62 protein-coding genes (2 of these 62 cut by a window edge) are annotated in these 57671 nt (G+C 40.2%); 52 read left to right on the top strand and 10 right to left on the bottom strand.

Annotation, left to right across the window (positions count from 1 at the left end; all coding sequences use genetic code 11):
- A protein-coding gene (locus JI723_RS14035; RefSeq protein WP_272580973.1) for a hypothetical protein crosses the window boundary here: on the bottom strand, nucleotides 1–537 show its 5' portion. 18 nt of this gene lie to the left of the window's left edge; the window shows 537 of its 555 coding nt (coding positions 1–537); its start codon is at nucleotides 535–537; its stop codon lies off the left edge, out of view.
- Nucleotides 538–565: 28 nt separating this feature from the next.
- Between JI723_RS14035 and JI723_RS14030 the strand changes: the two genes are divergently transcribed.
- From JI723_RS14030 to JI723_RS13900, 28 genes are all read left to right on the top strand, one after another.
- Complete coding sequence (locus tag JI723_RS14030; protein WP_272580972.1) at nucleotides 566–847, top strand: hypothetical protein; 282 nt, start codon at nucleotides 566–568, stop codon at nucleotides 845–847.
- A gap of 23 nt (nucleotides 848–870) precedes the next feature.
- Nucleotides 871–1044, top strand: a complete 174-nt coding sequence (locus JI723_RS14025) for a hypothetical protein (protein ID WP_272580971.1) — start codon at nucleotides 871–873, stop codon at nucleotides 1042–1044.
- Nucleotides 1045–1113: 69 nt separating this feature from the next.
- Nucleotides 1114–1527: a putative holin gene (locus JI723_RS14020; protein WP_140181293.1), complete on the top strand. Its 414-nt coding sequence runs from the start codon at nucleotides 1114–1116 to the stop codon at nucleotides 1525–1527.
- On the top strand, nucleotides 1527–1883 hold the full coding sequence (locus tag JI723_RS14015) for a hypothetical protein (RefSeq protein WP_272580970.1): 357 nt from the start codon (nucleotides 1527–1529) through the stop codon (nucleotides 1881–1883). Before JI723_RS14020 ends, JI723_RS14015 begins: the two co-directional genes overlap by 1 nt.
- A 9-nt stretch (nucleotides 1884–1892) precedes the next feature.
- The gene (locus JI723_RS14010; RefSeq protein ID WP_337979498.1) at nucleotides 1893–2321 is read left to right on the top strand and encodes a structural protein; all 429 of its coding nucleotides are present in this window, start codon (nucleotides 1893–1895) and stop codon (nucleotides 2319–2321) included.
- Nucleotides 2322–2543: 222 nt separating this feature from the next.
- Complete coding sequence (lysC, locus tag JI723_RS14005) at nucleotides 2544–2837, top strand: Rz1-like lysis system protein LysC (protein WP_337979497.1); 294 nt, start codon at nucleotides 2544–2546, stop codon at nucleotides 2835–2837.
- Nucleotides 2838–2900: 63 nt separating this feature from the next.
- On the top strand, nucleotides 2901–3158 hold the full coding sequence (locus tag JI723_RS14000; protein ID WP_163861261.1) for a hypothetical protein: 258 nt from the start codon (nucleotides 2901–2903) through the stop codon (nucleotides 3156–3158).
- A gap of 314 nt (nucleotides 3159–3472) precedes the next feature.
- The gene (locus tag JI723_RS13995) at nucleotides 3473–4051 is read left to right on the top strand and encodes a BRO family protein (protein ID WP_337979496.1); all 579 of its coding nucleotides are present in this window, start codon (nucleotides 3473–3475) and stop codon (nucleotides 4049–4051) included.
- The gene (locus tag JI723_RS13990) at nucleotides 4048–4257 is read left to right on the top strand and encodes a hypothetical protein (protein ID WP_206086887.1); all 210 of its coding nucleotides are present in this window, start codon (nucleotides 4048–4050) and stop codon (nucleotides 4255–4257) included. Before JI723_RS13995 ends, JI723_RS13990 begins: the two co-directional genes overlap by 4 nt.
- A 117-nt stretch (nucleotides 4258–4374) precedes the next feature.
- The gene (locus JI723_RS13985) at nucleotides 4375–4815 is read left to right on the top strand and encodes a hypothetical protein (RefSeq protein ID WP_337979495.1); all 441 of its coding nucleotides are present in this window, start codon (nucleotides 4375–4377) and stop codon (nucleotides 4813–4815) included.
- Nucleotides 4816–5514 carry a terminase small subunit gene (locus JI723_RS13980; protein WP_337979494.1) on the top strand — a complete coding sequence of 233 codons (699 nt, stop codon included), beginning with the start codon at nucleotides 4816–4818 and terminating at the stop codon, nucleotides 5512–5514. It begins immediately after the preceding gene.
- 1 nt (nucleotide 5515) lies between these two features.
- Nucleotides 5516–7024 carry a terminase large subunit gene (locus tag JI723_RS13975; RefSeq protein ID WP_337979493.1) on the top strand — a complete coding sequence of 503 codons (1509 nt, stop codon included), beginning with the start codon at nucleotides 5516–5518 and terminating at the stop codon, nucleotides 7022–7024.
- A gap of 8 nt (nucleotides 7025–7032) precedes the next feature.
- The gene (locus JI723_RS13970) at nucleotides 7033–8400 is read left to right on the top strand and encodes a DUF4055 domain-containing protein (protein WP_337979492.1); all 1368 of its coding nucleotides are present in this window, start codon (nucleotides 7033–7035) and stop codon (nucleotides 8398–8400) included.
- Complete coding sequence (locus tag JI723_RS13965) at nucleotides 8381–9490, top strand: minor capsid protein (protein ID WP_337979491.1); 1110 nt, start codon at nucleotides 8381–8383, stop codon at nucleotides 9488–9490. Before JI723_RS13970 ends, JI723_RS13965 begins: the two co-directional genes overlap by 20 nt.
- Nucleotides 9491–9599: 109 nt before the next feature.
- Nucleotides 9600–10385, top strand: coding sequence for a hypothetical protein (locus JI723_RS13960; RefSeq protein WP_337979490.1), 786 nt, complete (start codon nucleotides 9600–9602; stop codon nucleotides 10383–10385).
- A 3-nt stretch (nucleotides 10386–10388) separates the two neighbouring features.
- The gene (locus JI723_RS13955; RefSeq protein WP_337979489.1) at nucleotides 10389–11369 is read left to right on the top strand and encodes a major capsid protein; all 981 of its coding nucleotides are present in this window, start codon (nucleotides 10389–10391) and stop codon (nucleotides 11367–11369) included.
- A gap of 48 nt (nucleotides 11370–11417) precedes the next feature.
- Nucleotides 11418–11699, top strand: coding sequence for a HeH/LEM domain-containing protein (locus tag JI723_RS13950; protein WP_337979488.1), 282 nt, complete (start codon nucleotides 11418–11420; stop codon nucleotides 11697–11699).
- Nucleotides 11700–11704: 5 nt separating this feature from the next.
- A complete protein-coding gene (locus JI723_RS13945; RefSeq protein WP_337979487.1) occupies nucleotides 11705–12088 on the top strand; it encodes a hypothetical protein in 384 nt (127 codons plus the stop codon).
- A 1-nt stretch (nucleotide 12089) separates the two neighbouring features.
- On the top strand, nucleotides 12090–12449 hold the full coding sequence (locus tag JI723_RS13940; RefSeq protein ID WP_337979486.1) for a glutamate 5-kinase: 360 nt from the start codon (nucleotides 12090–12092) through the stop codon (nucleotides 12447–12449).
- Nucleotides 12449–12829: a hypothetical protein gene (locus tag JI723_RS13935; RefSeq protein ID WP_337979485.1), complete on the top strand. Its 381-nt coding sequence runs from the start codon at nucleotides 12449–12451 to the stop codon at nucleotides 12827–12829. The genes JI723_RS13940 and JI723_RS13935 overlap by 1 nt, the downstream gene beginning before the upstream one ends.
- Entirely contained in the window at nucleotides 12826–13221 is a 396-nt protein-coding gene (locus JI723_RS13930) for a phage tail terminator-like protein (RefSeq protein WP_272580953.1), read from the top strand. The genes JI723_RS13935 and JI723_RS13930 overlap by 4 nt, the downstream gene beginning before the upstream one ends.
- 8 nt (nucleotides 13222–13229) lie before the next feature.
- The gene (locus tag JI723_RS13925; protein ID WP_337979484.1) at nucleotides 13230–14162 is read left to right on the top strand and encodes a phage tail tube protein; all 933 of its coding nucleotides are present in this window, start codon (nucleotides 13230–13232) and stop codon (nucleotides 14160–14162) included.
- Between the two features lie 44 nt (nucleotides 14163–14206).
- Entirely contained in the window at nucleotides 14207–14641 is a 435-nt protein-coding gene (locus JI723_RS13920; protein WP_337979483.1) for a hypothetical protein, read from the top strand.
- A 35-nt stretch (nucleotides 14642–14676) separates the two neighbouring features.
- On the top strand, nucleotides 14677–14973 hold the full coding sequence (locus JI723_RS13915) for a hypothetical protein (RefSeq protein ID WP_337979482.1): 297 nt from the start codon (nucleotides 14677–14679) through the stop codon (nucleotides 14971–14973).
- Between the two features lie 24 nt (nucleotides 14974–14997).
- Complete coding sequence (locus JI723_RS19940) at nucleotides 14998–15084, top strand: SEC-C metal-binding domain-containing protein (protein WP_163863513.1); 87 nt, start codon at nucleotides 14998–15000, stop codon at nucleotides 15082–15084.
- A 75-nt stretch (nucleotides 15085–15159) separates the two neighbouring features.
- The gene (umuD, locus tag JI723_RS13910) at nucleotides 15160–15573 is read left to right on the top strand and encodes a translesion error-prone DNA polymerase V autoproteolytic subunit (protein ID WP_129467075.1); all 414 of its coding nucleotides are present in this window, start codon (nucleotides 15160–15162) and stop codon (nucleotides 15571–15573) included.
- Nucleotides 15573–16841 carry a translesion error-prone DNA polymerase V subunit UmuC gene (gene umuC / locus JI723_RS13905; protein WP_337979481.1) on the top strand — a complete coding sequence of 423 codons (1269 nt, stop codon included), beginning with the start codon at nucleotides 15573–15575 and terminating at the stop codon, nucleotides 16839–16841. Before umuD ends, umuC begins: the two co-directional genes overlap by 1 nt.
- Nucleotides 16842–16936: 95 nt before the next feature.
- Nucleotides 16937–18058: a hypothetical protein gene (locus JI723_RS13900; RefSeq protein WP_337979480.1), complete on the top strand. Its 1122-nt coding sequence runs from the start codon at nucleotides 16937–16939 to the stop codon at nucleotides 18056–18058.
- Nucleotides 18059–18125: 67 nt separating this feature from the next.
- Here the strand turns inward: JI723_RS13900 and JI723_RS13895 are convergent, their stop codons facing one another.
- Together JI723_RS13895 and JI723_RS13890 are read right to left on the bottom strand one after the other, a co-directional pair.
- A complete protein-coding gene (locus JI723_RS13895; RefSeq protein ID WP_337979479.1) occupies nucleotides 18126–18896 on the bottom strand; it encodes a hypothetical protein in 771 nt (256 codons plus the stop codon).
- A gap of 1 nt (nucleotide 18897) precedes the next feature.
- Nucleotides 18898–19698 carry a LexA family protein gene (locus tag JI723_RS13890; RefSeq protein ID WP_337979478.1) on the bottom strand — a complete coding sequence of 267 codons (801 nt, stop codon included), beginning with the start codon at nucleotides 19696–19698 and terminating at the stop codon, nucleotides 18898–18900.
- A gap of 102 nt (nucleotides 19699–19800) precedes the next feature.
- On the opposite strand from JI723_RS13890, the gene JI723_RS13885 reads away from it, so the two are divergent.
- The 7 genes from JI723_RS13885 to JI723_RS13855 all read left to right on the top strand — a co-directional run bounded on the left by JI723_RS13885 (nucleotide 19801) and on the right by JI723_RS13855 (nucleotide 27090).
- A complete protein-coding gene (locus JI723_RS13885; protein WP_337979477.1) occupies nucleotides 19801–19974 on the top strand; it encodes a hypothetical protein in 174 nt (57 codons plus the stop codon).
- A gap of 66 nt (nucleotides 19975–20040) precedes the next feature.
- On the top strand, nucleotides 20041–20769 hold the full coding sequence (locus JI723_RS13880) for a BRO-N domain-containing protein (RefSeq protein WP_337979476.1): 729 nt from the start codon (nucleotides 20041–20043) through the stop codon (nucleotides 20767–20769).
- Between the two features lie 63 nt (nucleotides 20770–20832).
- Nucleotides 20833–21588, top strand: coding sequence for a BRO-N domain-containing protein (locus JI723_RS13875; protein WP_337979475.1), 756 nt, complete (start codon nucleotides 20833–20835; stop codon nucleotides 21586–21588).
- Between the two features lie 131 nt (nucleotides 21589–21719).
- Nucleotides 21720–22877, top strand: coding sequence for a hypothetical protein (locus JI723_RS13870; protein WP_337979474.1), 1158 nt, complete (start codon nucleotides 21720–21722; stop codon nucleotides 22875–22877).
- A 136-nt stretch (nucleotides 22878–23013) separates the two neighbouring features.
- A complete protein-coding gene (locus JI723_RS13865) occupies nucleotides 23014–23397 on the top strand; it encodes a hypothetical protein (RefSeq protein ID WP_337979473.1) in 384 nt (127 codons plus the stop codon).
- A gap of 73 nt (nucleotides 23398–23470) precedes the next feature.
- Nucleotides 23471–26875 carry a phage tail tape measure protein gene (locus JI723_RS13860; RefSeq protein ID WP_337979472.1) on the top strand — a complete coding sequence of 1135 codons (3405 nt, stop codon included), beginning with the start codon at nucleotides 23471–23473 and terminating at the stop codon, nucleotides 26873–26875.
- Nucleotides 26876–26886: 11 nt separating this feature from the next.
- The gene (locus JI723_RS13855) at nucleotides 26887–27090 is read left to right on the top strand and encodes a hypothetical protein (RefSeq protein WP_337979471.1); all 204 of its coding nucleotides are present in this window, start codon (nucleotides 26887–26889) and stop codon (nucleotides 27088–27090) included.
- Here JI723_RS13855 and JI723_RS13850 read toward each other — a convergent pair.
- On the bottom strand, nucleotides 27056–27331 hold the full coding sequence (locus JI723_RS13850; RefSeq protein ID WP_337979470.1) for a hypothetical protein: 276 nt from the start codon (nucleotides 27329–27331) through the stop codon (nucleotides 27056–27058). The two genes, JI723_RS13855 and JI723_RS13850, sit on opposite strands and share 35 nt — an antisense overlap.
- A 145-nt stretch (nucleotides 27332–27476) precedes the next feature.
- On the opposite strand from JI723_RS13850, the gene JI723_RS13845 reads away from it, so the two are divergent.
- The 7 genes from JI723_RS13845 (at nucleotide 27477) to JI723_RS13815 (ending at nucleotide 36822) form a co-directional block, all read left to right on the top strand.
- Nucleotides 27477–27821, top strand: coding sequence for a phage tail protein (locus JI723_RS13845; protein ID WP_337979469.1), 345 nt, complete (start codon nucleotides 27477–27479; stop codon nucleotides 27819–27821).
- On the top strand, nucleotides 27818–28555 hold the full coding sequence (locus tag JI723_RS13840) for a phage minor tail protein L (protein WP_337979468.1): 738 nt from the start codon (nucleotides 27818–27820) through the stop codon (nucleotides 28553–28555). Before JI723_RS13845 ends, JI723_RS13840 begins: the two co-directional genes overlap by 4 nt.
- Nucleotides 28552–29262, top strand: coding sequence for a C40 family peptidase (locus tag JI723_RS13835; RefSeq protein WP_163860976.1), 711 nt, complete (start codon nucleotides 28552–28554; stop codon nucleotides 29260–29262). Before JI723_RS13840 ends, JI723_RS13835 begins: the two co-directional genes overlap by 4 nt.
- Nucleotides 29259–29864 carry a tail assembly protein gene (locus JI723_RS13830; RefSeq protein ID WP_163860977.1) on the top strand — a complete coding sequence of 202 codons (606 nt, stop codon included), beginning with the start codon at nucleotides 29259–29261 and terminating at the stop codon, nucleotides 29862–29864. The genes JI723_RS13835 and JI723_RS13830 overlap by 4 nt, the downstream gene beginning before the upstream one ends.
- A gap of 56 nt (nucleotides 29865–29920) precedes the next feature.
- The gene (locus JI723_RS13825; RefSeq protein ID WP_337979467.1) at nucleotides 29921–34273 is read left to right on the top strand and encodes a TipJ family phage tail tip protein; all 4353 of its coding nucleotides are present in this window, start codon (nucleotides 29921–29923) and stop codon (nucleotides 34271–34273) included.
- Nucleotides 34263–35264: a DUF6453 family protein gene (locus JI723_RS13820; protein ID WP_337979466.1), complete on the top strand. Its 1002-nt coding sequence runs from the start codon at nucleotides 34263–34265 to the stop codon at nucleotides 35262–35264. The genes JI723_RS13825 and JI723_RS13820 overlap by 11 nt, the downstream gene beginning before the upstream one ends.
- A 73-nt stretch (nucleotides 35265–35337) precedes the next feature.
- Nucleotides 35338–36822, top strand: a complete 1485-nt coding sequence (locus JI723_RS13815) for a phage tail fiber protein (RefSeq protein ID WP_337979465.1) — start codon at nucleotides 35338–35340, stop codon at nucleotides 36820–36822.
- Here JI723_RS13815 and JI723_RS13810 read toward each other — a convergent pair.
- From JI723_RS13810 to JI723_RS13790, 5 genes are all read right to left on the bottom strand, one after another.
- Nucleotides 36819–37046 carry a DNA polymerase III subunit theta gene (locus JI723_RS13810; RefSeq protein ID WP_420704842.1) on the bottom strand — a complete coding sequence of 76 codons (228 nt, stop codon included), beginning with the start codon at nucleotides 37044–37046 and terminating at the stop codon, nucleotides 36819–36821. The two genes, JI723_RS13815 and JI723_RS13810, sit on opposite strands and share 4 nt — an antisense overlap.
- 168 nt (nucleotides 37047–37214) lie before the next feature.
- Nucleotides 37215–39152: a type I secretion system permease/ATPase gene (locus tag JI723_RS13805; RefSeq protein ID WP_337979464.1), complete on the bottom strand. Its 1938-nt coding sequence runs from the start codon at nucleotides 39150–39152 to the stop codon at nucleotides 37215–37217.
- Between the two features lie 3 nt (nucleotides 39153–39155).
- Entirely contained in the window at nucleotides 39156–40484 is a 1329-nt protein-coding gene (locus JI723_RS13800) for an HlyD family type I secretion periplasmic adaptor subunit (protein WP_070924900.1), read from the bottom strand.
- A 17-nt stretch (nucleotides 40485–40501) separates the two neighbouring features.
- Nucleotides 40502–42589: a peptidase domain-containing ABC transporter gene (locus JI723_RS13795; RefSeq protein ID WP_319067560.1), complete on the bottom strand. Its 2088-nt coding sequence runs from the start codon at nucleotides 42587–42589 to the stop codon at nucleotides 40502–40504.
- Between the two features lie 329 nt (nucleotides 42590–42918).
- On the bottom strand, nucleotides 42919–43701 hold the full coding sequence (locus JI723_RS13790; RefSeq protein WP_272580924.1) for an alpha/beta fold hydrolase: 783 nt from the start codon (nucleotides 43699–43701) through the stop codon (nucleotides 42919–42921).
- A 288-nt stretch (nucleotides 43702–43989) separates the two neighbouring features.
- Here JI723_RS13790 and seqA point away from each other — a divergent pair, with 288 nt between their 5' ends.
- From seqA to ihfB, 7 genes are all read left to right on the top strand, one after another.
- Nucleotides 43990–44538 carry a replication initiation negative regulator SeqA gene (gene seqA, locus JI723_RS13785; RefSeq protein ID WP_070924897.1) on the top strand — a complete coding sequence of 183 codons (549 nt, stop codon included), beginning with the start codon at nucleotides 43990–43992 and terminating at the stop codon, nucleotides 44536–44538.
- A 175-nt stretch (nucleotides 44539–44713) separates the two neighbouring features.
- On the top strand, nucleotides 44714–46348 hold the full coding sequence (gene pgm / locus JI723_RS13780; RefSeq protein WP_140186229.1) for a phosphoglucomutase (alpha-D-glucose-1,6-bisphosphate-dependent): 1635 nt from the start codon (nucleotides 44714–44716) through the stop codon (nucleotides 46346–46348).
- A gap of 286 nt (nucleotides 46349–46634) precedes the next feature.
- Nucleotides 46635–47723 (top strand): 3-phosphoserine/phosphohydroxythreonine transaminase, encoded by a 1089-nt coding sequence (serC, locus tag JI723_RS13775; protein ID WP_070924896.1) that lies wholly within the window; start codon nucleotides 46635–46637, stop codon nucleotides 47721–47723.
- 106 nt (nucleotides 47724–47829) lie between these two features.
- A complete protein-coding gene (gene aroA, locus JI723_RS13770) occupies nucleotides 47830–49110 on the top strand; it encodes a 3-phosphoshikimate 1-carboxyvinyltransferase (RefSeq protein WP_272580923.1) in 1281 nt (426 codons plus the stop codon).
- 194 nt (nucleotides 49111–49304) lie between these two features.
- Nucleotides 49305–49988, top strand: a complete 684-nt coding sequence (cmk, locus tag JI723_RS13765) for a (d)CMP kinase (protein ID WP_070924894.1) — start codon at nucleotides 49305–49307, stop codon at nucleotides 49986–49988.
- Nucleotides 49989–50165: 177 nt separating this feature from the next.
- Nucleotides 50166–51839 (top strand): 30S ribosomal protein S1, encoded by a 1674-nt coding sequence (gene rpsA, locus JI723_RS13760; protein ID WP_070924893.1) that lies wholly within the window; start codon nucleotides 50166–50168, stop codon nucleotides 51837–51839.
- Nucleotides 51840–51894: 55 nt separating this feature from the next.
- Complete coding sequence (ihfB, locus tag JI723_RS13755; protein ID WP_042846474.1) at nucleotides 51895–52182, top strand: integration host factor subunit beta; 288 nt, start codon at nucleotides 51895–51897, stop codon at nucleotides 52180–52182.
- Nucleotides 52183–52226: 44 nt separating this feature from the next.
- Here the strand turns inward: ihfB and JI723_RS13750 are convergent, their stop codons facing one another.
- Entirely contained in the window at nucleotides 52227–52352 is a 126-nt protein-coding gene (locus JI723_RS13750) for a hypothetical protein (protein WP_337979463.1), read from the bottom strand.
- Nucleotides 52353–52719: 367 nt separating this feature from the next.
- Here JI723_RS13750 and JI723_RS13745 point away from each other — a divergent pair, with 367 nt between their 5' ends.
- The 3 genes in view from JI723_RS13745 to lpxK are tightly spaced (at most 35 nt apart) and all read left to right on the top strand, a layout consistent with a single transcriptional unit that may run on beyond the window.
- Nucleotides 52720–55041 (top strand): DNA internalization-related competence protein ComEC/Rec2, encoded by a 2322-nt coding sequence (locus tag JI723_RS13745; RefSeq protein ID WP_337979462.1) that lies wholly within the window; start codon nucleotides 52720–52722, stop codon nucleotides 55039–55041.
- 35 nt (nucleotides 55042–55076) lie between these two features.
- Nucleotides 55077–56822, top strand: a complete 1746-nt coding sequence (gene msbA / locus JI723_RS13740; RefSeq protein WP_272580921.1) for a lipid A ABC transporter ATP-binding protein/permease MsbA — start codon at nucleotides 55077–55079, stop codon at nucleotides 56820–56822.
- A protein-coding gene (gene lpxK / locus JI723_RS13735; protein WP_272580920.1) for a tetraacyldisaccharide 4'-kinase crosses the window boundary here: on the top strand, nucleotides 56819–57671 show its 5' portion. 146 nt of this gene lie beyond the right edge of the window; the window shows 853 of its 999 coding nt (coding positions 1–853); its start codon is at nucleotides 56819–56821; its stop codon lies beyond the right edge, outside the window. The genes msbA and lpxK overlap by 4 nt, the downstream gene beginning before the upstream one ends.

The raw sequence follows: 57671 nt of genomic DNA, 5'->3' as shown, positions 1-57671 counted from the left end.
AACTCTTCTGATTAAAGAAAAGAAAGCGACTAGAAGCTTCATTGATTTTGGGGTCTGCTCATCATTGAATTTGTGAGCAAATTGTTCAACCCCTTCTTTAGAGTAATATCTAATACCTTCATCATTCAAATCTAAGTCATTGCCGTGGTTAGGTATTGAATTTATGAGCGAGTACAGATTACCTATATAAGAATCGGGTATTTCAGATTGAAGGAGCCGATGTGCAAATTGATTCCTTATTTGCCCCAGTATTTCGAATGCGTTATAGGCAGCTTTTGGCATGCCGAGTCTTTGCGCAAGTTTAGCTTTATGCTCAAATGACATTCTAAATTTAACATCTTCTTTATTATTTGGAGATTCAGAAAATAAGTCTTCAATTTCCAAGTGTGCGCATATATATGCCTCAAGAAAGCTTTCGCATGTTAAATGCAATGTTAAAACAGTTATCAAAGGATTATTGTTTTCACATATTGTAATTAATGAATCAAATGTCTCATCTCGGTTGAAAAATAGCTTTTTCATTATTTGTTCATTCATTGTCACTTTTACCTTTTTGGACGCCATCATGAAAGATGAACATAACACTATAGTTGCTTTAGATAAAATAGGTCGTAAGCGAATTGTTATTGGTAATTTAAACGAACCAAATAACGCCATTATTATTAATGAGTTGAGCAAGCATTCAGAGTCTGACGAGTTTAAATGGTCTTATTTGGATGAAGCTATCGCTCAATTATGGGAAACCTTCAGTCTCACCCAGCAGGAAGCGATTAAAGATGTTATCCAACGATACCGCAATGAGGTTTTCAGCCTAGAGTGCTCAATAAATGAAGGAACGGCAAGTTAACTAGTAGCTCCTTAGGAGGGAGTATGGATCTTACAAATATCATGATGATCACTATATCAGATAAGGTTATCTCGTTAACCTTTAATGGGGGAATGGCCAGTTATGATAAAGAAGGTCGCCTTGAGGGCTATATGGGTGATGAATCTACCATTCCAACGTTCATTAAACTTACTGATAAGCGTCCTGACTCTAAATAACAATTCATTTCAATAATCTAAATCTAGCCTCTATTGCTGGTGGCTTTCTATTAACTAAGAGAAACACAAATGAGCACATCATTAGGTATCACCCTCGGTGCTGCTGGCGGTGGCGCTATGGGCGGTCTCCTCGTGGGTGCCGACTATGGTGTAGTTCTTGGGGCGATTATTGGTGCCTCAGCTTCCGTTATTGCATCAAAAGACAATAACCGGCGAAAAATCTTACATTTCATTCTTGCACTTGGTGCAGGGATATTAATCGCTAAAGAAGCATCAGATGTTATTGCACAGATATGGAATTGGGATATTAGCCCTAAGATAACGGCGATTGCTATTTCAGCACTATTGATCCCCGTTCTCGTCTTAATGGCAAACAAGGATAATTTGAGAAAGCTATTTAGCCGGATCATGACATCGATAGATAAGAACTTCAGCACCATCACTCAAGCGATAAAAGACTGGCGCAATAAAGGAGGCTCCTAATGGAAAACCTTCTCTTATTTGGTAATGACATCATTAGCTGGTGTAAACAGAATCCACTCGGTGCTACTGACATACTGTTTATGACAGGCTCAGCAGTCACTGTGTTTCTTTGTCGCTATAAAAAGTTTCGTGATTCTATTGTGGGCACAGCGTTATTTATTTGCTGGATCTACAAGGTCTATGAAACAACCGTTGGTGACCGAGTGTCAGCACCATCGGATGTCTTATTTAACGGTGTTATGTTTCTGGTGATCTTCTCGGCGGGTGGAAACATCATGTCAGTTGTTGTTATCCGTCATTTCTTCGAAAAACTAAAATCACTCTGGCTGCTTATTAAGCGGCCTTTTCTTCGTTAAGGCGGCTATATGAATAATCAGCAACGAAAAATCGCACGTGGTGAGCGTAACAATAACCCTGGTAATATTGACTACAACCCCGCTAACAAATGGCAAGGCCAGCTACCACATGATCCTTCTATAGAAAAACGCTTTTGTCGCTTTGTCACTGCTGAGTATGGTATTCGAGCTATCTATAAGTTACTGCAAACTTACCAGCGTAAATATGGACTGAATTCTGTAGCAGCAATTATTAACAAATATGCCCCACCCATTGAAAACAATACTTCCGGTTATATTAATCGTGCCGCTGCGTCTATCGGTGTCGGAATCAATGATCACATCAATACTAGCGATAAGAAAACAGGCATCGCATTAGCAACGGCAATAGTCAGTGTTGAGTTGGGTTATCAGCCCTACAGTGAGGCTACGTTCGAAAAAGCGTGGAGCTTGTTGTGAACTGGAAAATGCAAGTTTTTACATTAGTTGGTGTGATGATCCTCGGCGGTGTCCTTAATTGGACTATTACTGAGAATCAGAAACTAACAAGTGAAAACAAATCGCTAAACAGCAAACTATCGACAAGTCAGCTACTGAACAGAGTAACTCAATCAGCAATTACTCTTCACTATCAAACATCACTCGACAACATCAAAGCAAAGCAATTTGAGGACTCAGAACATGTCAAAGTTAAGACTGTTATCAAAACAGCACTCAAAGACAATGAGTGCGCTAATACTGCTGTTCCCAATGATGTTGTTAGTGAGTTGCGGAGCTACAAAAGAGAAATTGATTCCCGTTCAGCCGGTTCCATTGCCCCCACATCTAACCGCTGATTGTGAGCAACCTGATATCCCAGAAAAAATGGACTGGAAAGATATGCCACAGTTGCTAGTAGATGCGATGAATTCAATTGCAAAGTGCAATTTAGATAAGAAAGCCATTCGAGAGATTGAGGCAGAAAGAGCAAGATAATTTAAGATAATCTAGTTAGTAGCATATATACTGTATTTAATTGTTATTCATTTGAGAGTATATATGCGTGATACTTTAGTTTTTATTTTTGTTCTATTTGCCTGTGTAGTACTGATTCGGCATCAAATAAAATCCAAGGTTACATATAAACATTTTTTGTTGTTTTTTATTTTAATATCAGCAGCAATGATTACCTATATAGCAGATGCCATGTATATGTGGATAAAGTTTGACCTTCCTTTGGATTACTGGTTAGTTCTTACTTTATCTGCCGTGCTTATAACTTCAGTATTTTCTCTCATCAGGATACTTAAAGATTGATTTTATTTAATTCTACAAATGCTATTCATTGAGTAGCATTGATAGGATTTTATATAAATATTTATTATTGCCAGTCTCGGAATTTACGAGACCCATATAAATAAACATAGAATAATATTCCAAATAGCCATCAGTTAACCGCTGGTGGCTTTTTTGCATCCGCATTTCACCCTGTGCACCACATGCACACACATCTAAAAACATCGAACCGTTATTTAGGAATGAGCCTTTGAGGGGATCAGTTATAGCTGATACTGCTTCGATGGGCTGATTTCCTATGTGGCAAGGGTTCATTACTAAGTAAGGACAGTATCATGTCAGATAAATTAGTTTTTAAAGGCAATGAAGTTATCCCATTCGATAATGGTGATGGGAAAATATGGTTTACAAGTAAGCATATGGCTGAACTTCTTGAGTATGCTGATGAGAAGTCCGTTAATAGGCTCTATAATCGAAATAAAGATGAGTTTAATCACGAGATGACGCAAGTGGTCACGGCGACCTCTCGCAATAAAAACAATGAGATACAGTATAATAGAACTCGCGTGTTCTCATCTAGAGGTGCGCATTTGCTAGGTATGTTGGCTGATACCAAGGTGGCAAAGGCATTGCGAAAATGGCTACTAGATCTCATTGAAAAAGAATCTCAACCCAATTTATCTCTAATGGATCTGGATAATTTAAAGCAAGTCACATTAAGTGAAATGCAAAATAGAGTAGTAAAAGAAAATGAATGGTCTATGGAAACATTTGGAAGACCAGGAAGTAAAAGCATGACTATTCGTAAGCGACACCTTAAAAAAATTAGAGAAGTTGAAAAGGCGATTGCTGAGTTATCACAAATAGCACTTCCTGATATGGGTGATTTTCCAAACGGAGAAGAACCCGCATGAATGCTGAACAATTTATAGAGAAAAACGTACAGGCCGAGTTAAAGAAGCTCGGCTTTTCTTTATCTATCGCTCAGATGGCTAGCAACATGGCATTAGATCACTACCGCAAAAGTTCACAGGCAAGTCGCAAAGGTGGATTGTTTGATGATTGCTTAAATGTGGCTAAAGCATGGGCGATTAAGTATTCAGGCGGCAAGAAGAAATGAATAGGTCGCTCAGCGGCCTTTATGTTATTAGGGGAATTTATTTTAATGTTAATTGTAGTAAATGTTTGAGATTATCAGTTAAAGCTTAATTATTTGAACTACAAAAAGGTTATTTCAATGGCTACTAATGAAGATAAAGATTCTCCCGTTGTTGAGGTTTTAAAATATATGGCTATTCCAGGCTATTCCATTTATAAATTATATGATGCTCTATCTAATACAGAAAATAATACAACTGACGAGCTAGAGGAGAGCGCGCGAAGAAGTGAGCTTGAATCATTCATTCTTCAGTCTAGAGCGAAAGTGGAGCAGGAGTTATCCATCGCTAGACGTATTATGTGTGCGGATGAAGTGGAAATAGAGGAATACTACGATGTCAATGGAAAAGGAAATGTTGGGTTAAAATCTGATGATTCATCCTTTACTGTTGGTGTGTCTGGAGAAGGAAGAAAAGTAACAAAAAGGGTGATAAAGTTTAAAGGATTTAGTGATAAATATTTGCAAGAAATAAAAAGTGAAATAGATGAATTAGAAGCAAACCAACTATTATCACAATAAATGAAAAATGGTTATGATTATGGTAATGACCCGCCTAGTGCGGGTTTTTTATTGCAAATCACAAAGCTCATCATGGTGGGCTTTTTAATTTGTTATGAGGATATGAATATGGCACAGAAAAAACCAACGCTCACTGATGAGCAAAAGGTTCTTTTTGATGCCCTGACGAAACAGCAACAGCAATTCGCGTTAGGCATCCTGAAAGGACTTAATCAGATAGATGCTTACAAGCAGGCTGGGTATAAGGCTAAGAATGAAAACGCAGCTAGTGTTTCAGCAAGTCAGATCTTCGGAAATCTTAAGGTAAAAGCATTTCTTGACTCAGTGACTAAAACTACTATTTCTAGTGCCATTATGACACGCGAGGAAGCCCTAGAGCGGCTATCTTCAATCGGGCGTAGCTCAGTATCAGAAATGGTAGAGTTCAGTGAGCATAAAATGGGCGTTGATGATGACGGCAATCCAGTTATTCAGGCGGTGTGGAAGTTTAAAGATTCTGCATTGCAAGACCCCAAAGCACTGGCGGCAATATCTGAACTCACAGCAAGTAAAGATGGTATTAAGTTAAAACTTCATGACCCAAAAGCAGCTATTAAACAATTGGCTGACATGCAAGGTTGGGAGCCGCCTAAGAAAATTGAACATTCAATGGATGAACAAATGGCTGAGTTGCTGAGAGAAATATCATCGGAGTCATAATATGGCTGCAAAAAATCAGCAATTCGAAGAGTTAAAAAAGAACTTAAAAAATAGGTTCTGGCGCTTAAATAATCTCTATTTCATTACCAACAAAAACGGCAAGAAAGTAAAATTTAGGATGACGCCCGAGCAGCTCGAGTACTTCGACGGCATGCATACACGCAATATCATTCTAAAGGCTCGTCAGCTTGGCTTCACTACTGAGGTTTGCGTTATCCAGTTAGATGCGGCCTTGTTCGAGTCCGCTAAGTGTGCGTTGATTGCTCATACATTACCTGACGCCAAGCGGCTATTTAGAGAAAAAGTCAAATATGCATACGACAATTTGCCAGCAATCATTAAGCGAGCAAACCCAGCAAAGAATGACTCGGTTGGTGAGTTAGTTTTCGATAATGGTGGGTCGTTGTATGTAAGTAATTCATTTCGTGGTGGTACACTTCGTTATCTGCATATCTCTGAATTCGGTAAGATATGCGCTAAGTATCCACATAAAGCCCGCGAAATTGTCACTGGTGCGTTCGAGGCGGTATCAAGCGATTGCTTCACGACGATTGAAAGTACAGCGGAAGGTCGAGCAGGTTATTTCTATGATTACTGCCAGTCTGCTGAGAAAGCGCAAATTCAGAGTAAGGCTCTATCTAATTTAGACTGGAAGTTCTTTTTCTTCTCATGGTGGAAAAATCCTGAGTACTCAATCGACCCTGTCGGGCAATTGCCGCAGCGCTTAGTTGATTACTTCGATGAGATAGCCAGTAAACATGGCATTCATCTTAACGAGCGTCAGAAAGCATGGTACTACGCCAAAGAGAAAACCCTTGGCGACGATATGAAGCGAGAATACCCGTCAATACCGTCTGAGGCATTTCAGCAATCGGTTGAAGGTGCTTATTATGCTAAGCAATTCCGCTTTCTGTATGAAAAAAAACGCATTGGCACGCTTCCTGATAACTCACACTTACCTGTGCATACGTACTGGGATATCGGCGTGGGTGACTCAACGTCAATCTGGTTCATCCGTGAAGTGGGTGATGAGTTCCACGTTATAGACCATTACTCAAACAGTGGTGAAGGTTTGCGGCACTATATGAAAGTGCTGAAAGATAAAGGCTACAACTACGAGAGTCACAATGGGCCTCATGATATTGAGAACAGGGAGTTTGGCTCCGATGCTAAATCACGGAAAGAATTAGCGCGTGAGGGGTATGAAATTGACGGACAGGTTTACTCAATTCGATTTAATGTCGTGCCGAGAGTATCTATCGATGAGGGTATCGAGGCGGTACGTGAAATTCTCCCTCATTGTGCATTTGATGAGCATAAATGTAGTGAAGGCATTACTCATCTTGAAGCTTATCGCAAAGAGTGGGATGACAAAAAGGGATGCTGGAAAGATAAGCCACTTCACGACTACACATCACACGATGCTGATGGATTCCGTTATTTTGCTGTAAGTAGACGGAATGTTAAGGCTAGAACATTCAAACGTAAACGCATTGCTGGCATGGCATAAGGTAAAATATGGCAGTTACAGATAAACATCCGCAATATATAGCGGCTAAAAATAGCTGGCAAATTATGCAAGATGCTATTGCTGGCGAAGAAAAGATAAAACAATCAGGTGAAACCTACTTGCCTAAATCGGCTGGAATGGTTGAGGCTGAAAAGCTTGGCGATAGTGCTAAGAAAATTTACGAAGGTTATATTAATCGGGCGCAATATCCTCTATGGGTTCAAGATTCGCTTAGAACAATGATTGGGTTAGTCTCTAAGTTAACGCCTGAAATCAGCATCCCGAACAAGCAACTACAAGGTTTAGAAGAAAACGCAACTAGTGACGGTTTTGGATTAAAGCAATTGTTCATCCGTGTTGTGCTTAACCTTCTCGAATATGGGCGTTGTGGATTGCTTATCGATGTCGACCAGAAAGGCATCCCATATTTCGCATTGTATGATGCGTTATCAATCACAAACTGGAAAGAAAACAGTGTCGGCGGGCGTAAAGATTTAAACCTCGTTGTACTAGAAGAGCAATTCAGTAATAGCGAAGATAAATTCGGGCATGATACTAAGACGGTTCACCGTGTGCTTGAGCTGGTTGATGGGAAGTTGGTTGTTAGCCTTTATGATGGTGACTCTATTGAGGATCGAACACCTAGTTTAGGTCAGGATTTATTAACCTTCACGCCGTTTATTTTTTGTGGGACTACTGATAACGCCTCTGATGTTGGCACAATTCCATTGTTAACAATGGCTAAGGCAGCATTGAAATCATACCAATTGAGCGCCGATTATTATCAATCTCTGCATCATACCGCACATCCTCAGCCGTGGGTCTCTAATTTAAGTGATGGTGACGATATTACTGTTACTGGCGTAATGGCAGCATGGCTATTGCCTAAAGATTCACAGTGCGGCTACTTGGAAATTACAGGCGTTGGCATTGATAAAACTAAAGCCGAAATGGACACCCAGAAAAGCGCGGCATTAGAGTCAGGTGCTAAAGTTATCGACACAAGGGCTCAAGAATCAGGTGAAGCAAGGAGAGCAAGACAAGACGATCAGCACGCAAGTTTACACAGTATTGTCACTTGTGCCGCTGAGGCTATTGAGCAAGGTATCAAGTACATGGCTCAGTGGCTAAAGCTTCCATCTGATGATTACGTATTCACAGTGAAGCCTGATTTTAATAATTCGACGTATGATATCGAGCTGGCCAAACAACTTTATGAAGGCGCACTTGCTGGTAAAAACTCATTCCAAACTTACTGGGAATATATTGGTACAGGCAAATTACCAGATATTGATTATAAGGATGAATTGCTGCGAGTGGAGGCGGAGAACGACGGCACAGTAAGAGAGGTTACTTATGAGCGAGAAGAAACTTAATATAGCGTTTCTTGACGCAATCACTCGACATCAAGCCTATCTATACCGAACATCATCGCAAAATATCAATGAAATACTCCGTGAGTTTAATATCGTATCGGGCGACATGCTTAACCAGTTGCGTGATTATCTAGATGGCTTAAGTAATTCTGAGCTTATAGCGTTAAGCGGTGGAAAATATACAACGCCTGAGCTAAGGAATATTCGTGACCTGATTGGCAGTTGGCGTGACTCTGTACATTCAGAGATTCAGCAAGGTGCATCAGCTGGCGCTACAGCATTATCAACATATGAAGCGAGCTATACCGCAACACTAGCAGGCGAGAAGCTGAAAAAAGTCATTACAGGTGAAAAGCTCTACTATAAAGCTAAAAGCATTCCTATGTCGGGCGGTGCACTGGTTGATGAATTGTTCTCAAAGATAGCTGACGAAACCAAACAGCGTGTTGAATATGCGATACGTAGCGGAATAACCAACGGAGATACGACTCAGCAGATTGTACAGCGCATTAAAGGCACTAAGCGACTCAGCTATCAGGATGGAATATTAAACGCGACACGGAGCGCTATAGAGCGCGATGTGCGGACGATACGAAGTCATGTAAGTAATCAGGTGGCTGAAGATACTTTTTCTCAACTTGGTTACGACTATCTAAAAGTAGTTGCAACGCTGGACGGCAGAACAAGCAAACTATGCGCGTCAAAAGATGGCGAGGTTCATCACAAAAATGACCCATTTTCTCGCCCACCCTATCACCCTAACTGTCGCACTATTTTAGTTGGCTGTGATAAGGACGGCAATTTGATTGGTAAGCGTCCATTCGTAGCAGATACAAGGCCAGTGAGCAAAATACCCAAAGATGATCGCGATGGTGTAATTGGGCAAGTTAATTCTGATACAAATTACTCATCATGGTTCAGCAATCAGTCGCCCAGCTTTCAAAGAGAGTGGCTTGGCAATAGTCGTTATGAGTTATACAAAAAAGGCGGTTATGACATTAACAGATTCGTTGACCCACAAGGCAAGATGTACACACTCAATCAATTAAAATTATTGGATAAGCAGACGTTCGAGGAACTCGGCTTATAACAATATCTCACTAACAAGGTCACTTCGGTGGCCTTTTTTATTACCTAAATTCGGCTTAGGGCTGAGTTAATTCAACGCGCTAGGCGCATCAAATCCCAAGGGGAACAATATGTTATTTATGAATATAAACCGCAAATATTACTCACAGGCTGTCGATGGTGGAGAAGGTGGCGGCTCAGGCGGAACAACTATCACACCTGAAATGCAAGCAATCATTGATAAAGCTGTCAGCGATCAGGTGGCAGGGCTAAAAGCCAAACGCGATGAGTTGTTAGGCACAAATAAAGACTTGAAATCAGAGTTAGACTCGCTGAAAGGTCAGTTAGAAGGTATTGATTTAAAAGCGGTCAAGGACTTGCTTTCTAAAGCTCATATGGATGAAGAATCTAAATTAATTGCCGAGGGCAAATTAGATGAGGTCATTCAAAAGCGCACTGAGCGCTTGAGAGCTGACTATGACAATAAGCTAGAGACCGAAAAGCAACGCGCAGATAAAGCGGAGGATTATGCAAATAAATTCCGTCAGTCAGTTGTGAAAGGTCACATCATACAGGCCGCAGTAGAGAGTGGAGCGCTGAAAGAGGCCACTGGCGATATTGCTTTCTTGGCTCAATCTCAATTCTCACTTGATGATAATGGTAATGCAGTTGCGCTCGATGAGACTGGAGAGGTCATTATCGGAAAAGATGGTAAAACCCCTTTATCCCCAAAAGAGTGGATTGAAACCATTCGCGAAAACAAACCTTATTTCTGGCCTGTCGCTCAGGGTTCTGGTGCTCAGGGTTCTGGCGTCGCTGGAAAGAAATGGAGCGATTACACAGAAGCAGAACGTGCAGATCTAGCGCGAACAAACAAAGATGCTTTTGCTCAATTATTAAAGACTAAAGGAAGTTAATTTATGGGTGTAACTACACAATTAAAAGATGTTTTTGTTGGTGATTATTATCAAACATTGGATCCAGTTAATTCACCAGAAAAAACGGCAGTCTATCAATCAGGTATTGTGGTTAGAAACCCCAAGCTTGATGAGGTGGCAAATAATGGGCAAGGGTCTTCAACTATTTCTTACTGGCAGGATTTAGATGCTGATGAAGAGCCAAATGCCTCAACAGATAATCCAGACCAGAAAGGTAAAGTCGGGAAGGCTCAACAAGGAGAAATGCAAGCGCGCACACTCTATCTCAACAAAGGGTACAGCGTTGCTGATTTAACATCTGAGTTAGCCAATAGCGAGCCTATGCAACACATTCGCAATCGTTTTGGTAAATACTGGGAACGCCAATGGCAACGTCGACTACTAAGCTCAGCTCGTGGGGTGATCGCATCAAACATCATCAATAATGGTGGTGATATGGTTATTGATGCAGGCGCAACAATTTCAGCATCAGCATTTCAAGATGCAGCCTATACCGCAGGTGATACAGCAGATCAGTTTAGCGCAATGGGTGTCCATTCAACAATTATGAACCAGATGGTCAAGAAAGACCTAATTGAATACATAAAAGATTCAGAGGGGCGCATTATCCTAGCTACGTATCTCGGTCGTCCAATATTTATGGACGATGGATTAACTTTCGGTAAAGGACAATACCTTTCATTAATTTTTGGTACAGGAGCTTTCGGGTATGGCGAAGGTTCACCTGCTAATCCAGTTGAGTTAGAGCGCGATGCTAGCGGTGGTAATGGTGGCGGTATAGAAACTTTGTGGGAGCGTAAAACATATATTTTACATCCAGCAGGATTTTCTTGGAAAGGCGGCACAAGCACTAATGAAACACCAACGTATGCAGATTATGCAAAACCTGAAAACTGGGCACGAGTATTTGATCGCAAGCAGGTTCCTTTTGCGGCAGTTATTAGTGGCACTGAAACACCATAATTTCTATCTCAGGCAGAGTCAGCTCTGCCTCCTTTTTTTGAGGTGCATATGAAAGTTATTTATACAGAAAACATAGGTCGTGAGCGCGGAGTTTGTTACCGCAGCCAATTTTTAGGCGTTATTCAAGATGCAACTGAAGTGATTATTGATGGCGAAATTGAAAGTGTTGAACAAGCCTATTTGGATGCAGGAATTAAGGTTTCATTCACAAGCCGTGATGACTTATCAACCAAGACCACTGAAGAGCTAAAAGTCATTCTCACAGAGAAAGGCATTGAGTTTGACCCGAAAACAAAGAAAGCTGATTTACTCGCGCTTCTTCAGGAGTAGCAATCATGGGCTTTATTACTGAACAAGAAGCAGAACAGGCACTAGGTGATACTTGGACTAGCCAAACGGAAAGTGATAAGGCTCGCTTATTGTCTCAAAGTGAAACTTACCTGCTTGCTAGAAATGTAAAACCTTACGACGACCCTGATGATGTACCAGAGGCGCTAAAACTCGCTTCATACGAAATCATCAAAGGGATTATCAATAAGCAACTCTATCAAGGTCAAGTGCAAGAGTTAAAGGCCAAAACAGTGAAAGGTGGCTCAGTCGAGGTCAGTAAAACTTATCAAGACGGCTCAGTTGAAGTAAATGCAACTGAGCAATACATTTTAGACCTGATAAAACCCTACTCAAAGCGTTCTAGCGTCATTTATTTGAAGAGGATGTAATATGAGGTCAGAAATACAATCAGAGCTTGCTGATGCGTTTGATGGCGATTTATCTGATGCCGTTAAACAGTTCTCTGGCTCATATGTTATTGATGGTGAGTGGGATCCGGTAACTGAGACTGGCGACACAACCACCATCACATATACAGGGCGAGGTATTCTTGACAACTACAGCCTGAATCGGATTGATAATATCAACATACTCAGCGGTGATGCGTTGTTAATTGCACTCACTAATGAAGTAACGGATTCGCCATTGGTAGGCCATTCTATTGAAGTTGATGGCATGAAATACAGTGTCATCACAGTTCAGATAGATCCTGTTAGCGCTCATTATGATATTCAGTTAAGGAGGTCATGATGGCAGGTTGGAATGTTCCTCCTAATCGTTTCACCCAAATAGTTTCTAATGATGTCGGAGCTGAGATGAAGCGAACGGCAGGAGCAATGTTACAAGCAGTTATTTTTGGATCGCCAGTCGACAAAGGTACTTTTAGAGGGAATCATCGAGTAACTGAAGGTAGTGCAGACAGAGGCTATGATGTATCGCAAGTCGACAAATCAGGCAACGAAACACTAAAATTAGGGGTGTCGACCATAACTAACTCAAAGCCATTCACAACATTGTATATCCAAAATAATCTTCCTTATTCAGTATCACTAGAGCAGGGTCACTCAAGGCAGGCACCTAAAGGTGTTTACTCTGTCGCATTTGAAACGGTACTACTAAACAGACGATGACACTTACAGAAATCAGAAATGCCATCATTTCACGGATGACGGCACAGACTGCTATTGCTAAAAAAGATGTCATATACCAGAACGATAAGCCATTTGATTCATCAGGTAAGGCTATTTGGGCGCGCTTAACAATCAAATCAGGACTGGCAGGCTCACAAGAAATTGGCAATGGCCCTATCGTTCATCGCACAGGCATGGCATTCATTCAAATATTCGTACCACTTTCAACTGGAACACTTCTTATCACGCAAACTGCCGACAAACTTAGAGAGCTATTCGAGAATCAAACTGATGGTCGATTAGATTACTTTGCGGTTTCTGCTGATGATATTGGTGATGACGGTCACGGCTGGTATCAACTCAATTTATCTATTCCATATCGCGCACTATAGGAGGCTAAATGTCATCAGGTGCTAAGGTCATCACGGCGTTTATCCGTGAGACAACAACGGGTGTCACTCCGACAAGTGGCAAGTGGGATTTATTAACACGAACAAGCTTCGGATTAAAACCCACACAAAATACGTCTGATAATGACGAAATTGGCGGCTCTCGCATGGCACAAGGTAAATCACTAACAACTATTGATGTTGGTGGTGATGTAGGCGCTAAGTTCCGCTTTGGGCAGCATGATGCATTTCTGGCATCGTGCTTTGGTGCTGACTGGGTCAATGACAAGCTTACAATGGGTGATGGTCGCATTAGCTTTTCAGTTGCCACATACGCTAGTGATATTGGTATCGCTTCAATTGCTCGTGGCTGTCAAGTTGCTTCAATGCAAATTGAACTTCCAGCTGATGGAGACATTACAGCAACAGTAACATTCGCTGGATTGGATTTCGAATCGAAAGCCGATGGCACGAAATACAATACTGAACCAGTCAATAACGCTGGCGAACTACGGTATGACTTTAAGAGTGTGACTGGGCTTAAATTAGCAGGCGTACAAGGCGGTGATGGGTTCTGTGTCGATTCAGCAAGCATTTCGTTCGATAACAACCTTCAAACTCAGCGCTGTATCGGCACTGGCTCAGGATTTGCAGGCGCGAATATCTCAACAACATTTACGCCATCCGGAAGTATTACGCTTTCATGGTCAAAGGCTGCATGGGAAATTTGGAAGAAGTCGATGACGGGAGAAACCATCCCGTTTGAGTTTACACTTCAAAATGCAGAAGGAGCTTATAAATTTGAGTTCCCTGCGGTACAAGTCGATGGTGATTGGCCTGATGGTGGTAATACTGACATTATTCAAGTTCAACTCAATATCACCGCAGCAAACACACCACCAACAATTACTCGGATCCCCCCTGTAAAACCTGATGACAAATAATTTAATTAGCCCGAGCTAACGGGCTTTTTATTCAAGGAATAGTAATGATTATTTTAACTGACAAGCCAAGTATTGAATTAACAAAATGGATTGATTTAAAAGATGGGTTAAGGCTACAAGTAGGCTCAATTAACCACGACGACTATCGTAGTGTTAACTCTGCAATTCACCGCCATATAGACCGATTAGATGCAAAAATGAAAGTAGGTACGGCTGAATTTGATCCAGAAGATATGGAAATCAGTAAGGCTCCTGACGAGATGCTAACAAGCATTGCAGCACGATATTTGATTAGGGGTTGGGAAGGGGTTGGGGAATTGAATTCTAAAGGCGAAGCGGTTGCTGTTGAATATACACCAGAACGAGGTGCGATGCTTTTAAACCAAAAACCAGAACTTTACTGGCAAGTATTGCATGCAGCTGCACTGGTTGGGCGTGAAGAGTCTGAAAATGTGGCAGATACCGTAAAAAAGCACTAGATGCTCAGAGGTGGCTGACTGAGTTTGGTGGCAATTTGGGTGATAAGGCCAAGTGGAAGCGAAAGCAATTAGGGCTTCCTGATATTCCTGCACCAGAATTCGATGGTGTGACTAACGAGCTTTTAATGGCTTATGGATTGATTTCACGAGGCCGTCGTTATGCTGGGATGTCAGGGTGTCCGCTTCCAATATCCCTCACTGACATTGAACAATACCTAGTATCAAAACCTACAGCTATAAACCGCAAAGAATTTGATACGGTCATTTTTGCGCTTGATGATTTATTCCGTGAAGAATGGATGAAAGAGCAAGAAAGGAAGGATAAAAAATAGGGCAGCAATGCCCTAGGAGGATTTATGAAGATAAATTCAGTAACACGCAATGAAACGTGTCCATGCGGCAGTGGCGTTCGTTATAAGTGGTGTTGTGGGAAGTTGAAATAAAGGTAAGTAAATAAGCTTTACAACCAAATAAGCCTGAATATACTGTATATAAATACAGTTATATTTTGGTGCATCATGAAGCTAGAACTTATCGATTCCGAGTCAATTATCAATATTCCACTCTTCCTAGATCGTGTGCCTGCGGGGTTCCCATCACCTGCGGCTGACTATATGGAGGAGAGGATAAACCTTAACAGTACGCTGATTAAGCACCCTGATAGCACATACATGTTGCGTGTCGAAGGTAATTCGATGATTGATGCAAATATCAATGACGGTGATGTTGTTATCGTCGATAGCGCACTGGCGGCAAAGGATGGGGACATTGTTATCGCTAGCGTTGATGGCGAATTCACAGTAAAGAGACTGAAGTCTCATCCGCCTATGTTAATGCCGATGAACCCTGACTTTCAACCTATACACATAGGCGATGCGCAGGACTTGCAGATATTTGGTGTCGTCACATTCATTATTCACAAGGCTCAGTAATGTTTGCCTTAGTTGATGTTAATTCGTTTTATGCAAGCTGTGAGAAAGTCTTTAGGCCAGACTTAGCGGGAAAGCCAGTAATCGTCCTGAGTAACAATGATGGTTGCGTGATTGCCCGATCAGCGGAAGCAAAGAAACTCGGTGTGAAAATGGGCGAGCTCTATTATGAGCGACGAAATTATTACCGACAGAACAACATCACCATATTCAGTTCTAACTATGCGTTATATGCTGACATGAGCAATAGAGTGATGTCGCTGTTATCAATGTATGCTCCGCGCTTGGAGATATATTCGATAGATGAGGCGTTCCTTGATTTCACTGGCATGGCCCATACATTTAACTTAGAGGAGTACGGGCGAGAAATTCAATCAACGATATTGCAGCGAACTCACTTGCCTGTTGGCGTTGGAATTGGCCCAACTAAAACACTCGCGAAGATTGCTAACTATGCAGCTAAAACGTGGAAGAAAACTGGCGGTGTTGTCGAGCTATCTGATAGAAGTCGGCAAAGAAAATTACTGTCACTTATTCCGATTGAGGAAGTATGGGGCATTGGCCGTAGAATCTCAGCAAAGTTGAGAGTTATGGGCATTTATACCGCTTTAGACTTAGCCAATGCGCCAGTGGCCACAATACGCAAAACGTTTGGCGTAACGCTAGAAAGAACACTCCGAGAGCTGAATGGTGAATCCTGTATTGAGCTTGAAGAAGTCAGAAAAGTTAAGCAACAAATACTATGCTCTCGCTCTTTCGGTAAGAAGGTTTTAGATATCGAGACTATGCGCAAAGCTGTTTGTGATTACGCAGAACGTGCAGCGGAGAAGCTTCGTGAAGAAAAACAGCGATGCCAAATCATTGGCCTATTCATACAAACAAGTCGCCATGCATCTGGCGAAGATTATGCCAACAGCACCAGTGTCAAACTTGAATACCCAAGTAGTGACACGCGAGACATCATTAATGCTGCCATGCGTGGATTGGATTCCATATGGCGAGATGGTTATCGCTACTATAAAGCTGGGATAATGTTGTCTGACTTCACAAATTCAGATATTACTCAGTTCGATATGTTTTCGACTCAGAAGCCGTTTAAGAATAGCGATGAGCTGATGAAAACATTAGACACGATAAATAATAGTGGACTAGGCAAAGTTTGGTTTGCTGCGAAAGGCGGCGATAGTGGGTGCCAGATGAAGCGCGAAATGCTGTCACCTGCTTACACGACAAATTTCGATGAGTTGCCTGTTGTGAAGGCTAAAATGTGACATAACTGGAATATTTATTCGCTTATGGTTGAGAAGATGCTAAATATAGTAATAATGCTTCATAATTATTCTTTAATACTTATAGAAGGTTATACATGTTTGAAGTGGAGTATTTGTTCGTTTTTGATGAAGGCTCTAAAACAGTCGCAACAGAACAAAATATAGCTCAATTTATTCAGAATAATAGGAAGTTGGGATTTGAAGGTGGGGTAATAACGTTTAAAGGAAAAACTTATAAAGTTAAAAAAGAAACGATAAATGGAAATAGTAAAAACAAAGTATGTGTAATAACTCTATCTAGTGAGATGGATAAAAATTTAGATAATGCACGTGAGTTTTATAATGTGTACGTGGAATTCACTGATACACTTAGAGAAATAAAAAAAACGAAATTGGTTGTGCTTACAAATACAGTGTCTCAATTCTTATGCAAAGAAGCCTATGAATATATAAATAGAGCTGAAAATAAAATGAGAAAATTAATTACTCTTTTTATGACGACGAAAATTGGCGCTTATTGGGAAAAAATATATACCCCAGATGATTTTGGTAAATCAGTAAAAAATGAAAGAGATTTAGATGCGGATGATTTACATAATGTTTTGTTTTATGTGAATTTTAGTACGTTAGGAGATGTATTGTTTGATGGGTACAAGACATTGGATATTAATGAATTACAGCGGAGATTGCAGTCTGATAAGATAGATATTAGTGAAATAAAAGAAGGCTTTGTTCCGCGAAGTAACTGGGATAGATTTTTTGAAGAGATTGTAGGTGAAGAATCAAAAAATATATCAAAAGATTGGGATTTGTTGTACGAGCTAAGGAATAAGGTCGCTCACAATAAAAATATTAATATAGATGACTTTAATAAAATTAAAGGTGTTTCAAATAGAGTGGTTCGTGTAGTTGATGGAGCGATTAATAAAATTAGAGATGTTAGCGTAAGTACTTCAGATGAACCTGTGAGGAATCTATCTCAAATTATAGGGGATAATAGTAGCCAATTTGCTAAGATAATTTACCATAGGAATTTTGGAGAAAAAATAAACAGCATGGATACAGGTGAACAAACACTTTTTAATAAGATTATTAACCGAGTGATAACTGAAATTAGTAACAGTATAAAGAGTGATGAGTGTGAATTTTCACCAGAAACACCAAAAGAACCGGAAATAGAAATAAAATTCGTTTCACCTAATAATGACCAAGAATAGCTAACTCCGCTGAGTAATATGGAAAATTTAACCAAATCTAGCCCGTCCTTGGGCTGGGTGGTTATTTTTATAGGGAATAATAGTCAAACTTTGAGAGTAAATAATCAGCGTCTTCATTAGTTATACAATCACCAACAATAGACATAAATTTATCTTTATCTTTAATTGACCAAAAACTTCCAAACGCAGAACGTACTTCTCTTAGCTTATCATCGGATATTTTAGACGTAATACCATGTGCTTTATAATACTGAGAATGCCTAGCCGTTGGATCAAGTGATGTTATAGGTGAGTTGATTGGAGTTATATTGCAATATGGAGTTATGTACTTTCTGTACATATCCTCTGCAAATTTAACTGCAACGCCTTCATCTAGTCGTTGCACTTCGTTCTTAAGATTCCCTGTAGCAGGGCTTAGGAGGTGAATGCACTCGTGGCACAATTCATAGAAAACTGATTCCCAAGAAGTGCAAGCATTACTTATTAAAACACCATAGAGATTATCATGGCCAAGCAATTTACAAACCATAGATCTTGTTAAAAATGATCTGGCTTCGTCTATATTCCTAGCGCCTCGCTTTAACATATCTAACTCCGTCAAAACAGAAGCAAGTTCGGGAGTGAAACCTATGCTAGTTGACGAATTGCCATAAATTAACTGTGCTTTATAAAAAATAGAATGCCACAGCAAATTAAGGAGTCTAGCACTAGATGGATCTAGGTGGGTTGGTGAAGCATCAAACGCCAAAAGATTGCTCTCTATGGTGTGGAGTAGCTCATTCTCATCTGTAACGTGACAGTCTTTTATTAATGTAATAACGGCATCTTTAAACGACATCTTAAACATCCTTATTTATCAGTTTGTTGAGCATAGACTCTATTCTGTCTAATCGTTGTGCAATATGTTCAGGTGAAAATTCATTTTTCATATCAACTGGAGTATCGCTAATGCTTTCCATGAGGCTTGATATCATTCCGCTTTTAGATAGGAAACTTACATCATGCGATAGTTCGTTTCTTAGTTCTATAGCGACACCCATAATTGATATATTTTTATTAACAGGCATATTCATATATCTAGGATTCAATGGATGAAGGTAATGTTTCCCTTGGTCAATTATTAATTGCTTAAAAGTTACATCATCACTTTCATTTAATTTACATAAGACAAAGTCACCATTATTGGGGTCTGCATCTGGGTCAAATATAACAGTGCTGCCATCAGGAAAGCTTATTCCTGAACTTGATTGCATGGAATCACCTTCAACTTTAACTGCAAATACGGATTCTGAAGCAAGCCTTGGGGCTGGAATATAGTCATACCCAACAATGCTATCTTCTCGCCAAAGATTGGCCGCTTGAACAAAGGTTATTACAGGGATTAGCGGTAAAGTTATCGTAGACCGAACATGCGCTATGTTTGGAGGATCTCCAATACCAGAAGTTAGCCATTCAGGAGTAGTACCAAGAGCAGCCGCTAAATTATGCAGTGCATTGATGCGAGGCCTAGCTTCTCCGCCCTCATAAGCCGCGATTTGCCTAGGAACAATACCAACTTTTTTTGCCAACTCAGATTGCGTTAATCCTATGGCATTTCTAGCCATAGATACACGGCGTGGAAATGATTCATCAAAATTCATAATTGAGCCTTTAAAAACTCATTGACTCCATTTAATTATTGAGTATGATTAAAACACATCAATGAGTAATGTAAAATTCAAAAACACATAATGGAGTGAATAATGAAGCAAAATACAGTTAAGAGCAAGCAGATTAGTTATCGCCTACGCCCTGAGGTGGCTGAATTTTTAGAAAATTACGCTGCGAGAACGCATCGTTCTATACAGGGTATGCTTGATACTATTATGGATAGAGTGATCGACAAGGAACAGAAAGGTGAAAGCATTATTCAATAAAAAGCCCCAATTGCGCGAACAATTGAGGCCAGTTGTCAGTTACACCTTAACGGAGGAATAAATGACATGAACATTGTAACCAAAACAGACTTAACTTTCCAGAAGATTACATTTGAACCAGTTTGTCATGATGGACTGACTTGGTTTACTTCAACTCAATTAGCTCAAGCTCTTGGATATAGTCGAACAGATAATATTAGCAAGATTTACTCACGAAATTCTGACGAGTTTACAGAGTCAATGACAACCACCGTCAAAATGACGTTGGTTAGGAAAACTGGTGAAGTTGATGTAATGGTTAGAGTTTTTTCTTTACGTGGTGCTCATCTGATCGCAATGTTTTCTAATACTCCAGTAGCAAAGCAGTTTCGTAAATGGGTATTGGATATTTTAGATCGCGAGGTTGAGTTAGGTAATCATTCACCAGTATTTAATTATCATTACCCAATTGAATCAGCTGATGTTCATAACCGTAAGTTTGATAACGCATGGCTAACACCTAGCAGTCTGATTGACAACAAAAACCCTGCGCCAGAGCTTGATCTGATTGAGCAACTAGAGCGTGATGGCTTTGATGTTACTGGTGCAAAAGTTCGTATTCATGCATTACACAACAGTGCCAAACAAGCAGTACAAATTGAAGAGCTGTTTGTGGACACAAAGAAAATGCTACATCGATTGAAAGATTGCTTTGATACTGGCTCAAGACTAGGAGGTGCAAACGTAGTCTTTGAAGGTAAAGACAAAGGAGTGATGATTAGTGGAAACAAAAAAAGAAATATCGGGTGTCATTAAAGCAGAAAAGCCAGCAGGTGCAACTGTTGGCTCATCTTAAACTAAAATATAGGACGTATATTTATGAGTAATAGTATTCGAGTTTTTAACTATAAGTCAAGTAATGAGCAATTAGTGACCGTTTCAGGTTTGAAATACAAAGGCAAACCTGTGTTTCTGGCTATTGAGTTGGCGGTATCGTTAGGATACTCAAACCCGTCAGACGCACTAAAGAAGCATTGCAAGTCACTGATTAGTCTTAATTATCGCGAATCGCGAGAATTAGGTTTTGATAATCCGCGTGGTGTAATCCTCGCAGGTCAAGCTGATATGTTCCGTTTGATTATGCGTAGCAAGCTACCTTCAGCGGAAAATGTTCAAGATTGGGTGTGTGAACAAGTTTTACCTGAAATTATGGAGACTGGTAGCTACTCAATCAAGAAAAGCCAATCTGGCCTACCCGAATATCGCCAAGCCAGAACGCTGAAAATGTCGGTTGATGCAATTACAAACCTATTTGACCTGATGCCGAACCTAAGCAACGAAGCCAAACAGTGTGCGGCAGCTAATATTGTTAATCCGATTGTAGGCTTTGAAGCTGTCCCACTGCCAGCGCTTGAGCAAAAATATTACTCCGCTGGTGAAGTAGGAGAAATGCTAGAAGTATCAGCCAATAAAATTGGACGCATTGCTAACAAGAACGGATTGAAAACTGATGAGTTCGGAAAGTTCTTCTTAGATAAGTCGGCTCACTCATCAAAGCAGGTTGAAGCATTCCGCTATAACGATAATGGCATTAGTGCATTACGCCATATCATTCACGGAAAAGAAGTAGCCTAACCCACACATAGCCCAAGGACGGGCTTGTAATCCAGATCACACATTGCGCCTCTTGATTGAGGTCTTTTGCTTTGTTTTGTACCACCTTCGGGCTATCATAAGGGAAATTAATAATACAAATAGGTGATGGGATGAAGAAGACTTTACTGGCGGTTGTCATTGGCGCATTTATTGTTGTTGGTTGTGGGCAAAAAGAATTAAGTCCATTAGAAATTGAACAAGTTAACAACTTAAAGTCTGAATTAGCAGCAACAGAGAAAAGCATATCAAGTGCAAAGTTAGACCAAGAGAAATATACAGGTGGGCTGATTAAGTCCTTAATTCAAACACGAGCTGAAGTTTTAGAAACAAATAAAGCCTTACTTCAACAGCGTATTAATGCGATAGAGTCAGGAGCTAAGATAGACATTGTTATTGAAGGCGCACGAGAAAATCCAGAATTAGCAAAGCAGCTAGAAGATGAAATTATTAATATCGAGAAAGAAATTGAGGCAGGAAGAAAAGAAGCTGCAAATTATACAGGTGGTCTTGTCCTGTCAATGAAGTTAGCTAGCATTGCAACACAAGAACAAACAGTAGCGATGTTGCAACAAAAGTATCTTTCAGCTAAGTATGGTATAAGTGACCCATACGCACCAAGGGCTACAAATAATAAAGATACATTGAAACAACAAAATGATGACGATAAAAACACAGAACAAGTAGACGCTACAAAAATCGATGAGCCACTACTTCCTCCGGAAAGTGGTCCCCTCGGTCTAAAAATGGGGTTAACAAAACAAAATATTGAGGATATGACAGGTGAAAAATTAGACCCCATTGAAGATAGTCCTAACTTATACATAATCAAAAACACGCCAAAAAGGAACCCAAGTTTTGATACATTTGGACTTGTAGTTTCTCCAACGGTAGGGCTGTGTCAAATAAGAGCAATAGGAAAACCAAGTAAAAACAATAGTTACGGCGTCCCTATTCGTGATGAATTTGATTCTTTAAATGAATCACTTGTTTCCTTATATGGTAAGAATAATAAAATAGATAAATTACTACCTGGTTCAATATGGAAACAGCCTCAAGAATGGATGACGGCGCTAGCACTAAAAGAAAGGATCTTGGCTTCAGAATGGGCTAAGCCTAGCGAAGAAATGAAAAAAGTTAATCTATCATCAATAATATTGCAAGCTAGAGGCGAAGGTAGAACAGAAGGGTATTTATTTTTACAGTACTCATTTGATAACGAAAAAGAATGTTTTAATGAAATTGAAAATATGAACAAAAGTTCACTGTAACATAAAAGAAAATTTTTCTATTAACTAAAATGACACCCCTATCCACTGGTAGGGTTTTGTATTCAATTGTCTCATATACGGGATAAGCTATGCTAATTGGGCTTAAAGGCTCGGCTAAGTTGATGTGAGGGATGGGATGAAGAAGCTATTAATTATATGCGCTGCCATCGCCTTGCTGGCTGGCTGCGGTGAAAAAGGCACAACTTATACTTGTGATATTAACTCCGAACTGAATGATATGGCGCTTAGTATGAAGGGGGCAAAAAGCTTTCCTAAAGGCACAACCACAGCAAAAATTGTTCTCAATGACAATGTGATGACCATTCCATCGCTAGGGAAAGATGGATATAAAAGTAACATTATGAAAGAAGTGCAAAGTGATGCTGAAGTTAAACACTTAAAAAAAGGTGATCTAATATACGATAGCCAAGATGTCTCGGAGGTGTTTTTAAATAGTACAAATGAAGCCTTTGTAATGGTAACTGGTAAGTGGATGCAAGAATTTAGCAATTGTAAATAATAAAGTTTAAGCGTTAAGACAATAATCATAACCCTGCCACTCGGCGGGGTTTTTGCTTTTTAGGAGATAAGAAATGGCAGAACAAACATCGCGCCTTGCGATCATATTAGATAGTACGAAAGCTAAACAGAACTCAGATACTCTGGCCTCATCATTGGAGCGGTTAACTGCACAAGGTGAAAAAGCGACAGATTCAGCAGATGGCTTGAGCTTTTCATTTAAACGCCTTGCATCCACAGCGGCAGGTGCAATGTCTATCGCATCAGTAATTAAGATTGCAGATGATTGGGGGCAAATTGGCGCTCGAATGAAGAATACCCTTAAGTCAGTTGAGGGAGATATTAAAAACTATGCTGATATCCAAGAGCGACTATTGGTTATAAGTAATCGTAATGGTAAGAACATTGAAGATAGCCAGTTGCTGTATATCGGCGCGGCAACATCGATGCAAGAACTAGGCTATAACACAGCACAGACTATTGATTATATCGAATCGTTATCATCTTCAATGACAGCTAACGCATCAAGTGCTAATGAAGTTTTATCGATGCAGAACGCGCTTAATAAATCGATGGTTGCGGGTAAAGTCGCTGGCGAAAATTGGAACTCCATTATGAATGCGACACCCACATTGTTAGGTGACATAGCCAAGGAGTTAGAGCGCCAAAATGGCGGTATTAAAGTTACTGAAATGGAGGTTAAAAAGCTAGCCGCAGAAGGTAAGATATCATTCAAGCTATTCGCAGATGCTGTTATGGCTGCAAAAGATGCGAACAATGCGCTAGCTGATTCGATGGATAATACAGTTGCCGATGGCTTTACACGAGTAACAAACTCAATCAAAGCATATTACGGAGAAATGAACCAAAGTTTAGGCATTACCCGTTCATTATCAGCAGGTTTAGCCACAGTGAGCGATAACTTTGGTGAAGTTGCGACAACATTAACTGCATTGGTTGGGATTGGTGCAGCTCGTTATGTTGGCAATTTATCAACAAGTATTTATGACAACACAAGAAAACTAGCTGATAACGCTATAGCTAATAGAAAGCTAGCTGTAGATAAAGTTAATACTGCAAGAGCAACGCTAATTCAGGCTCAAAATGAAAAAGCAGCGGCCTTAGCAGCTGTTGAATCAACAAAAGCGCAGCAAGTAGCAGCAGCTACAGAAGTTCAGCGTATTTCACTAAAAACTCAGTTAGCAAATCAAACGGCAGTACTGACAGCAGCAACTAAAGCGGAAACATTAGCAACCAATGAACTAATAGTAGCTAAAAGTAAAGCCAATATTGCAAACAATCTCCTTAAAAGTTCATTAAATTTAATTGGTGGACCATTAGGTGCAGCGATGATAGCAGGTGGTGGAATATATTATCTATGGAGCCAAATGCAGGAAGCAAAAGAAAAAGCTCGAGAGTTTAGTGGTGAAATTCCAGATTTAATATCCAACTTAGATAAATTAAATAAGGTGCAATCAGAAGCCGCCAAAGTAAAACTTACCCAAAACATACGCCAACTAAAAGAAGACGCTTTAGACGCTAAAGAAAAAATCAAATCATTGAATGAGGAATTGGCAGCGCAAAAAATGATGACTCCTGGTGCGAGGAGTGATGCTGCAAAGGACAGGGGGCTGGAAAAGGAAAGGGATTTAACAGAGCAACTTACTTTAAAAAGAGCTGAGTTAGATTCAATTAATACCAAACTTGGTTATTCAGAAGATTCACTTGGTAAAGTTAATTCATTTCTATCTCTTAAAACTGTTGAGCAAATGCAAGCAGCTCGCCAGCAGCAAGATGCCATGGAATCACTTGAGCCAAAAGTTAAAATACTTTCGGATACTCAATTATTCCTCGCTCAAAGACTTGGCATTACCACAAACGCGATGAAGCAGTTTAATGCACAATCTTTACTATTAAATTACGGTGGTGAAGATGCAAATAAACTGATTGAGGGAATGAAACAACAGGTTGAGCTATCAAAAGTTGCAGGTAGGGCAAGAGCGCAATTAGCAGCTGAACAGGCAGTGAAAAGGGCTGGTGCAAATGAGGGTGGCATTAAGAAGGCGCGGGAACTTGCAGGTATTGAGTATGACAATATCGAAAGGCAAAGAGGACTAGGCAGAGCAACCACTCAAACCGAATCAGCAGCTCAGAAGCTGCTAGAAACGCTGAAAGAACAACAAATAGCACTACTGCTACAAAAAGAACTCGGTAAAGATATTGGCTCTCAGGAACAAGCTAAAGCGGCATTCTTAGATAAAATTAAAAGAATGGAGGAAGACCGAGCTAAAGGTAAGCTAACCGCAGACCAGAAATCATTACTTGCGAATAAAGAACTCATACAGGCCGAGTATGACCGCAACATTCAACTTGAGCGGTACATAAAGAATAAGGAACTTGAAGTTAAAATCGCCGCATTCCATAAGCAAATAGCGGAAGAGTCAATTCTAGTTCAGGAACAGTACAACCAGACCTTAGCAATGGCGGGTAAAGGAAACTTAGAGCAAGGCAGACTACAAGCTAGATTCCAAGTTCAAAACGAGTTCCAGCGCAAACAAGCTGACCTACAGAAGCAATTCCAAGACAAATCCACAGGCATGACTGAGGAAATGTACAAGAAGGAAACGCAATTCATTTCTGATGAGTTACAGAAGCGCTTAGTAATGCTTGAAGATTATCACGGTAAGCAAGATGTGATGCGTGGCAACTGGACATTAGGCGTTGACACGGCCTTGCAGAATTATATGGATAACGCACGGAATTACAGCCAGCAAGCAGAAGGCTTTATTACAAACTCACTGCAAAATATTACAGAGGGTTCAGCAGATGCTTTAACGAATTTAGTGACTAGTTCTAAGAATGCGTTTGAAGCAATCGTTGATTCCTTCGGCGATTTATCTAAATCCATCATTAAAGACTTGTTCCGAATTGCTATACAGGCACAGATTACTAATGCTGTATCAGGAATATTCCCTATTGGTGGCGGTAATTCAAAGGGCGCATTTGATGCTGGAATTAAAGGTTTAGGGTTATTCAGTTCAGGTGGTTATACAGGTAGAGGAGGTAAATATGATCCAGCTGGTATAGTGCATAAGGATGAGTTCGTTTTCAATAGAGAAGCAACTAATAACATAGGGAAGGAAAACCTGTACGATTTAATGAATACAGGGGAGATGCCAAATTATCAATTAAGCACAGACGCCTATGCGCTGAAATACATCCGACCAACAAGCCAAACCAATAACACTACTAATAATTCTAATGTGAATAACACTGCTGAAATTAACGGAAGTTCAAAGGTTGTTATTAATATGGGTGATATAAAGCTAGATCATAGCGGGCAAATTCAGCAATCGCAGTCAAATCAAATGAACACAAACGCAGTAAAGCGTGAATTCCAACAGATGATAGAGAATGGCGTTAATACACTATTACGCAATCCTGCATCTGCTTTATCAAGAACAATCAAAGGTAATTAAGAGAGGTAGTTATGAGTAATCAATATTTAGAAGCAGTGATCAGTGAGTTATCAGCACGAGTAACGCAGCAAAGTGCTCAAATCGAGGAATTACAAAAACAGCTCACTGACATGCAAGCGGCAATGAGCTGTGATGCGTTCTCTATAAAAGAAGGGGAAATATTTATAGAGAAAAAGGCTATTAGCGAACCTTTATTGAGTCAATTAACTTCATAACCGCTTTCTTTTCGTTGGCAAGAAAATCATCAGTTAGTCTCTTATCATTTGAACTATACATATTAACTATCGTTTCAACGCCTTCTCTTTTTATTAGCCCTGCTGCCACTAATGCGGAAAAGATAGATGCTAAAATTTCAATACGTACAGCTAGAGATTTATTTGAGTTTCCAAGCGAAATAACGGTTTCGTTAAGTTTTCTTACATCAGCGGTGAGTTTATTTATCATCTGTTCGTCCATTTTAAATCCTCACACCGAAGCTAATCAGCCATCGCTCCGGTAAAATTCACAGGGCTGACCTTTAACCATAAACCAAATTTAACTATTGAAAATCCTGATATTTGATCATTAGGCGGCTTTGTGCCGTCTTTTTTCGAGGCAAACCATGATTGAAGAATTTAAGTGGCGAATGCAAACGCAAGAAACGCCAACGGGCGAGTTCACTCATCGAATAAAAGAAGTCACTTTTGGTGATGGTTACAAACAAGTTGCGGGAGATGGCATCAACACAGAATCTCAGTCATGGCCTTTCACTTACACAGGAATGAAAGAGGAGGTAATGCCCATATTCAAGTTTATCCGCCATCACACAACAAAATCATTTATATGGACGCCACCTTTTTGTGAAAAAGGATTATATCGAGTTAAAGCTGATTCTATCACCATGACACCGATTGGCGGCTTAGCAGTCACTATAACAGCAACATTTGAACAGGCATTTAGCGTATGAATATTACATCTGACGCCCAAAAGCTTGAGGCGGGCAATAAAATACAACTCATTGAAGTTGATGCTAGCGAGTTTGACGGTCCTATTCTCCGATTTCACGCATATAACCTGCCGCACACACCAGAGGAGATTGATGAAGGCGATATCAAACCTAAGCCTATCTGGTGGCAAGGCAATGAGTACGGTGCGTGGGCTTATGAAATTGAAGGGATGGATAAAAACAGCGATGGCAGCCCTGCAAGACCGATATTAAGAGTCGCAAATATTGATGGATTGATATCATCTCTTTGCTTGCAATTCGATGACATGGCAGAAGCAAAAGTCACTATATACGAAACCTTTGCACACTATCTTGACGCTAAAAATTTTATTAATGGTAACTCAACAGCGAACCCTGACGAATGCTTTACTCAAGTGTATTACATTGACCGAAAAACAAATGAAGTCGCTGGAGAAGCTGTTGAATTTGAGCTTTCCAGTCCATACGACCTTCAAGGAATAATGATACCCGGTCGCCAGATACACAACCTCTGTTTTTGGTGTATGAAAGGCGATTATCGTAGTGGTCGAGGGTGCAATTATACAGGGAATAAATATTTCAATGAGCGTGGTGAGCCTGTCGATGATCCGTCACTCGATAATTGTGGCGGCTTAGTCAGTGATTGTAAGAAGCGCTTTGGTGAGAATGAACCCTTGGATTTTGGTGGGTTCCCAGCGGCGGGGTTAATACGATGATCACCAAGAAATTAACAGAGGCGATATTTCAGCATGTGAAAGCCGAATACCCGAAAGAAGCATGTGGCGTGATTTGTCAAAAGAGTCGAGTCAGAAAATATTTCCCCTGCCATAACCTTTCTGATAATCCCAATGAGCATTTTGAACTTTCCCCTGAAGACTATGCAATTGCCGAAGATTGGGGAGAGCCTATTGCGATTGTCCATAGTCACTGTGGGGATGGTGTGACAACTCAGCCTAGCGAAATTGATAAATTACAGTGTGATGCCACGAGGTTACCGTGGGTTATCGCATCATGGCCAGAAGGGGATATTCGCATCATAGAGCCAAGAAGTTGTCGTGAGTTAGAAGGGCGTCCATTTGTGCTTGGTCATGCAGATTGCTGGTCCTTAATTATGGACTATTACAGGCAAAAACACGGTATTGAATTGCATAATTACAGCGTTGATAGGCAATGGTGGGAAGAAGGCGAAAATCTGTATATGGATAACTACGAGAAAGCGGGTTTTGTTGACGTCACTGGCGAGCCGAAAGAGGGCGATATGGTGATTATGCAAGTACAAGCCGATGTTCCTAATCACGCTGGTGTGATTATGAATGGCATGTTACTTCACCATCTTTATGGTCAACTCAGCAGGTTAGTACCCTACAGCGATTACTGGCGCGATCGGACGATAAAAATTGTTCGGAGGAAAGAATTTGTATGAGCATAAAAACAATACGTTTATACGGTGTTCTTGGCGCAAAGTTTGGGCGTGAACACAAATTAGATATAGATTCACCTCGTGAAGCAATTAAGGCTCTGTCTGTTCTCTATGATGGCTTTGAGCAGTTTCTTGCTAATGCACACCTCAAAGGGCTTGAATTCGCGGTATTCAAAGGTAAGCGCAATATTGTTGAGGATGAGTTGCATCTTGATACCTGTGAAGAAATTCGTATAGCTCCAGTAATTAAAGGTAGCAAGCGTGGAGGATTTTTTCAAACTATTCTCGGAGTAGCAATGATCGGGGCTGCGGCATTTTTGTCTGGCGGTCTATCTGTAGCTTTTACTGCGGCTGGAACATGGGGAGGGGCTTTAGCTCTTGGTGGTGCAGCTATGGCTCTTGGTGGTGTGGTGCAAATGTTATCTCCTCAGCCAAAAGGGCTATCAATGCGGCAAGATTCAGATAACAAGCCATCCTATGCCTTTGGTGGAGCTGTGAACACGACAGCTCAAGGTAATCCTGTTCCATTGTTTTATGGATTGGATAGGCGAGAAATCGGTGGAGCTATTGTCTCAGCAGGGATATACACAGAAGATCAGCAATAAATCACTTCAGCTTTTTTCTATTGCGGCTTAACAGCCGCTTTTTTTATGGGTGAAATATGAGAATTCAAGGCGCTAAAGGGGGTAGTTCCAAACCTCGGACACCTGTTGAGCAAAAAGATAGCCTACTATCCGAATCAACCGCAAAAATTCTATTAGCTATCTCTGAAGGTGAGATTGCTGGTGGAATTGATGATACACGTATTTTTCTTGATGACACGCCAATAGGGAATACGGATGGTTCTAAAAATTTTGAAGGGGTGACGTGGGAGTTTCGTGCAGGCACTGAACACCAAGAATATATTCAGGGCATCCCTTCGGTTGATAATGAAATTGCTGTGGGGATAGAACTTAAAGATGATCAACCGTATGTAAGAAACATCAACAACACTCAGTTGTCGGCAGTTCGCGTTCGCTTTTCTGTTCCTCAATTGTTGCAACAGCACGATAACGGTGACACGACAGGGTATCGTATTGATTACATTATAGAGCTATCGACAGACGGCGCAGGCTATAAAGAAATCATCAAATCTGCATTCGATGGCAAAACAACTACTGAGTATCAACGTTCTCATCGAATTGATTTACCAAAAGCGAATACTGGTTGGCAGGTTCGCGTTCGTCGACTGACTAAAAACCAAAATAATGCAAGGATGGCAGACAAAATGTCAATTGCAGCAATTACTGAAGTTATTGATGCGAAATTACGCTATCCAAACACAGCACTATTATTTGTTACTTTTAACGCCCGCCAATTTAATAATCGTATCCCTAAAATCAGCGTACGCCCCAGAGGGGGAATACTGGTCAAGGTGCCAACAAATTATGATCCAGTTGCTCGCACATATACAGGGGTATGGGACGGAACGTTTAAACTTTCTGCGACGAACAATCCAGCATGGATTTATTATGATGCCTCAATCCATAATAGATATGGCTGCGGAGATAGGATCAAGATACCCAATATTAGTAAATGGGATCTGTATAAAATTGCACAATATTGTGATGAATTAGTTCCTGATGGGCGTGGTGGCGATGGTAAAGAGCCTCGCTTTCTGTGTGACGTTTATTTTCAATCACAAGAAGCTGCATACACTGTACTTCGTGATATTGCTGCTATTTTTCGTGGAATGGCATATTGGGCTGACAACAAAGTTAATGTCGTAGCTGACATGCCTGACCCTGTTTTTAGAGTATTCACAAACGCAAATATTGCTGGTGGCAAACCTTCTTACTCTGGCGGCAGCATCCAGAATCGCTATACACAAGCATTAGTTTCATTCACAAACACTGAAAACCATAGCAGTGACGACATTGAAGCCGTTGTTGATTTAAAGCTTCAGCGTAGATATGGAGTGCGTAAAACAGATCTGTCAGCGATTGGTTGCACTCGCAGAAGTGAGGCAAATCGTCGTGGTCGATGGGTTTTACTTGTTAATTCAAATGACCGCGTAGTTACTTTTGCCACAGGTTTAGAGGGTGCGATACCATCTCCTGGTCATATTATTGGTTTAGCTGATTCAGATTTTGCTGGGCGTCAAATCGGGGGGAGAATTTCAGCGGTCGAAGGTCGTAAAATCACGCTTGATAGAGTAGCGTCAATTAAAGTTGGAGACCGTTTAATTGTTAATTTGCCTGATGGCAGATCAGAAGGCAGAACTGTTACCGCAGTTAATCAGAAGATTGTCACTATCTCTACTGAATATTCACAGAAGCCCGAAAAAGAGTCCGTGTGGGTAGTGGACTCTGACGACTTAGCCGTTCAACTGTATCGGGTTATTAATATCAGCGACAATGGTGACAATACTTACACCATTAACGGTACTATTCATAACCCTGACAATTATGATCATATCGACTCGGGGGCACGCATTGACGAACGACCAATTACAGTTATCCCACCTAATGTGCAACCAGCACCGAAAAACGTGCGTATTTCCTCCTATTCACAAGTAGATCAGGGTATTGCATTTACGACATTGCGCGTTGATTGGGAAGCTGCTGATAGTGCGATTGCATATGAGGCAGAGTGGCGCAGAGACAATGGTAACTGGATAAATGCATCGCGTACATCGACGCTGGGTTTTGAAGTCAATGGGATTTATGCGGGCCGTTATCAAGTTCGCGTACGGGCGATTAATGCGTCTGAAATTTCCAGCGTGTGGGCCAGCGCAGAAGAAACCCAACTCAACGGGAAAGAAGGTAATCCACCGAAGCCGCTTAATCTACGTGCGACCTCAGAAGTTTGGGGGATTACATTAGATTGGGGCTTTGATGTGAACACCAGTGATACATTAAAAACAGAGTTGCAGTATTCACAAACTAATATTGTTGAAGATATGCAATTACTTGCTGATGTGCCATACCCTCTAAAATCGTATCGCATGTCTGGGCTAAAAGCGGGGATCCGTTTCTATTTCCGTGCACGCTTAGTTGATAAAACGGGTAATGAATCAGAGTGGACAGATATTGTTCTAGGTGAATCGTCAACAGATGTTGAGGGGATTTTAGATGTTGTTGGTGATAAGTTTCTTTCTACCGAAGCCGGCCAAATCATGCAAGAGCAAATCGACTTCAACAAAGACCAAGTTGCCGACTTGAAAATTGACGGTGCCGTCTTTGAGCAGAAAATAATCGGCATTGATCGCGAACTAGGTACTATCAATGAAGCAGTAATGATGAACACTCAGTTCACTACAGAATTACATTTTAGCTTGAAAGAAGAAGTTGCTGATCGCAAAGCTGAGATATTCCGCCTTGAACAAGTGCAAGTTACTGATAGAGAAGCCGCCGCGCGATGGCAAGAGAAAATCAGCGCTGAAGTAAGCTATAACGCTGCTGAAATTCTCAATATCAAAGATACTCAAACGAGCTATGAGAAAGCGACAGCTCAACAAATTAGTCAAGTTAAAGCGGAATTAGGAGAGACAAATAAAGAAGTTGGTGACATCAAGAGTCGTGTTACTACAGTCGAAACAGCGACAGTTGACTTGAAACAAGCGCAAGCGAAGTTTGAGCAGTCAACGACAGCAGAATTCGGGGAAATGCGTGGTTACATTACTAACATTGAAACGTCACTGACTAACATCGAGTTTGCAGTATCAGAAGCGATTATGCAGACAACTGCACAAGTTAATGAAACTAACTCAGAGTTACTGAAAACGAAAGCAGAAGTCACTCGACTTGCAACAGCGACGGCAACAAATGAAAAAGCTACTGCACAATTAGTTGAAAGTGTAAAAGCGCAACATGATCAGTCAGAAGCTGAATTTATTGATGTGCGTAAATCAATCGCTGAGAAAGACAAAGCACAGTCAGAGCGCACAGAGCAAGTACGCGCAGAACTCGGGAAAGACATCAACGCTAACAAAGATGAAATTGATAAAAACAAAGGGGAACTATCGAAAGTTAGTGCTGCTGTGACAAACAATACACAGTCAATCGCAACACTAGAAGAAACGACAACTCAGATTAAGCAAACTCAACAAAGTCAGTACGATGAGACAACAGCAAACATCGGTAAATTAACTGAAACAACAGCAAGCAACACAAAAGCGATAACTGAAGTCAAAGAGCAGAGTCAGTCTCGCTTTGAAAGCAATGAAGCGACGATTGCAAACATGCAGCAAACAATTGCTAATGCTGAAAGCTCACTGTCTGAAATGGGTATGCAGTTGACTGCGGAGGTTGGAAATCAAGCAATTGAGCAACTGAGAATTAAAGCGTCAATTACTCGTTTAGATACAGTAACAGCTGACAAGTTTCAGGCATTCGCACAGTCATTCGAGAAAATTGAAACTCAATTCAATGATGTCAATTCAAGTATTACAACTCTCAAGAAAACTGTATCCGACAATGAGAAATCACAAGCTGAAACTAATCAGTTAATTATGTCTGAAATTGGAGATAACAAGTCAGCAATTGAACTTCGTGGTCAAACTATTTTCGATCACCAAGGGAATGGCTCTGCTATCTACACAATCAAGACCGGCATTAATTGGAATGGTCAATATTACGATGCTAAATTCATGATGGGGGCGACTGTTCAGAATGGAAAAGTAGTGACGCAGATCGGCTTTAGTGCTGATACGTTTGGTATCCTCAATCCCAAAAGCGGTAAGTTAGAGCCCGTATTTTTCGTTGAAAACGGTCAAGTGTTTATCAATGAAGCATTTATCAATAAAGCAACAATTGAAAAAATCATTGTTGGCACTGATATGCGCTCAAAAAACTACGATCCAACGAAAAGAATAGGGTCAAGATTTGATATGAGCAATGGCGTAGTTGAAATATACGGTTCTGACAGCGCAGGCTCTATGATTCAGAAAAATAATGAAATATCTATGTACGACGCTCAAGGTAATTTACGGTTATTCATTGGTAATTGGAAAGGAGGGAGTTTTGGCATATGACGTTTATATGTTTAATAAAGTTGGTGTAAAAAACCCTTATGGGCTATCTGGTACACGAAGTTTTAATTATCTAAGGACTATAGACGTTCCAAGAGCACCGCTTGGAACTTGGGATTATTCACACTCAGTCTCAGTAACCGAAAAATCCCCAAACACGCGATTAATTGCTGTTCCTTTTCAAGCGACAAATGTTTGGATTGATCAGACTGGGTGGTTTAATCATATAGTTATTAATAATATTCAGGTAACTGGCAACAATATTAATATAGGCTTAAAAACGTCATATTTTTATAAAAACGATTATCGCGGTTATACAGACCCAGCAGCTAGGCTTCATGTATTCGAAACTCATGACGCGACAAAAGATGCATCAAACGGCTGGTTGGTTTATACAAAAGGAACGACTGACTATACAGCAATAACAAATAAAACTCAGTTAGGATTTATTGTTTGGACGTATAGCGGAATAGTCAATAACACAATTACACTCCCCAGTAACTTACCAAATCGTAATTCGCAATTAGTACTTGCGTATTGGGATCATCCAAGTGCTGTAATTGAGTATGACCATGAATCGAATACGATAATAACAAATGGAAACTCACTGAGGATGGATATAGTTATTCTCCAAAGTGGCTTTACACCCCCATTAAAAGCAGGTGATTGGGGGTTGTTTTTATTTAATAAAAATAACCAACCCGTAATAACAAATCATTATCCACCAATAAAGGCGCCAGAATATATACACATTGGGCGTAATGCGTCAAAGGTATATAACAAGCCATTGGTTCCATTAGCTCGATATGGCGTATTTTTCACGGGTCAGACAGGTCAAAATAGATGTTGGCATGGAGGGTTAAAAATGTTTGACGGATTCATTAGCGTGCAACAAGGGTCTTATTTCAAATACGGCTCTCACAAGACCGGCGCAGGAAACGCATTTTATTCTGAATGTGACACGATAGTTTTGAATAGAGATGATTATTTTTAATATCAATAAATATCAATTTGCACAATTAGCCGCAATTAAGCGGTTTTTTTGTATCTAAATTTCGGAGAATAATATGTACAACATCGGCACGGTCACAACGACGGCAACAAGTACTAAAGTAACTGGCACAAATACAAAATGGAAAGATAACAACTCGCTTGTATCTGCTGGGCAAGTTATTTTGATTTACAACGGAACAACTGTTTACATCAACAGCATCGCATCTATTCAGAGCAACACAGAGTTAACACTATCATTTCCAGCGCAGACAGAGGTAAAAAATGGCGAGTATCGAATTGAAACAACAATGGTGAACTCATATTCTGATGCTTCAAACAAGATTGTTGCAATGAACATATCTAACGTACAGTTCAGTGATATCCAAAATCGCATCATGACAGAGTCTGGAGTTATTGACGTTAAACTTCCAGATGGCACGGTGCGAAAAACACGCACAGAAGCAGAGCGAGATAAATTGCTTGATGGGAAGTTTGACAAGGCTGGAGGGCTGGTAGAAGGAGGCGTGACAGCAGTAGCATTAGGGTCGACTAGAAAACAAACGAACTCGACGATATATTTATATCCTGCACCGGAAAGCTCGCCGGATGGATATGCTTATTTTCAATACAAAATAGGGGATCGCTGGTTTGGGCGTGTTGAAATACCGAGACCGGAAAACGGCAATACACGATTAATGCAAGTCGGTGATTATGGTATAGGAATTAGTCTTCCCCAATCTTCGACAAACTTTACATCTACAACTTTAGGGACGGGATTCTATGCCACGCCGGGAGGTACTGGTAATCCTTGGGGCAATAATGGTTCTGCTCATATTGTCAATGTTAGAGATGGAAATTACGGTTTTCAGATTGGAAGAACAACTGGAAACATGAATTTATCATTTAGAACTTTAAATGCTGGAGCCTTTTCTGCAATATCAACTATTTATTCAACAGCAAACACAACAAAAGACTCAAACGGCAACTTAAAAGCAGCATCCCCGATTATCAAAGTATTTGCTGATCACATTGAGCTTAACGAAGAGTCAGAAGGCGTTGAACTCGAAAAACTCGGCACTGGTCGCTATAAGCTGAAAGGCGTACTCGGTATGAATTCAGATGCGTCATGGGGCGGTATTCATGGTGGCATGGTCATCCCAAATGGCATTAACAATCTACCATTAGTTTGGGGTAGCTTTGATGTACTTCCAGACGGCGACATTATCATTGAAACACGCTATCGCAAGCATGAGTTAAATGAGCGTCAAGAAGCTGAGCGCTTAATGACTTATCCGGAGTTTCTGAAAGACGAGCTTGTTGAAGTCGACACGGAAGAAGGCAAGAAAGAAAAGCTACTTAAAGTTGAGCGCGAAGACTATGAGTATTGCGATATTCCGAATGGGCATTGGATCGACGTTCGCGTAAATATGCCTAGTAACTCTATCTACAATCTCAAGCAAGCAGAAGCAGAGCGATTAGCAAAAGAAGCAGCAGAGAAGCAAGCTGAAGAAGAGGCTAAGCTTGAGGCAGAGGAAGCTGAAAGGGAAAGTGATATTTAACCTTCTCTATCGTACTCATACCCCTGCGGAAACTGCTTACTCAATTCTCTGTAATAAACTAAACGCTCACGAAAGTACTCGCGCAAATGCTCAGGCTGTTGATTTTCGACTTCGATATCAATAACAGGCTTGCCGAGTCTTTCGCGATAAGCGACACCGGAAGCTGCTAAATCGACATTTACTTTGTCTTTATCTTCTTTCGATAGTTCTGCGAGATTGTGCATGATAGCTTTTTTGTGGGGGGGAATGAATGATCGAAGTATAGCACGGAGGGAAATCACTGTGACGAACTGTGCCGAAATTGTGACACAAAAATGAGAGGAATCGATAAAAATAGGCAAAAATAAGCAAATCGCAAAAATGCTGGCTGGCTTGTAGTGCGGCTTTGCTAGCTAAAAATCATTAATCAATATTTGCACATCCCGTGATTCATAATCTAACGCAGATGTCGCTTCATCTAAAATCAGAATATCAGGTTTTGTCAGTAATGCCCTCGCAAGTGCAATACGCTGGCGTTGCCCTCCAGAAAGATTACTACCTCTTTCTGATAAGTGATAATTAAAATTATCGGGGAGTTTCATAATAAATTCATAGGCTCCCGCCAATTTTGCCGCTTCAATCACATCATCATCACTGGCTTGCGGTTTACTCAAACGAATGTTTTCGGTAATAGTGCCAACAAAAAGCATACTTTCTTGTAATACCACGCTCATGCATCGACGCAAGGTGACCGTATCGCTGACGGCTAAATCCATTCCATCAACAATCACTTGACCATGTTGTGGGATATAGAGTCGTTGTAGCAGCTTAGTTAAGGTACTTTTTCCAGATCCTGAAGGGCCTGTAATGCCAATAAATTCTCCCGCTTTGACTGAAAGTGAAAGGTTATTGAGGACTTCTGGTGTGTCCGGTTGATAACGAAAACGAATGTTTTGGAAGTCGATACAGCCATGGATAGATGCAGAACTCACTATTCCTTTTCTTTCATTTTCAATGGGTTCATCAAGGATATCTCCCACACGACGCAGTGAGATAATGGTGTGCTGAAAGTCTTGCCAAATTTGCGCCAAGCGCAAGACTGGTTGGGTCACATGGGCACTTAGCATATTATAGGCAACCAATTCACCGGGGCTGATGCCGCCATTCATCACTTCTTTAACGCCGACCCAAAGAAGCAGCGCAGTAGTGACTTTGCTGACTAAAGTCATCAGTTGTGATGCAATTTCACTGCGCATAGTGACTTTAAAGCCTTGAATTAGCTGTTTACTGAGTAATTTCTGCCAACGATGGTAAAAATACTTTTCGGTGGCAGTGGTTTTTACTGTTTCAATACCCGTGATTGATTCAGTTAAAAAAGTTAAACCGTTTTCATCGGCCTGATAGGACTTTTCCGTTTGTCGTCGAATGATAGGGCCGAGTATCATCCATAGGATAAAAAAGACAAATAGGGAGCCTATGAGGATCCATGTCATATTGGCACTATAGTAAAATAGTATGGCGATAAATAGGCTAACAAACAGTAAATCAATAAATAACATCAATGTTGAACCGGTCAAAAATTGGCGGATATGAGACATTTCTCTGCTCCGAGCAATGATTTTGCCTGTTGGCCGTAATTTAAAATAATTCAATGGTAATGCCATTAAGTGGCGATAGAGTTTACCTGATAACTCTGAACCAATTTGTGAGCTCGTATTACTGAAAATTTTATTACGGATAAATGTATATAGTGGTTCGGCAAATGCAATACTGATAATACCAATAGCCAATACATGCAAACTATCAATGCTTCTTCCTACTAGCACCTTATCAATGATATTTTGGAAAAATAAAGGATTGATCAAAGCAAATAACTGAACGATTGCAGCAAGAATAAAAATATTTTTCAGTTGTGAACGCTGACGTAATATTGAAGGGATAAACCAACTAATACCAAACTTTCTTTTTTGTTCAATTTCAAGCTGTTCTTTTATCAATAGAACAATAATCTTATTATTGTCATTAGGAATATCATTGAATGATACTATTTTATTACTTTCAGGATGAATTAAAATTAATGAGTCATCACTGTCTTTTGATAATACAAACCAGCATCCATTAATATCAACCAGTGCGGGAAGAGGGAGATGAGTAAATTGTTGCTTGTGTAATTCAAGCAACTCAGTTTCATAACCTGTAATATGAGCACATTCTCTGAGTTCCCAATTTGTTGGTGAAACAGAGTTCATGCCTATGGCATGCATTAACTGATCTTTAGTGAGGCTTTTTTGATAATGGTTAGCGACCCAAATTAATGCCTCTAATCCATAGTTGTTATTTATCGTTTCCATAGATTATTTTTCCCTCATCGCGGTGGAGGTATATTCTTGAATTGGACTTAATAAATAATCAATAACGCGACGTTTTTCCGTTTTGATCTCTGTCGTGACAGATAGACCTGGCGTGAGCTCAATAGTATTACCTTCAACCAATAAACTTTTCTTGTTAAGGCTAATTTGCCCTAAAAAAACGAGACCAAGTTGCTCATCTTGAGTGCTATCTCTTGATATTGATAAAACTTCGCCCTCTATGGTGCCATAGCGGGTGTAAGGAAAGGCATCAATTTTCACCGTCGCACTTTGCCCTTCTCGAATAAAGCCAATGTCTTTATTTAGAATTTTGACTTCAGCCAGTTGCACATCATTACTAGGGACAATGACCATTAATTGTTGAGCCGGTTGTAATACAGCGCCTAAAGTATAAGTTGCTAGTTGCTGTATTGTTCCATCAACAGGAGAACGAATAATTTCTAGTTGCTCTCTTTCTTGGTTTTTTGCGAGTTCTTGTTCGGCTGATGCATGCTTAAACTCAGCCTGTCGGTATTTTTCATACCATTCTTGGTTCTTTTGTGTTTGTAAACGATTCAGTTTTTCTTGTAATGCGTGATATTGACTATCTAAAATAGTCAGCTCGGCGAGTTTTGTTGTTTTTTCTTTTTTGGTATGCAGCAGTTCACGTTCTTGTTCTAAGAACTCTTTTTGGCTAATAAGTTTTTTTTCATTTAATGCGCTGTGAGCATCAAGTCGTTTTTTAATATTAATGATTAATAAATTGATATCTTTTAATTCAAGGTTTCTCGCTGAATAATTTGCTCTATTAATGGCTATCTCGTTATTTATTTCAGTGACTAATGCGTCATATTCATTTTTTAAGTTTTGATAAGTTTGTATAACCCGTTGTTGCTCAATAGATAATAAACTAGCAAACTCATTATTCAGCTCAGGTGATTGCTGATTTAACAAACTATGGTGAACCAATTTTTCAATTTTTTGAAAGTTAATTTGATAGGTTAGATTCAGAATATCTTGATTGATCCCTAATACATTCACACTCAATAAAGGGTCTCCTTTTTTAACTTTTTGTCCATCAGCGACGTAAATATGTTGCAAACGACTTAGTTCAAAAGCCTGAATAATTTGTGTTCTTCCAGAAACAATTAATCGGCCTTGTGCGGTGGCTTGAATATCTAATTTACCAATGTAGGACCATAAAATAGCGAATAATATACCTATACTAATAATAATCGCAGTCATCAATGCAAGATAAGAAGGTGGGCTTTTTAATAATGCCAAATGTGACGGTAAAAAACGATCATACCGTGTATTGGTTGCTGTCTGTTTCATAGCTAACATCCATGTAATTATTTAAGTGATTGCTGTAATGACCACAAGTGTTTATAGAACTGACCTTGCTCAATTAATTGTTGGTGGCTGCCTTGCTCTACGATCTTGCCTTCCTGCATGACGATAATACGTTGATGATCACGTATCGTGGAGAGCCTGTGTGCAATAGTAATAACCGTTCTACCTTGAGCGATAAGTTGCATGTTTTCCTGAATAATAGCTTGAGACTCATCATCCAAGGCACTGGTTGCTTCATCAAATATGATAATTTTAGGATCCGCAAGTAGTGTGCGTGCAATGGCGATACGTTGGCGTTGACCGCCTGATAACGATGAGCCACCTTCAGATAGAATGGTGTCGTAGCCCATTGGTAGCTTTAAAATAAAATCATGTGCACCCGCCATTTTAGCAGCATGTATCACTTGATCCATTGAGCTATTTGGACGAGTTTGGGCAATATTATCGAATACAGTTTGGTTAAACAGGTAATTCTCTTGAAGGACAATGCCAACTTGTTGTCTTAATGAATGAATATTTATCGATGTTAATGGTACTCCATCAATAAAAATACCGCCTTGTTCTGGGGTGTATAGACGGAGTAATAAACGTGCTAAGGTGCTTTTCCCTGAACCCGATGTCCCAACAATCCCTAATGTTTCACCTGAACGAATGGATAAATTAAAATCTTGAAGAATATACGGCATATTGGGTTGATAGCGAAAACAGATATTACGTAACTGGATATATCCTTTTAAGGATTTACGCTCTCCATGTTTAGTCTGCTCTGTTGGTAAATTAATTATTTGAGCTAACTTCTCAATAGCCACTTTTGTTCTTATGTAATCTCCCCAAAGTTTGACCAATTTTACTAGTGGTTGGCTGGCATGGTTGACCATCATGTGGAAAGCAATAAATTGCCCAATGGTCAGTTGTAAAGCCAATACTTCCGATGCACCAACCCATAAAATAACCGCACTGGTTAATTTCTCAATTACCATCACAAGGTGTTCTGATCGAGAACTCACTTGCCCTGCAACAAAAGTGGTGTGGCTCATATCTGAAGTTTGCTTATCCCATCGGCGAGTAAAATTTGGCTCTACAGATAAGCTTTTTGCTGTTTCAATACCATTAATGCTTTCTGTTAAAAAAGATGTATTGATTGCAATATTCGCAAACTGTTCATGAGCAGCGGCTTCAATTTTAGGGGTTAGCCACCAAGCAACGAGTAAATAAAGCGGAATAGAGCAGAGAAAGATCAGAGTGAGCGTTGAAGAAAGTAGGCTCATCACATAGATAAATACAAACAGAAATAGTACATCAACACATAATGTAAAAAAGCTCCCCGTTAGAAACTCACGAATAGTTTCTAACTCTTTGACTCGAGTAACAATTGCACCAATTTGGCGTGTTTTGAAAAAAGAGATAGGAAGGTGCAGTAAATGATTAACTAGCTTTAAGCCTAGTGTAATATCAATACGGTTTACGGTGTGATGATAAATATATTCTCTTAGTCCTTTTAAACTAACTTCAATAATAGCGACAATAATTAAGCCAAATATTAATACATCCAGAGTCGCCATACTATTATGAACAAGCACTTTATCCATAATCACTTGAATAACAATAGGAGAGACTAAAGCGAGTATTTGTAAAATAAATGAAAATAGTAAAACCCACGCAATAATATCTTTATATTTTAAAAATTCAGCTTGAAACCAAGTGATATCGAATTTACTTTGTGTGGATTTTACTTGTAGCCATTTACCGCTCCATTTTTGTTTAAATTCATCTATTGTCCAAATTTCAGGTGCATGATTACCAAACCGCTGTATAAGAACTTGCTCATGATTAAAATTAGCGAGTAGATAAGCAATGTTATCATTATCGTAGATAATTGAAGGGGATTCTATTTTCTCAATTGATCTATCACTTTGTTTTCTAAATCGACATTTAACATTTAGCAGTTTTTTTATATCAGCTAATGATTCATGAAGAGGTTTTTCTTTATCAATAACTTTATTGAATTCATTATGGTCAATATCACCCGAAAGTTTAATTATTATTCCAATGAAATATAAGGTTGATTGCGTTTGTTCATTATCCATTTTAAAAGTGAATATTCCTTTAATCTATAATTATTGGTTTTATATATTTAAGATTTTGATAAATGTATATGGTTAAATAGTAGTATAAGGCAGGGGCGTGCAATTAATATAATATAGCGATAATAATTATAAGGATATTGAAGTTTATCTGATATTACTGTTCTATTCGTATGATCTCAATAATTCAAAATACAGTTAGGCGATCAATGAACGAATACGCTGTAAGGCACCTAGGTGATTAGTACGAATAAGCGACGATAACGATAATGTAACTTGAAGTATGACGATTGTATACTGAAGAGAAATTATCCCTTCAGTATACAATCTATTTATTCATATTCAGGTAGGTCAAGAAAACGATGAATAGCCCTTAAAACATGATCAGGTTTTTCTGCATGAACCCAATGCCCTGCATCAGCAACAACCCATGCTTTGGTATTTGGGAACTGTGTCGCTATTTGCTCTCTATATTCAGCTTTAACATAAGGGGAGTTACCACCTGGGATCAGCAAAACGGGTTTATCCCATGTAGGTACTGATTTCCAGCCAATAATTAGCTCATAATTTTCTTTAATTGCGGGTAGATTAAATTTCCATTCACCTTGGCGAAAAGATTTGAGTAAAAATTGAATAACGCCATCTTCATTAAGATATTCGCGCATGATAACCGTTGCTTCTTGGCGGCTTTTTGCACCACCTTGAATAACGGCGTCAAGAGCAGCCATGATAGTATCATGTCGACGTTCTTGGTAAGCGACAGGAGCCATATCAATCGCGATGACTTTTTCAATAAAATCAGGGGCAATTTCAGTCGCAGCCATGGAAATTTTTCCGCCCATTGAGTGGCCAATCAATATCGCACTTGTATAACCCAAGGATTGTAATAGGGTAATAACATCATTGGCCATTTGCCGGTATTCCATGGTGTCAGCACGGAATGAATCACCATGATTGCGAACATCAATTTGGATAGTTTCAAAATATTTTTGCAAATCGCGACCTAAGACACCAAGGTTGTTAAGATCGCCAAATAGCCCGTGAATTAGCACAACAGGCGTTGGTGAAACGGGGTGTTCTGGTTTATGAATTGTATGGTTTAGCAGTTTAGTCATCGTTAAACGTCAATTTTTTAATTGTTAATAATTCTATGATGGCATGTATGTTTAAAAAATCCAAACTGACAAATTTGAGTGAGTTCCCGTCTATCGTAAAGAACTCTACTTAATAGTTCATTTTCTTATTAAACATAAAACGACCTAGATAGTGATAACTTACTGAAATCACGCTGAACTTAGGGTAATGTTTACTTTAAGTTATTGAAATTTTAATTGTTTTGTTTTTTTGAAATCTATCTTATAATCCCAACGCAAATTTTGGTTAAAAAAAAGTACTGGGAAAAAATGAAAACGATAGAAGTTGATGAAGAGCTTTACCGCTATATTGCCAGCCATACACAGCATATCGGTGAAAGTGCATCGGATATTTTGCGCCGTATGTTAAATTTTAAGTCCGGTCAGCCAGTACAAGTCGCTAAAGAATTCGGTAACGAACAACAGCTACCACAAGCTGTAGAGACAAAAAAAACATCTGCTGCACCGCAAAATCCTGTTCGCATTGTTAGAGAATTATTACTCTCTGATGCTTATGCGGAAAAAAATAAAGCAATAGATCGCTTTATGTTAATTTTATCGACGCTGTATAGCTTAGATTCAGTTGTCTTTGCTAATGCGACAGAGGCAATGCATGGTCGTACTCGAGTTTATTTTGCGGGTGATGAGCAAACTCTGTTAGCTGCGGGTAGGCAGTCTAAGCCGCGTCATATACCTGGAACACCTTATTGGGTGATCACGAATACAAATACCAATCGCAAACGCAGCATGGTTGAAGCAATCATGCAGGAGATGCAGTTCCCTGCCAATGTGATTGAGAAAGTTTGTCATACAATCTAATCTAAAAATCGAGGCATCACTGGGGTTGTTTATACTTTAAATAACGTGGAATGCAGTTAGGTGACAAACAAACGAATTGCTAGGTGCCTACATAAGTAGGTGACGAGTGCAAATGAGTGAAGTCAACAACACTGCAACTTGGAGTATGACGAGCCAGTGCATTGGGAGATAACAAGTGACTATACATGAACGTGCAGGGCAGCTTCCGTTTCAAACTGATTTGATAAATGTTGCACAACTAACTGCTCAATATTATCAATTGCAGCCGCAAGTCGGTAACCCTGAGCATGCCGTAAAATTTGGCACATCAGGGCATAGAGGCAGTGCGAATAGAAAGAATTTCAATGAAGTTCATATTCTTGCAATTGCTCAGGCGATTGTTAATTTGCGCAAACAGCAAGGCCTAACAGGGCCATGTTTTATTGGTAAAGACACCCATGCATTGTCTGAAGCGGCATTTATAACGGTTATTGAAGTACTTGCTGCTAATCAGGTTAGCGTTGTTATTCAAACAGATAATGGTTTTACGCCAACCCCTGCAATATCTCATGCTATTATTAGTTATAACCAATCACATCAAGATGTTGCCGATGGGATTGTGATAACCCCTTCGCATAACCCACCAGAAGACGGTGGTATTAAGTATAATCCATCCAATGGTGGTCCAGCAGATACTGATTTAACTTCTGTCATTGAGAAGCAAGCGAATCAATTGATTGCACAAAATCTTGCAGGGGTGAAACGGTTATCTTTTGAAGATGCATTATCCAGTGGTTATGTGGCAGAGCAAGACCTAATTATGCCTTATGTTGCGGCACTAGGTGACGTCGTCGATATGAAGGCTATCCAAAAAGCGGGCCTGAAATTAGGTGTTGACCCTCTTGGTGGCGCGGGTATCGAATACTGGCGTAAGATCGCGGAGTATTATCAATTAGACCTTGAGTTAGTGAACGATCAATTCGATCAAACTTTCCGTTTTATGCCTCTTGATCACGATGGTGTGATCCGCATGGATTGTTCTTCGCGTTGGGCAATGGCGGGTTTGCTAGGCATGAAAGAAAAGTTTGATTTAGCTTTTGCGAATGATCCTGATTATGACCGCCATGGTATTGTGACGCCTACTGGCCTAATGAATCCAAATCACTACCTTGCGGTAGCGATTGATTATTTATTCCAACATCGTCCCCAATGGAGCAAAGAGGTCGCAGTTGGCAAAACCCTTGTTTCCAGCGCAATGATTGATCGTGTTGTTGCTGACAGTGGCCGTGAGCTTGTGGAAGTGCCTGTTGGCTTCAAATGGTTTGTTGAAGGATTATTTGACGGCTCATTAGGTTTTGGCGGCGAAGAAAGTGCTGGTGCTTCTTTCTTAAAATTTGATGGTACCCCTTGGTCAACGGATAAAGATGGTATTATTTTATGTTTGCTGGCGGCTGAAATCACTGCTGTGACAGGTGAAAATCCACAACAGCGTTATAATAAGCTAGCTGAAAAATTTGGCTCCCCTATTTATAGCCGTATCCAAGCCAAAGCAACTCATGAACAAAAAGCAAAATTGAGTAAATTATCCCCTGAAATGGTTTCTGCGGATAGCTTAGCGGGAGATAAAATCACTCAACGTCTAACGACTGCTCCGGGGAATGGCGCTTCTATTGGCGGACTAAAAATCATGACTGATTATGGTTGGTTTGCTGCCCGCCCATCAGGCACGGAAGAAGCATATAAAATCTACTGTGAGAGCTTCCGCGGTGAAGAGCATTTACGCCAAATTGAAAAAGAAGCAATCGAAATCGTTAGCAAGGTAATTTCTTAGTTTTCGTCTTGTTTATCGATAAAAAGCGTTTTAAATCCCGATGTTGGTAATAGAGCCAAAATCGGGATTTTATTTTTTTTAGCCCCTCAATCTCTGCATAATATTACGGTGGTATTTGTTGTGGCCGAATTAACAAAATTCCTTGCTTTTCTATTAAAAAATTACCTGTCTGGTATTTCGATTCTTCTCGACAATAACCGTTGCAGCGCGCGGCGGGGGATGGTACAACCATAGTACTGAGCTAATTTAATAAACGTTTATTGAAATTAAAGATAGGGTGAGGTCAATGAGTCAGGTTTATAATTTCAGTGCGGGTCCTGCAATGTTACCCGTAGAAGTCATGCGTCGCGCGGAACAAGAGTTTTGTAATTGGAAAGGCCTTGGTGTTTCTGTCATGGAAGTGAGTCATCGCGGAAAAGACTTCATTGCTGTTGCCGAAGAAGCAGAACAAAACTTACGTGATCTGCTAAATATTCCCCAAAATTATAAAGTATTATTTTGTCATGGTGGTGCTCGCGGTCACTTTGCGGCGATGCCTATGAACCTCTTGGGTAGTAAAACAACAGCTGACTACATTGTAGGTGGTTATTGGGCGGAATCAGCAGCAGAAGAAGCGCAAAAATACTGCACTCCGAACATAATTCAAGTTAAACAAGAAAAAGACGGGGTTGTTGGTATAAAGCCAATGAGTGAGTGGCAGTTAAGTGATGATGCTGCTTATATTCATTATTGCCCAAATGAAACCATCGACGGCTTAGCAATACACGAAGAACCTGACTTCCCGAAAGATAAAATTGTTATTGCAGACTACTCATCGGCCATTTTATCTAAACCTATCGATATTAGCCGTTATGGTGTTGTTTATGCGGGAGCTCAAAAGAATATTGGCCCTGCGGGTTTAACGATTGTGATCATTCGTGAAGATTTACTAGGTAAAGCCTCAACTCAAACCCCATCCGTATTTGATTACACCGTTCTTGCCAAATATGATTCTATGTTCAATACACCACCAACATTTGCTTGGTACTTATCAGGCATGGTTTTCAAGTGGTTGAAAGAACAAGGTGGCTTGCAAGAAATGGCAAAACGTAACTATGAAAAATCTCAGCTATTGTACAACGCAATTGATGATAGCGAGTTCTATATTAACCGTGTTGCCGTTGAAAATCGCTCTTGGATGAACGTCCCATTCCAAATGCAAAATCCAGCTTTGGATGAGCAATTCCTGACAGAGGCTAAAGCTCAAGGATTATTATCACTGAAAGGTCACCGTGTATCCGGTGGAATGCGTGCTTCTATTTACAACGCAATGCCATTAGCTGGTGTTCAGGCTTTAGTTGATTTTATGGCTGATTTCGAACGTCGCCACGCGTAATTATCTTCCCACTCCAATATAATTAAGCATATTGGGGTGGGGACTCTATTTTGATACAAAACGATAATAATTAATTTAGCAAAAAGTACTGGAGAATCTGCTCGTTATGCAATCCCTGACATTACAACCTATCTCTTCAATTAACGGAACGATCAACCTGCCAGGGTCAAAAAGTGTATCGAACCGAGCTCTTTTATTAGCTGCAATGGCAAATGGCACAACGGTGCTGACTAACTTATTAGACAGTGATGATATTCGCCATATGCTGAATGCATTAAGCGCGTTAGGTGTAAAATACCAACTCTCTGAAGATAAAACACGTTGTCTTGTGGAAGGTATTGGTGGGCGTTTAAGTTACCCAAATGAGCTGGAAATTTTTTTAGGCAACGCAGGGACAGCAATGCGTCCCCTGACAGCGGCGTTGTCACTAGCAGAAAACAACATTGTACTGACTGGCGAGCCACGCATGAAAGAGCGCCCAATAGGGCACTTGGTTGACGCATTACGTGAAGGCGGCGCTGTTATTGAGTATTTAGAACAGGAAAATTATCCACCCATTCGTTTACGTGGGGGCTTTTCAGGTGGCACAATTTCAGTTGATGGTTCAGTTTCTAGTCAGTTTTTAACCGCGCTTTTAATGGCAGCGCCATTAGCTGAAAAAGATACGCTAATTACTATTACAGGTGATTTAGTTTCGAAACCTTATATTGATATTACTTTAGCCTTGATGGCAACCTTTGGTGTGAATGTTGAAAATCATCAATATCAAAAGTTTACTATTAAAGGTCAACAACAATATCAATCACCAGGTGAATATTTAGTTGAAGGTGATGCATCATCCGCTTCTTATTTTCTGGCCGCGGCAGCAATCAAAGGCGGTACTGTTCGAGTAACGGGTATCGGTAGAAATAGCCTTCAAGGTGATACAAAATTTGCCAATGTCTTAGAAAAGATGGGAGCAACCATTCGTTGGGGTGATGAATTTGTTGAATGTGAACGAGGGACTTTAACTGGGATTGATATGGATATGAATGCAATCCCCGATGCTGCAATGACGATAGGCACGGTCGCTCTGTTTGCCAAAGGCGAAACGGTGATCCGCAATATTTATAATTGGCGGGTGAAAGAAACAGATCGTCTATACGCGATGGCGACAGAGTTGCGTAAAGTTGGGGCTGAAGTTGAAGAAGGGCATGATTTTATCCGTATTGTTCCTCCCACAAAGCTTCAGCATGCAGAGATTGAAACCTATAATGATCATCGAATTGCTATGTGTTTTTCATTGGTCGCACTATCCGATACCCCTGTGACTATCTTAGACCCAAGCTGTACAGCGAAAACATTCCCTGATTATTTTCAACAATTAGCGCGTTTGAGTAAATTTTAATCATTTGACTGACTGAAATAAAAGTTCTTTATTCCAGTCAGTTTCTTCTCTTATCTCTTAATCGCACGTGTAAATGACAATTTTTATCTCATTCATCAGAACCTGCTTATTTCACAAAACTGATGAGTAGGTATAATGTCGCCACTGATTTTAATTGCAGGTGAAAGATTGACTTGCAGAAAAGGAGACCTTTTATGGTGGCGATTGCCCCTGTAATAACCGTTGATGGACCTAGCGGAGCTGGTAAAGGTACGTTATGCCAAGCGTTGGCAAACGAATTTGGATGGCAACTTTTAGATTCTGGTGCGATTTATCGTGTACTTGCTTTAGCTGCATTGCATCACCATGTGGATATTCAATCAGAAGATGCATTGGTGCCTCTTGCGGCAAATTTAGATGTTCGTTTTGTACCGGAAGATAATCAGTTAAAAGTCATTTTGGAAGGCGAAGATGTTTCAAATCAAATTCGCACCGAAGATGTGGGGAAAACAGCGTCACAAATCGCAGCTTTTCCTCGTGTAAGAGAGGCTTTACTGCGTCGTCAGCGTGCTTTTAGAGCTATGCCAGGTTTGATTGCGGATGGTCGTGACATGGGAACGGTAGTTTTCCCTGACGCCCCAGTGAAAATTTTCCTTGATGCCTCCGCGGAGGAGCGTGCTCATCGACGTATGAAGCAGTTGCAGGAAAAGGGGTTTGATGTTAACTTTGAGCGACTTTTAACCGAAATACAAGAACGCGATTATCGTGATCGTAACCGTACGGTTGCGCCGTTAATTGCCGCAAAGGATGCTTTAATACTGGATTCCACAAGTATGTCTATTGAGGAAGTCATTGAAAAAGCACAAGCCTATGCGAAAAAAATTCTACAATTATCTTAATAATTGGCTGTATTTTAGCTTATAATGTAGATAGTATACGCACTTAATACTATACCGATTTTCTATATTCGGCATAGTAGCAACCTTACGACATGGAAAGTTGTGGGGTATGTGAAACAACCCCATTTGGCCGGATGCTGAGTGGACGTTAATTAAAAACTCTTGAAGATCATTAATATGACAGAATCTTTTGCTCAACTCTTTGAAGAATCCCTGCAGAATATTGAAACTCGTCCTGGTTCTATCGTCCGTGGTACTGTTGTTGCCATCGATAAAGACGTTGTCCTGGTTGACGCAGGTCTGAAATCTGAATCTGCAATCCCAGTAGAACAATTCAAAAATGCTCAGGGTGAGCTTGAAATCCAAGTTGGCGATGAAATCGATGTAGCGCTGGATGCAGTTGAAGATGGTTTCGGTGAAACTATTCTTTCTCGTGAGAAAGCGAAACGCCATGAAGCATGGCTGATGCTTGAAAAAGCTTACGAAGAAGCTGAAACTGTTACTGGTGTTATTAACGGTAAAGTTAAAGGTGGTTTCACTGTAGAACTGAATGGTATTCGTGCATTCCTACCAGGTTCATTAGTAGATGTTCGTCCAGTTCGTGACACTACTCACTTGGAAGGCAAAGAGCTAGAGTTCAAAGTAATTAAGCTAGATCAGAAGCGCAACAACGTTGTTGTTTCTCGTCGTGCTGTAATTGAATCTGAAAGCAGCGCAGAACGTGATCAACTGCTCGAAAATCTGCAAGAAGGCATGGAAGTTAAAGGTATCGTTAAGAACCTTACTGACTACGGTGCATTCGTTGATCTCGGCGGTGTTGATGGCCTGCTGCACATCACTGATATGGCTTGGAAACGTGTTAAACACCCAAGCGAAATCGTCAATGTTGGTGATGAAATCACAGTTAAAGTTCTGAAATTCGACCGTGAGCGCACTCGTGTTTCTCTGGGTCTGAAACAACTGGGCGAAGATCCTTGGGTCGCAATCGCTAAACGTTACCCAGAAGGTACTAAACTGACTGGTCGCGTTACTAATCTGACTGATTACGGCTGCTTCGTAGAAATCGAAGAAGGCGTTGAAGGTCTGGTTCACGTTTCAGAAATGGATTGGACTAACAAGAACATCCACCCATCTAAAGTTGTTAACGTTGGTGATGTTGTTGAAGTTATGGTTCTGGATATCGATGAAGAACGTCGTCGTATCTCACTGGGCCTGAAACAATGCAAATCTAACCCATGGCAGCAATTTGCAGAAACTCACAACAAAGGCGACCGCGTTGAAGGTAAAATCAAGTCAATCACTGACTTCGGTATCTTCATCGGACTGGAAGGCGGTATCGATGGCCTTGTTCACCTGTCTGACATCTCCTGGAACGTTGCAGGCGAAGAAGCAGTTCGTGAATACAAAAAAGGTGACGAAATCGCAGCTGTTGTTCTGCAAGTCGACGCAGAGCGTGAGCGTATTTCTCTAGGTGTTAAGCAGTTGGCTGAAGATCCATTCAACAACTACTTAGCTGCAACTAAGAAAGGCGCAATCGTAACTGGTAAAGTTATCGCAGTTGATGCTAAAGGTGCAACTGTTGAGCTGACTCTGGGCGTTGAAGGTTACCTGCGTGCATCAGAAGCTTCACGCGACCGCGTTGAAGATGCAACTCTGGTTCTGAACGTTGGTGATGATGTTGAAGCTAAATACACTGGTGTTGACCGTAAAAACCGTGTAATCAACCTGTCTGTTCGTGCAAAAGACGAAGCTGATGAAAAAGACGCTATCGCTACTGTGAACAAACAAGAAGATACTAGCTTCGGTAACAACGCAATGGCTGAAGCATTCAAAGCAGCTAAAGGCGAATAATTAAGGTGGGGGTAACGGGGGTTACCCCTTCGTAGCGGTAGTTTAGGGAGGTACTATGACCAAGTCTGAGTTAATTGAAAGACTGGCTAGCCAGCAATCTCATTTGTCAGCTAAAACGGTTGAGGAAGCTGTTAAAGAAATCCTTGAGCATATGGCTGACACACTGGCTGGTGGTGAACGTATAGAAGTCCGCGGATTCGGCAGTTTTTCTCTTCACTACCGTGCTCCGCGTGTTGGGCGTAACCCAAAAACTGGAGACAAAGTGGAGCTGGAAGGTAAATACGTTCCTCACTTTAAACCAGGTAAGGAATTACGTGACCGTGTAAATATTTATGGTCAATAATTGACTATAAATCTTAATTATTAGTTCAAAACGGTGCTTGTATTTTACAGCACCGTTTTTTCTTTTAGCCTCAAACAGCCAAACAGCCAAACAGCCAAACAGCCAAACAGCCAAACAGCCAAACAGCCAAACAGCCAAACAGCCAAACAGCCAAACAGCCAAACGGCCAAACAGCCAACCAAACGATTGTTTATCTATTAGTATTTATACTCGCCATGCTTCAAGTTGTACGGTTTTTTGTTAAGATATAAGGGACTGCGCTACGCTCGACGAGTTATATCGTTTATCTATACTCCCCCCGACTATCTTCACTGTTCGCCTACCTGCAACTCCAATTATTTTGAGTATATATCGAGTGATATTCACTATCGATTATCAATAAACACCCTATTTGCGAAGCGTTACCCAAAAGAATGTAATATTGCAAAACAAGGCATAAATTATTGCGTGCAGGTACGAACACTGCAAATAGCGATGACAAAAATAAGGCTCGATTTCGTTATGCTTAAAATAGGCATTGCGGCTTAGGGGGCCATGATGAACCAAAAATTATTTTATTGGCTGTGGGGAGGGCAACTTTCTTATACGCAAGCTGCTATTGCTATTTTTATCGGGATATTGCCTATTTTATTTATTCATGAGCTTCCTAAAATAAGTAATTCAACAATAATTTTATTGATATTATTTTTCTTTTTAATTTTTATCAAAGTTAATAGATATATTAAATTTATTGCTTTGATTATGATGGCATTGCTATGGGCTATTTGGCATAGCAATTTTTTGATTGAAAAAATGAATGCGCTATCAAAGACACAACATCAATTAGATATTACCGTGATTAGTGTACCTTTATATGAAAAAGAGAAGGAAAAGCTTAAGGTTAGGATCAATAAGATTAATAATGTTCCTCAGTTTCCACCAATCTATGCAATGTGGCAAGTCAATCAATCGATGCATAATTTATGTTCAGGTCAAACATGGCGATTAAATGGCTTATTAAAACCATTGCATTCATCTTTAAATGAAGGTGGTTTTGACCAACAGCGATATTCCATATCTCAACGTATTATTGGGACATTAAAGGTATCAACGTCGCGGGTTATTGATGAAGAGTGTTCAGTTAGGCAAAAAGTCATCAATTCATACATTGATAATATTAGTTTATTAAAAAACGCAGGGGTTACTTATGCGCTAATGTTTGGTGAAAGGGGCATGTTATCACCGGAACTATCATTATTATTACAAACTACAGGACTAAGCCACTTAATTGCTATTTCTGGTTTACATATCGGCTTATCTTATCTATTCGGCTATTGGTTAGTTAAGTTTGTCACCTATTTCTTTCCCGTATATTTTAGTCAGTATATCGTGCCCATTGTTGCGGGGGTAGCTTGCGCATATTTTTATGCTTGGGTTTCAGGGTTCGCCATTCCAGCGGTACGGGCGTTAATTGCTTTAGTTTTATGGATTTACATTAAACAGCAAAATAGCTTTTATTTTCCGTGGCAATGGGCGATTTGGAGTATAGGACTGATCCTTGTAGCCGACCCATTAGCGATATTATCGGATAGTTTTTGGTTATCTTTTTTTGCTGTTTTCGCAATATTATATTGGCTTCGATTATTTCCATTATCATCTTATATAAATTATACCAAAGCTATTCGTTGGGGAATTGCTTTCATTCATCTACAAGCGGGTTTGTTACTTTTACTTGCACCGATCCAAATCATGTTATTTCAAGGGATCAATGTGATGAGTTTTTTTGCGAATTTATGGTTAGTTCCAATAGTATCATGGTTGGTGATCCCTCTGATCCTCTTATTATTTTTGTTACCATTTTCATTTGTTCAACACATTATTTTTAATATTATTGACGAGATTATAGAAGTAGGATTAAAGCCATTAGCATACTTAAGTGATTACTGGTTTGAAATGCAGTTCGCTCCATTATTCATTTTTCTATTTTGTTGGTTGATTGGTTTATTTATCGCGCTTGGGCTATATCGGTATTATATTGGGTTACTTGGTTGTTTGGCGGCATTATGCATAGGGACAGAAAATACAACTCGGCAAATATCAGGGAATGAATGGAGCTTAACGTTACTTGATGTTGGTCACGGGCTAGCTGTGGTTATAGAACAAAAGGGGTTAGCATATCTCTATGATACAGGGAACCGCTGGCCTGAAGGAAGTAATGCGCAAAGACAGATAATTCCTTATTTGAAACGAAAAAAAATTATACCTATTGGGGTCATTCTCAGTCATAACCATCTTGATCATACGGGAGGTGTGAGTGCATTAAAAAAACAGTATCCTTGGCTGAGTCTACGTAGCAGTTTTAGTGGAGCTGCAAGTTTGCCTTGTATTAAAGGCCAACATTGGCAGTGGGGAAAATTAAATTTTGCCGTGCTTTGGCCAGAACGGATATCTAAAAAATCACATAACGATGATTCTTGCGTCATTATGCTAAGTGATGGGTACCATAAAATTTTACTTACAGGGGATTTAGAAAAGCAAGGCGAACAAGCAATATCAGCGAGTTATCAGCAGCAGTTACGATCAGATATTTTATTCGCACCACATCATGGTAGTAATACTTCTTCAACGCCTTTATTCATAAGAATGGCTTCACCTAACATGGTGTTAGTCTCATCAGCGAGGTACAGTCCTTGGAAAATTCCATCAGATAAAGTACATTTTCGGTACAAAAGCAATAATATAAAATGGATTAATACAGCGGAGGCTGGTCAAGTAACTATCTGGTTTAGAAAGAAAACTATTGAATTAACACGCTATCGAAAGGAAATACATCCCCGCTGGTATCATCTCTGGTTTGGTGATCCGCAATTTCCCGAGTAGAATAGTGCGCTTACATTAAGTTTGGTAATAAAAACATGATTGATAATGACTTGTCGACACGACAAACGTTCCGCCGACTATGGCCTACGATTGCGCCTTTTAAAGCGGGTTTAATAGTTGCAGCAATTGCTTTAATTATCAACGCAGCAGGTGATGCGTTTATGATTTCTTTATTAAAACCTTTACTCGATGAAGGGTTTGATAAAGCAGATAACGACGTCTTAAAATGGTTACCTCTTGCGGTATTAGGCCTAGTTATTGTTCGTGGTTTATCCAGTTTCGTATCAAGCTACTGTGTTTCATGGGTATCTGGTAAAGTCGTGATGAGTATGCGTCGTCGGTTATTTGGCCATATGATGGGCATGCCGGTGAGTTATTTTGACCAGCAATCGACAGGGACATTATTATCTCGTATCACTTATGATTCAGAGCAAGTTGCGTCATCTTCATCAGGTGCATTAATTACCATTATCCGTGAAGGTGCTTATATCGTCGGTTTATTTGCGATGATGTTTTACTATAGCTGGCAATTATCATTAATTTTAATTGTGATAGCGCCAATCGTCTCTATTACTATCCGTATCGTTTCTAAACGTTTTCGTAAGATCAGTAAAAATATGCAAACGGGAATGGGGAGTGTTACGGCTAGTGCAGAACAAATGCTAAAAGGGCACAAAGAGGTTTTGATTTTTGGTGGACAAAAAGTTGAAACTGAGCGCTTTAATAAAGTCAGTAACAACATGCGTAGTCAATCGATGAAAATGGTGACTGCATCGGCAATTTCTGATCCAATAGTGCAACTCATAGCTTCTTTTGCTTTAGCTTTTGTTCTTTATGCTGCAAGTTTCCCTGAAATTCGTGAGCACTTAACATCAGGAACGATTGCGGTTGTGTTTTCATCGATGTTTGCATTGATGCGCCCATTGAAATCCTTGACTAACGTTAACTCCCAGTTCCAACGTGGTATGGCTGCATGCCAAACTTTGTTTGCTATTTTAGATTCTGAGCAAGAGAAAGACGAAGGAACAAAAGTGCTAGCTAAAGTAAAAGGGGATATTGAATTTCAAAATGTCACTTTTACATATGCAACGAAAGAACACCCTGCATTGGATGATATTTCATTTACGTTACCGGCTGGTAAGTCCGTTGCTTTGGTTGGGCGCTCGGGGTCAGGAAAATCGACAATCGCGAATCTGATTACACGCTTTTATGATATTGATAAAGGCAGTATTCGTATTGATGGTCATGATATTCGTGAATATACGCTTGAGTCACTACGTAGCCAAGTTGCGCTGGTCTCACAACATGTTTACTTATTTAACGATACTATCGCTAATAATATTGCTTATGCAACCGATGGGCGTTATACCCGCGAGCAAATCGAAAAAGCAGCAGAAATGGCTTACGCAATGGACTTTATTGCTAAGCTCGACAAAGGGTTAGACACAGTGATTGGTGAAAATGGGGTGATGCTTTCAGGTGGGCAGCGTCAGCGTATTGCAATTGCTCGTGCTCTATTGCGTGATGCGCCAATCTTGATCCTGGATGAGGCAACTTCGGCGTTAGATACAGAATCTGAACGAGCCATCCAAGCAGCACTGGATGAGTTACAAAAAAACAGGACATCTTTAGTGATTGCACACCGTTTATCAACAATTGAAAATGCGGATGAAATCTTGGTTGTGCAAGATGGCCATATTATTGAGCGTGGCAGCCATAAGTCCTTGATAGCTGAAGATGGCGCATATGCTCAGCTGCATAAAATTCAATTTAGCAAATGATACAACGAATTTGGTCTGGCCAATCATGGCTTTATATTTTACTTCTACCGCTATCGTTTCTTTATGGCGCGATAGCACTTATTAGGCGTATTGGTTATAAAGTTGGATTGTTTCGTTCATGGAAAGCGCCAGTTCCAGTCGTTGTTGTCGGTAATTTAACTGCTGGGGGAAATGGAAAAACCCCAGTTGTGATTTGGCTAGTTGAATCATTAATGAAACAAGGTTACCGAGTTGGTGTTGTTTCCCGTGGTTATGGCGGAAAAGCTGAGCATTATCCGTTAATTATATCGTCGTCGACGACGACGTCAGAAGCGGGAGATGAACCCGTTTTAATTTATCATCGAACAAAAGCCCCTGTTGCTGTTGCACCAAAACGCAGTGATGCAGTAAAAGCATTGCTTGATAGTCACGCATTAGATGTGATCATTACTGATGATGGATTACAGCATTATGCATTGGGTCGCGATTATGAAATCGTTGTTATTGATGGCCAGCGTCGTTTTGGTAATGGTTGGTGGATACCCGCAGGTCCAATGCGTGAACGAGCAGGCCGTCTGAAAAGTGTTAATGCTGTGATTGTCAATGGTGGTAGCGCTCAACTTAATGAAACCGCCATGGTTCTAGCTGGGGATATGGTGATTAATTTACTGACAGGTGAGCAGCGACCTGTTAGCTCTCTTAATACAGTGATTGCAATGGCAGGAATTGGCCATCCACCGCGTTTTTTTACCTCTTTAGAGAAAAAAGGTTTATCGCTAATTCAAACATATGCTTTTGCAGATCATCAGTCTTATCAGCAGCAGCAGCTTTCTATATTAACCCCAAATAATGAACCACTATTGATGACTG

The organism is Providencia manganoxydans (assembly GCF_016618195.1).
In the GTDB taxonomy this organism is placed as follows: Bacteria; Pseudomonadota; Gammaproteobacteria; order Enterobacterales; family Enterobacteriaceae; genus Providencia; species Providencia manganoxydans.
Note: the sequence above shows the minus strand (reverse complement) of the source record. Positions and strands in the feature narration are given on the sequence as shown.

Bases quoted from the DNA above. Each gene is read 5' to 3' on its own strand.
- JI723_RS14030 (WP_272580972.1), top strand. From the start codon at position 566: ATGAAAGATGAACATAACACTATAGTTGCTTTAGATAAAATAGGTCGT.
- JI723_RS14025 (WP_272580971.1), top strand. From the start codon at position 871: ATGGATCTTACAAATATCATGATGATCACTATATCAGATAAGGTTATC.
- JI723_RS14020 (WP_140181293.1), top strand. From the start codon at position 1,114: ATGAGCACATCATTAGGTATCACCCTCGGTGCTGCTGGCGGTGGCGCT.
- JI723_RS14015 (WP_272580970.1), top strand. From the start codon at position 1,527: ATGGAAAACCTTCTCTTATTTGGTAATGACATCATTAGCTGGTGTAAA.
- JI723_RS14010 (WP_337979498.1), top strand. From the start codon at position 1,893: ATGAATAATCAGCAACGAAAAATCGCACGTGGTGAGCGTAACAATAAC.
- lysC (WP_337979497.1), top strand. From the start codon at position 2,544: ATGTCAAAGTTAAGACTGTTATCAAAACAGCACTCAAAGACAATGAGT.
- JI723_RS14000 (WP_163861261.1), top strand. From the start codon at position 2,901: ATGCGTGATACTTTAGTTTTTATTTTTGTTCTATTTGCCTGTGTAGTA.
- JI723_RS13995 (WP_337979496.1), top strand. From the start codon at position 3,473: ATGTCAGATAAATTAGTTTTTAAAGGCAATGAAGTTATCCCATTCGAT.
- JI723_RS13990 (WP_206086887.1), top strand. From the start codon at position 4,048: ATGAATGCTGAACAATTTATAGAGAAAAACGTACAGGCCGAGTTAAAG.
- JI723_RS13985 (WP_337979495.1), top strand. From the start codon at position 4,375: ATGGCTACTAATGAAGATAAAGATTCTCCCGTTGTTGAGGTTTTAAAA.
- JI723_RS13980 (WP_337979494.1), top strand. From the start codon at position 4,816: ATGAAAAATGGTTATGATTATGGTAATGACCCGCCTAGTGCGGGTTTT.
- JI723_RS13975 (WP_337979493.1), top strand. From the start codon at position 5,516: ATGGCTGCAAAAAATCAGCAATTCGAAGAGTTAAAAAAGAACTTAAAA.
- JI723_RS13970 (WP_337979492.1), top strand. From the start codon at position 7,033: ATGGCAGTTACAGATAAACATCCGCAATATATAGCGGCTAAAAATAGC.
- JI723_RS13965 (WP_337979491.1), top strand. From the start codon at position 8,381: ATGAGCGAGAAGAAACTTAATATAGCGTTTCTTGACGCAATCACTCGA.
- JI723_RS13960 (WP_337979490.1), top strand. From the start codon at position 9,600: ATGTTATTTATGAATATAAACCGCAAATATTACTCACAGGCTGTCGAT.
- JI723_RS13955 (WP_337979489.1), top strand. From the start codon at position 10,389: ATGGGTGTAACTACACAATTAAAAGATGTTTTTGTTGGTGATTATTAT.
- JI723_RS13950 (WP_337979488.1), top strand. From the start codon at position 11,418: ATGAAAGTTATTTATACAGAAAACATAGGTCGTGAGCGCGGAGTTTGT.
- JI723_RS13945 (WP_337979487.1), top strand. From the start codon at position 11,705: ATGGGCTTTATTACTGAACAAGAAGCAGAACAGGCACTAGGTGATACT.
- JI723_RS13940 (WP_337979486.1), top strand. From the start codon at position 12,090: ATGAGGTCAGAAATACAATCAGAGCTTGCTGATGCGTTTGATGGCGAT.
- JI723_RS13935 (WP_337979485.1), top strand. From the start codon at position 12,449: ATGGCAGGTTGGAATGTTCCTCCTAATCGTTTCACCCAAATAGTTTCT.
- JI723_RS13930 (WP_272580953.1), top strand. From the start codon at position 12,826: ATGACACTTACAGAAATCAGAAATGCCATCATTTCACGGATGACGGCA.
- JI723_RS13925 (WP_337979484.1), top strand. From the start codon at position 13,230: ATGTCATCAGGTGCTAAGGTCATCACGGCGTTTATCCGTGAGACAACA.
- JI723_RS13920 (WP_337979483.1), top strand. From the start codon at position 14,207: ATGATTATTTTAACTGACAAGCCAAGTATTGAATTAACAAAATGGATT.
- JI723_RS19940 (WP_163863513.1), top strand. From the start codon at position 14,998: ATGAAGATAAATTCAGTAACACGCAATGAAACGTGTCCATGCGGCAGT.
- umuD (WP_129467075.1), top strand. From the start codon at position 15,160: ATGAAGCTAGAACTTATCGATTCCGAGTCAATTATCAATATTCCACTC.
- umuC (WP_337979481.1), top strand. From the start codon at position 15,573: ATGTTTGCCTTAGTTGATGTTAATTCGTTTTATGCAAGCTGTGAGAAA.
- JI723_RS13900 (WP_337979480.1), top strand. From the start codon at position 16,937: ATGTTTGAAGTGGAGTATTTGTTCGTTTTTGATGAAGGCTCTAAAACA.
- JI723_RS13895 (WP_337979479.1), bottom strand. From the start codon at position 18,896: ATGTCGTTTAAAGATGCCGTTATTACATTAATAAAAGACTGTCACGTT.
- JI723_RS13890 (WP_337979478.1), bottom strand. From the start codon at position 19,698: ATGAATTTTGATGAATCATTTCCACGCCGTGTATCTATGGCTAGAAAT.
- JI723_RS13885 (WP_337979477.1), top strand. From the start codon at position 19,801: ATGAAGCAAAATACAGTTAAGAGCAAGCAGATTAGTTATCGCCTACGC.
- JI723_RS13880 (WP_337979476.1), top strand. From the start codon at position 20,041: ATGAACATTGTAACCAAAACAGACTTAACTTTCCAGAAGATTACATTT.
- JI723_RS13875 (WP_337979475.1), top strand. From the start codon at position 20,833: ATGAGTAATAGTATTCGAGTTTTTAACTATAAGTCAAGTAATGAGCAA.
- JI723_RS13870 (WP_337979474.1), top strand. From the start codon at position 21,720: ATGAAGAAGACTTTACTGGCGGTTGTCATTGGCGCATTTATTGTTGTT.
- JI723_RS13865 (WP_337979473.1), top strand. From the start codon at position 23,014: ATGAAGAAGCTATTAATTATATGCGCTGCCATCGCCTTGCTGGCTGGC.
- JI723_RS13860 (WP_337979472.1), top strand. From the start codon at position 23,471: ATGGCAGAACAAACATCGCGCCTTGCGATCATATTAGATAGTACGAAA.
- JI723_RS13855 (WP_337979471.1), top strand. From the start codon at position 26,887: ATGAGTAATCAATATTTAGAAGCAGTGATCAGTGAGTTATCAGCACGA.
- JI723_RS13850 (WP_337979470.1), bottom strand. From the start codon at position 27,331: ATGGACGAACAGATGATAAATAAACTCACCGCTGATGTAAGAAAACTT.
- JI723_RS13845 (WP_337979469.1), top strand. From the start codon at position 27,477: ATGATTGAAGAATTTAAGTGGCGAATGCAAACGCAAGAAACGCCAACG.
- JI723_RS13840 (WP_337979468.1), top strand. From the start codon at position 27,818: ATGAATATTACATCTGACGCCCAAAAGCTTGAGGCGGGCAATAAAATA.
- JI723_RS13835 (WP_163860976.1), top strand. From the start codon at position 28,552: ATGATCACCAAGAAATTAACAGAGGCGATATTTCAGCATGTGAAAGCC.
- JI723_RS13830 (WP_163860977.1), top strand. From the start codon at position 29,259: ATGAGCATAAAAACAATACGTTTATACGGTGTTCTTGGCGCAAAGTTT.
- JI723_RS13825 (WP_337979467.1), top strand. From the start codon at position 29,921: ATGAGAATTCAAGGCGCTAAAGGGGGTAGTTCCAAACCTCGGACACCT.
- JI723_RS13815 (WP_337979465.1), top strand. From the start codon at position 35,338: ATGTACAACATCGGCACGGTCACAACGACGGCAACAAGTACTAAAGTA.
- JI723_RS13810 (WP_420704842.1), bottom strand. From the start codon at position 37,046: ATGCACAATCTCGCAGAACTATCGAAAGAAGATAAAGACAAAGTAAAT.
- JI723_RS13805 (WP_337979464.1), bottom strand. From the start codon at position 39,152: ATGGAAACGATAAATAACAACTATGGATTAGAGGCATTAATTTGGGTC.
- JI723_RS13800 (WP_070924900.1), bottom strand. From the start codon at position 40,484: ATGAAACAGACAGCAACCAATACACGGTATGATCGTTTTTTACCGTCA.
- JI723_RS13795 (WP_319067560.1), bottom strand. From the start codon at position 42,589: ATGGATAATGAACAAACGCAATCAACCTTATATTTCATTGGAATAATA.
- JI723_RS13790 (WP_272580924.1), bottom strand. From the start codon at position 43,701: ATGACTAAACTGCTAAACCATACAATTCATAAACCAGAACACCCCGTT.
- seqA (WP_070924897.1), top strand. From the start codon at position 43,990: ATGAAAACGATAGAAGTTGATGAAGAGCTTTACCGCTATATTGCCAGC.
- serC (WP_070924896.1), top strand. From the start codon at position 46,635: ATGAGTCAGGTTTATAATTTCAGTGCGGGTCCTGCAATGTTACCCGTA.
- aroA (WP_272580923.1), top strand. From the start codon at position 47,830: ATGCAATCCCTGACATTACAACCTATCTCTTCAATTAACGGAACGATC.
- cmk (WP_070924894.1), top strand. From the start codon at position 49,305: ATGGTGGCGATTGCCCCTGTAATAACCGTTGATGGACCTAGCGGAGCT.
- rpsA (WP_070924893.1), top strand. From the start codon at position 50,166: ATGACAGAATCTTTTGCTCAACTCTTTGAAGAATCCCTGCAGAATATT.
- ihfB (WP_042846474.1), top strand. From the start codon at position 51,895: ATGACCAAGTCTGAGTTAATTGAAAGACTGGCTAGCCAGCAATCTCAT.
- JI723_RS13745 (WP_337979462.1), top strand. From the start codon at position 52,720: ATGAACCAAAAATTATTTTATTGGCTGTGGGGAGGGCAACTTTCTTAT.
- msbA (WP_272580921.1), top strand. From the start codon at position 55,077: ATGATTGATAATGACTTGTCGACACGACAAACGTTCCGCCGACTATGG.